We start from the raw sequence: 57,671 nt of genomic DNA on the forward strand, positions 1-57,671 counted from the left end.
CTCGATTTCGTTATCTGATAGGTGTGTTGCGTGTACCAGATGAAACCTATCATTCATATCTACATGATCTAATAACCATTCTACGGGGCGTTTTCCCAGGTACTTTACAGAATCTTCGATCTCTTTTAGTTGTTCTGAAACATGAATGTGAAATGGAATATCCTGAGGACCGGATTTTGCAATCTCGGCAATATCAGACGGTTCAACTCCTCTCATAGAATGAATACCAATAGCAATATTAGCGTGCTGGTAGTGTTTACAAGCTGCTTTACTCGATTCTAATAAGGTAAGATACTTATCAATCGTAGGAGAGATAAACCTTCGTTGTCTATCGTTTGGTTCTTTTCCAAAACCACCTTTTTGATAAAAAATAGGAATTAAGGTAATCCCAATACCTGCATTTTTTGCTGCTGAAATAAGGCTATTTCCCATTTCTGAAAGGTTAGCGTAGGAAACACCATTTTTATCGTGATGTACATAATGAAACTCGGCTACATTCGTATATCCATGACGAGCCATTTCTGCATAGAGCATAGTTGCTATGGCTTCCATTTGCTCTGGGTTCATCGTTAATGCCAATTGGTACATCGCTTCTCGCCATCCCCAGAAATCATCCGGGGTAGAAGTAGTGTTTTCATGTCTTTCTGCCAAACCAGCCATTGCATATTGAAAGGCATGGGAATGTGCATTTTGAAACCCGGGAATTGCAAAGCCATCAATAACTTTATTGGATGTATGTTGTGGATCAAAAGAAGAGATATCGGTAATGATACCTTCATTATTCACCGTAACCCCTGTATGTTCTTTCCAACCGGTATTTTGTAGTATTCCCTTAAAATGATAGGTTTTCATTTGTTTAAGTTTGTTGTTTATTAGATCAAAGTTTCAGTTTGAAGCTCGATGCCTGAGGTCGAGTGTCGGAAGCTTGATGTTTGATTGACAAAAACTTGTCTAACCTCCAACCTCTGATTTTTCTGATTATGCATTCAACGTTTCAATTAAACGCTCCATGGTGTTTTGTAATACGTATTGTACCTCTTTTGCACGATCTTCATTATACGTAATTTCATTATCGTCCATATATAAAATCTTATTCATTTCGAGCTGAAGCGTATGAATGTCGTTTTCCGGATTTCCGAAGTAACGGGTAATATGCCCTCCTTTAAAAGGGGAGTTGTGATTAACTTCAAAAGCTCCCGATTTTAATCCGTTTAACGCAGCCGTAATGAGTTCTGGCGATGCGGTTTTCTCATCGTTATTCCCTAAAATCATATCGGGAAAAGGATCTTTTTGAATAGTACTTACTTTATGGCGAATAGAATGTGCATCCCAAAGTAAAACCTTGCCAAACTGCTTTTTTCTATCTTCTATCAGAGTCTTAACTTGCTCGTAGTAGGGCCAGTAATAGGTCTCTAATCTTCTTTTAATTTCGGTTTGATCGGGTTCGAATTCTTGAGATTTATAAATTTTATTACCATAGAAATCTGTAACAGGTGTATTACTGGTAATAAGCCTATTATCATTATATAAGGGCACACTTTTGGGGTCTCTATTAAGATCGATGACCCATCGGCTTAGATTTGCCTTAATTACAGTGATACCCATAGCCGGTGCAAATTCATACAGTCGATGCACAAACCAATCGGTATCATCAAGGTGCTTACGCATTCTTTTTTTATACTGTTTTTTTATTGCTGCAGGAAACTTTGTTCCCGAATGCGGTACACTTATAATTATAGGAACTATAGGTGCTTTGGCTTCTGTAATCTTAAATAGATTCACACGTTTACATTTTTATCATTAGTTGTTATTTCAGAAAAAACTAAGGTACTATCTTTTATGGCATTAATATGCATAATCGTTGCTATTGGCTGGCGTATCATCAATACATCAGATTGACTAATCGTATATGCTTTATCATTGATATCGATGGTAACTTCTCCAGAATACGTATAGATAAACACCCAATCTCGCTTATTTTGAATAGGGTATGAGGTGTTCTCATTTTGGGTAACATTACGAGCATTTAGTGTACCAACCGTATTACCTGTGGTCATCAGATTAAAATCTGTACATTTTCCTATAGAGGATGTTTTCCAACCGCCTTCAAATATATCACTATCTAATTTAGAAAGTTGTTTCGTATATTGGTTTTCGTGCTGTAATGTTATTTCTCCGTCCAAAACCAATAATGTTCTCGATACCCCGGGAAGCGAAGTAAAAACAGATTTTTCTACTGCAACAGTTGCCATACTTAACCTGAAATCAAAATTTAATTCCTTGTAATTTGCCGTTGGCGGATGCATAAAAAATTGTGTGGTTGTACCTCCCGACCAGGTATTGGTTTTAAATGTATCTGCTGTTATGACAGTAATTTCCATATACGATGAACTTATATAAAACCTTCTAAGAATTCTTCATCTACCAAATTAGGTAATGTTACTTTAAGTTGTGGAGTTCTTTCCATTTCACGTTTTATAGCAAACAGTGCTTCTTCATTTCGAGCCCAACTTCTTCTTGAGATTCCATTATTTACATCATAAAATAGCATACGTTCCAGTTTTTCTGAAGCTTCTGCGGTTCCATCAAGTAACATCCCGAATCCACCGTTGATTACTTCTCCCCAGCCAACACCACCACCATTGTGGATAGATACCCAGGTAGCTCCTCTAAAACTATCTCCGATCACATTATGAATTGCCATATCTGCAGTAAATTTACTACCGTCATAAATATTACTGGTTTCACGATAAGGAGAATCGGTACCACTCACATCGTGGTGATCTCTCCCCAGAACTACCGGAGCCGAGATTTTTCCACTTTCAATTGCTTTGTTAAAGGCTTCAGCAATTTTGATTCTTCCTTCGGCATCGGCATATAAAATACGAGCTTGAGAACCAACCACAAGTTTGTTTTGCTTGGCTTCTCTAATCCAGGTAATATTATCCTGCATCTGCTGTTGAATTTCTTTTGGAGAAACTTTCTTGATAGCTTCCATTACTTCTAGAGCAATCTGATCTGTAGTGTCCAGATCTTCTGGTTTCCCAGAAGTACATACCCATCTAAAAGGTCCAAATCCATAATCAAAACACATAGGTCCCAAAATATCCTGTACATAAGAGGGGTATTTAAAATCAATACCATTTTTTGCCATAATATCTGCTCCTGCACGAGAAGCTTCGAGTAAGAACGCGTTTCCGTAATCAAAGAAATAGGTACCTCTTGCCGTATGTTTATTAATGGCATTAGCATGCCTGCGAAGCGATTCCTGAACTTTGTTTTTAAATGCTTCGGGATCATTGCTAATCAGGGTATTGGCTTCTTCATAATTTAGTCCCGCGGGATAATACCCTCCAGACCAGGGGTTATGCAATGATGTTTGATCAGATCCTAATTGAATGTAGATATTTTCATCATAAAAACGTTCCCAGATATCTACAACATTACCTTGATAGGCAATAGAAACAGTTTCTTCTTGCTCCATCGCTTTTTGAACCCTGGTTACCAAATCATTTAAATCATCAAGGATTTCATCTACCCAGCCTTGCTCATGGCGTTTTTGGGCAGCTTTTGGGTTTACTTCTGCACATATGGTAATACATCCTGCAATATTTCCGGCTTTTGGTTGTGCACCACTCATTCCTCCTAACCCAGAAGTTAAAAAGATTTTACCAGCAGGAGTTTCTTCGGGTTTCAATGTTTTTCTAAAAGCGTTCATTACGGTAATAGTAGTACCGTGCACAATACCTTGAGGACCAATATACATATAGCTCCCTGCGGTCATTTGCCCATATTGTGTTACCCCCAGGGCATTGTATTTTTCCCAATCATCGGGTTTTGAATAATTAGGAATCATCATTCCGTTGGTTACAACCACTCTGGGCGCATCTTTTGAAGAAGGAAATAATCCCATGGGATGCCCCGAGTACATATGCAACGTTTGTGTTTCGGTCATTGTAGCCAGATACTGCATCGTGAGTATATACTGCGCCCAATTTTGAAATACAGCACCGTTACCTCCATAAGTAATTAGTTCGTACGGGTGCTGTGCGACCGCATGATCAAGGTTATTCTGAATCATAAGCATGATTCCTGCTGCTTGTTTTGTTTTTGCAGGATATTCATCGATAGGACGAGCATACATCGTATATTCTGGCATAAAACGATACATATAGATACGACCGAATGTATTTAGTTCATCTAAAAACTCACTGGCAAGTTCTTTATGCCAGTCTTTCGGAAAATAGCGTAATGCGTTTTTAAGCGCGAGTTTTTTTTCTTCGTTAGAAAGAATTTGTTTTCTTTTTGGGGCACGGCTAATTTTAGAATCCAAAGATCTCTTTGGAGGCATTGTTTTAGGAATCCCTTGAAGTATTTGTTCTTTGAAATTCATATTTATTTTTTTTTAGTTTCATGGTTGTTACAGAATCGAATTCGATACAAGCCATTGAAATTTGATTTTATACCATTTGTAGTTATACTAACTTTCCACGTTTCCATACCTGGGAAGGAAGGAGTTTTCCCTGGTGATAAAAGATTTCATGTACATGCCCTGTTTCAAACAGGTTAAAATCTGCAAGCATTCCAGAAATTAATCTTCCTCTGTCGTCTAGGTTAAGTGCTGCTGCCGCTCTACAGGTAATTCCGGCAAGAACTTCGGCATTACTTAGTTTTTGAAATGTTCCCAGAATAGATGCCTGGGTTAGTAAATCACCCATTGGTGCCGAACCAGGATTCCAGTCACTGGCAATAGCTAATGCTCCTCCAGCATCCAAAATTTTTCGGGCAGGAGTAAAATCACATCCTAAGCCTATTGAAGCACCGGGTAACGCAACCGAAATCACATTACTTTGGGCTAGCATTTGTATTTCATTCTCGGTACTGGCTTCTAAATGATCTGCACTAATAGCTCCTACTTTTACAGCTACTTCGCTACCTCCGGTATTAAACTGATCTGCATGTACCGTAATATCGAATCCCATCTGTTTTGCTTTTTCAAAATAGGGATAGATATCAGAAGGGAGAAATGCGCCTTGCTCAACAAAAGCATCAATTCGGTTGGTGAGCTGTTCTTCTTTTAATATAGGAAAAAGGGTAGTGCTCATCTCTTCGAGGTATGCTTTGTGATCTCCGTTAAAATCCTTCGGCAATATATGCCCTGCAAGACAGGTAGAGACTAAATCTGCTGCTGTACTGATATTTGCAGTTTTTATAGCGCGTAGCATTTTAAGCTCTTCTGTAACCGAAAGCCCATATCCGCTTTTTACTTCTGCAGTTGTGATTCCTCTTTTTAATAAGGTGTTAGCTCGTTGTATAACTCCATCGGTAAGTATCTGTTGTTCTGCTTTTCTGGTTTGGGTAACAGTATCCCAGATACCTCCACCAGCTTCGGCTATTTCTAAATAGGATCTTCCTGCATTTCGCATGGCATAATCATTAGCCCTGGATCCAGAAAAACAGATATGCGTATGAGCATCTATAAATCCGGGAGTACATACGTGATCGGTATGCAATTCTATGATTTCTGCATGTAACGCATGGGCCTTTTCTTTTAAATCAGAGAACACTCCAATGGTATGAATGTTTTCACCTTCAATAAGAATACCAGCATTCTCAATAATTTCGAGATCCTGATCTTTTATCGTGCCTTTATTACCCGTTTTTTGTAGCGGTATAAGCTGCGTGATCGGGCCTATTAATGTATATGTTGTCATATTATATTTTTTTCCTTTACATCAAGCTAAGGGAACTACTTAATTTTTGGACTAATACTGTTCAAATTCACTAGAAAACTGTGTTTCCAGAGATACGTGTTCTTTTAAGGATACTTGATTAGCAGTAGTAATTATAGTTTTGTTTTGGATGATTTTGATTCCTTTCTCAATATCGTCTGCAAATACCCTGTCTTTATCTGCAAAAGATACGGCTTCTCGTACTTTTTTATGAATTTCATCTAGAATAACCCCTGATTTTAAAGGTTTTCTGTATTCGAATGCCTGAGCGGCAGTTAATAACTCTATAGCTAGGATTTTTTCCAGATTTTCGATTACTCTTAGTGCTTTTCTACCACCGATTGATCCCATACTTACATGATCTTCCTGGCCAAGAGAGGTAGGAATACTATCTGCACTGGATGGAAAACATAATCCTTTGTTTTCACTTGCTAAAGCAGCAGTAGTATATTGTAGTATCATATATCCAGAATTGATACCTGTATCTTGCATTAATAATTTAGGAACTCCAGGAGAATTACCTTCTAATGCCAGGTAAATTCTTCTATCAGAAATATTACCTAGTTCTGAAGCTGCTAAACATGCATAATCAATAGCCATAGCTAGCGGTTGCCCATGAAAACTACCCCCGCTAATAGTTAACTCTTCGTTGATTATTATTGGATTGTCGGTTACCGAATTTAGCTCTACTTCGAGAAGTTCTTTTAAATGTAACCATGCATTTCTAGATGAACCATGCACTTGTGGCATACAGCGTAAAGAATACGGATCCTGAACCCGATCACAATCGATATGGTCTTCCATAATTTCAGAACCTTTTAATAGAGATTTTATTCTTGAAGCAACATGAATATTACCTTTATAGGGGCGTAATTGATGTAGTTCTTTAAAAAATGGTTTTACAGAACCTTGCAATCCCTCGATCATCATTGCTCCAATAATATCTGCTTGTGTAAGACAGCTATGTAATTTTGCAACTACCTGTACTGCATGTGCTGCAATAAATTGAGTTCCGTTGATTAAAGCTAATCCTTCTTTTGGACCAAGATCAAGAGGTTTTAAGCCTGTGATGTCAAACAACTCTTTTGTGGTGATTACTTTATTTTGATATTCGACTTTCCCTAATCCCAGTAAAGGTAAAAACAGGTGAGAGAGCGGGGCCAAGTCTCCGGATGCTCCAACAGATCCCTGGCTGGGAACAATAGGTATGGCATCATTATTAATATGCCACAGAATTCTGTCTAATGTTTTTTCTGCAATACCAGAATATCCTTTTGCCAAAGATTGAATTTTGAGAATGAGCATGAGCTTAGCAATCTCGGTATCTATGGGTTCGCCAACACCTACACTATGACTTTGTAAGATGTTACTTTGTAAAATATTGGTTTCTTCTTTAGATATTTTTGTAGTACAAAGTGGTCCAAAACCTGTATTAATACCATATACAGGCGCTCCTTTTTCTACAATATTTTCTACTACCTGCTGACTTTTTTTTACGCTATCGCGAGAAGTTTCAGAGATAACTCCGGTGGTTTCTCCACGAGCAATTTGTATTGCTATACCTGCAGTTAGGTAATCTTCTCCAAATGAAAAATGGTTTGTTATCGTTGACATATGCGTATTTCTATTTTTTTACTAAAATAATACCTATTTTTGATAATTAGAAATACTAATTTGATCATTAATTAATAACTATGAGTTATCAAATAGAACTTCGACACTTCACCTATTTTATGGCAGTAGCCGAGGAGTTACATTTCAGAAAAGCTGCAGATCGATTGTTTATTTCTCAACCGGGATTAAGTAGGCAAATCAAGCAAATGGAAGAAATAATAGGTGTTGCTCTTTTTGTGAGAAATAAAAGAAAGGTAACATTAACGGCTGCAGGGGTGTATCTTAAGAAGGAGTTAGATTATATTTTTAACCATATTGATTTTACGATACGACAAACCCGTTTGATTGATCAGGGGAGTAATGGGGAGATTAGAATTGGTTTTTTGGGATCTGCTATGCAAACGGTTATTCCAGAACTATTGGTTATGGTTAATAAAGAACTCCCCGATATACAATTTAGTTTAGAAGAAATGTCTAATCATCTGCAGGTAGAAGCTGTAGAAAAAGATCAGCTAGATCTTGGTTTTGTACGATTAGCACGTGTGCCCGAAGGTATACAAAAGAAAACAGTTCATACAGATTCATTTTCTTTGGTAGTACCATTAGAGCATCAGCTTACCTCAAAAACTTTTAAAAGTATTGCACAAGTATCTGATGAGCATTTTATTTTGTTTTCATCAGATTATAGTTCTTTGTATTATGATAAAATTATGAGTATCTGCGAGGATAAAGGATTTACCCCCAAGGTGACACATAAGTCGGTACATGCACAGACTATTTTTAAATTGGTAGAGAGTGGGTTAGGAGTTGCTATTGTTCCTACATCATTACAACAGGGTTTTGATCTGGGCGTAAAGTTTTTAGAGATCCCAAAAATACCTCAAAAAGCAATACTTTCTGTTATTTGGAAAAAAGACAATCGAAACCCTGCACTACAGCAAATTTTGAAATTCTTATAATAAAAGACCACATGTAATATACACCTAACCTCTCTATAAGTTTATATATATTTATTCGTTTGGCATAGAATAGAAGAACTGCTCTTCAGTAATTTTACCATCATTTACTTGATAGACACAAACTTCTTCTATTTGCATACGACCTTGCTCTTTGAAGGTACAATCCATTTTCATGGCACAGCTAAAATGATTTTCTGCAACTACGGGTTCAGATATTTCTCCACCATGATACTCTTCGACAGAAGCAAACCAATCCTCACTTTTTTTAATCACGGCATCAATACCCGAAGTTACTTCATTAGGTGTCCCTGGCATTTCTTTACTTACTATATTCTGAGCGTATAATTCTTTAAGAGCTTGCATATTTTCTCCCTGGCGACAGAGTTCTACTAGACGTTTGGCCACTTCTTGTGTGTTCATGATGTTAAAATTATTGGTTTATGAATAACTTGTGATATGTGTAAAATACAAAAAAAACGGCATCGGTAATTTTAAAAAAATGTTATAATTTTTTTACCTAACCAACGGCTTTCTTATAAACTGTAAGACAACGTTCTCGTGCCATTTTATGTTCTACCATAGGTTGTGGATAGGTAAGCTCATTACTATCTTTTACCCAGGTATGGATATAGGAAAGTTGTTTATCGAATTTGGTGATTTGTGTAGTAGGATTAAAGATTCTAAAATAAGGAGCTGCATCAACACCAGAACCGGCTGCCCATTGCCAGTTGCCTACATTAGCAGACATATCATAGTCTACTAGTTTTTCTGCAAAATAAGCCTCACCCCACCGCCAGTCGATCAATAAATGCTTGCATAGAAAACTAGCAACCACCATGCGTACACGATTATGCATATAGCCTGTTTGATTAAGTTGACGCATCCCTGCATCTACTAATGGATACCCTGTTTGACCATTCATCCATTTTTCGAATTCTTGTTCGTTATTTCTCCATTCGATGCTATCATATTTCGGTTTAAAAGAAGAGTCCTTTGTATACGGATAATGCCATAGGATTTGCATAAAAAACTCTCTCCAGATAAGCTCTGACCAAAATACCTGATTATCTTCGGCAATAGCTTTTTTGATAATCGATCGAATTCCTACTGTTCCAAAACGTAGATGAGGACCTATTTTTGAAGTTCCGTTTTCTTTTGACGGGAAATTTCGGGTAGCCTCATAGTTTTGAATAAGGTGAGGTGAAATATCATAATCCGGAATTTTGATAGATGAGGTTATAAATCCCATTTCCTGTAATGTTACATTAGCAAGATCGGTATTCTTAACCAAATTATCCAGATATAACTTTGTAGAATGAATTTTTAATAAGGTGGGGTCAAATATTTCTTTCCATTTGTTTTTATAGGGGGTGTATACCACATATGGATTGCCATCTTTTTTTACAATTTCATCTTTTTCAAATATCACTTGATCTTTAAATGTATGTAATTGAACGCTATGCGTTTGTAAAAGTTTTTTGACTAGAGTATCTCTCTCTTTTGCATAGGGTTCGTAATCATGATTGGTGTATACCTGTTGTATTTCGTATTGAGAAATTAGGGTTTCAAAAACTGTTTTAGGAGTGCCGTAATAGAGCGATAAAGAACTTTTGTATTGATGTTGAAGTGCTAACCTCATTTTTTGCAGCGTTTCAAAAATAAAAGTTACCCGGGCATCATTTTTTGGTAGATGATCTAAAATGTGTGTATCAAAAATAAAAATGGGTAAGACTGGATACTTTCCTTTTAGTGCTTCGAGAAACCCTGTATTGTCATCTAATCTAAGATCTCTTCTAAACCAGAATACAGCGACTTTCTTTCTCATATTAGTTTACATTAAGAGTAGACATACCACCATCTACACCTATAACCTGACCTGTAATCCAGCTACTATCATCACTTAACAAAAAACGTGCAATATTTGCGACATCTTCTGCTTGTCCTACACGTTTCATAGGATGACGATTATCCATAAGTTCTTTCTTTTTTTCATTACTTAATAATCCTTTTGCAAGAGGAGTATTGGTTAATGATGGTGCGATAACATTTACTCTAAATTTTGGAGCATATTCTGCAGCTAATGCTTTTGCAAATCCTTCTATAGCACCTTTTGCAGCGGCAATACTGGTATGAAAAGGCATTCCGACCTTTACGGCTACGGTACTAAAAAATACTAAACTTGCTTGTTCAGAATTTTTTAATTTAGGAAGTAGGGCGTGTATGATTTTGACCAAAAACATAAAATTGATCTGCATGTCTTCTTCAAATACTTTTGGAGTTAACATGTTGAAAGGCTTGAGATTAATACTACCCGGACAATATACAAAGCCATCGATTCTATCAGGAAGAACAGAAGTGTCGATTTCATCCTTCGATGCATCATAAGGAATATGGGTTACTTCTAGATTTCCCAGATTCTCTGAAGTTCTTGAGGCAATAAAAATAGTATGCTCATTATATAGTTTAAGAGCAATTTCAAAACCAATTCCGTGACTTCCACCTATAAGAAGAATATTTTTTCTCATTATTTAAGTTTTACACAAATATAATTTCATTATTTGCTTTGGATTCTAATGTTCCGAATAATTCGATTAATTTCTTTTTGCGATATTCAAACACTTCCTTTAATCTTGGTTTTACAATCATAGGGTGAATTAATTGACCTAATATCCCGAACGGTATTTTATAATCTATAATATCTTCCATTTCAATACCACCAGGAATTTCTTTAATGAAGTGTTTATGATGCCATAGCGAGTAGGGACCAAATCGTTGTTCGTCTACAAAATATTCCTTGTTCTTTACGTGTGTTATTTCTGTAACCCATTTGTTTTTGATTCCTGCGATTGGAGTAACAATATATTGTATGATCTGACCAGGGTACATTTTACGATCAGCACCTGATAAAACCTGAAATTTCATATATTCTGGCGTTATGGTTTTTAGGTTTTTCGGATCCGAAAGAAATTCCCAGGCTTTTTCTATAGATATAGGAAGGTGTTGTTTTGTTTTTAATGTATAGATTTTCATAGCTTACGAAAGTATACCAACAAATGTATGAATTTTTTGTTTAACTTATAGTGATTTTTGTTAAACAAAATAAGGATAAGCTTTATCAGAAAAAACTTTTCGCCCAGGATTTTGCTTCTTCTAGCGTACTAAAAAACGCAAAGGATTTACCGTATAATGGCTGTTCTAGAATAGCTTTGTCTCTTTCTTTATCGTTACTAGATACAATTGCCAATCCTTTCATGTTGTCTAATAAACCTTGTTTATATATATCTGGAGAGACTTTGTGCTCATACTTACGATGGCTAATCATTATAAAATTCTTTGTTTCATAATGCTTTTTAAGTTTACCTCTTAATATTGAAGCTTTATTAAGTGAAAATTCTACATTTTCATTAATAGTAAGTATAGCATATTGATCGTATAGGTCTATTTTACAAAATTCATTAGAAAAATGCTCCATTGGGGGATATGGGTATTGTTTATTAATTGTAAATATATGTTAAAAAGAATGATTTTTATATGGTGTAATACCAAAAAAGCAGTTTATGTGAATAAAGTAATGGGTACTATAACTTAAATAGGCTTAGATTTTAAGCTTACTATTGTTTAACAATCTGTACAGCAATTATCGGGTTTTACCAGCTTACAGGTTAAAACAGCCAATAATGCACCTAGAACAGGAGCAATAAAATATAGCCATTGATGCTCCCAATGACCTGATAATAAAGCGGGCCCCAGTGATCTGGCGGGGTTCATTGACGCATTAGTCATCGGGCCAGCAAACATAGCTTCGAGTAGTACAACTCCTCCAATTGCTATTCCGGCCATAGTACCCGTTTCTTTAGAGCCTGTAGAAACATTGATGATAACAACCATAAGAAAATAAGTGAGTAATGCCTCTAGAACGAATGCTCTTAGATCATCGAATGCTGGTAGAGTACCGCCAAGAAATTCACTTTCAGGAAATAAAAAGAGTAGAATACTACTAGCCACTATGGCACCAATACATTGAGCAGCAATATACTTAGGTACTTCTTTCCATTCAAATTTTTTGGCATATGCAAATGCAATAGTAACTGCAGGGTTAAAATGTGCTCCGGATATTTCTCCAAAGGCATAAATCATTGCCATTACAATAAGCCCCCAGGTAATTGCAACACCAACGTGAGTGACATCTCCACCAGTGACTTCATTAATAGTCATGGCACCGGTACCACAAAATACCATACTAAAGGTTCCTATACTTTCGGATATATATTTTCTCATTACTTTTTTATAATGATCGCAAATATACTATTAGTTATTTTAAGTTTTTGTTAACCTTTAATGTATGTTGTAATCCTTATTTTCGTCATTAAGTAATTTAAACCAAACTAAACTAACTACAATGAAAAAGATCATCTTATTTCTTTCTATGGCTTTATTTTCTTTAGGAATTGAAGCTCAGGTAAAAGCACCACAACCAAGTCCTGCTTCTAAAATAGAACAGGTTATTGGGTTGACAGATGTTTCTGTTGAATATTCTCGCCCTAGTATGCGAGGAAGAGCTATTTTTGGAAATTTAGTGCCTTATGATAAGCTATGGAGAACAGGAGCTAATAAAAATACTCAAATTACATTTAGCGATGATGTAAAAGTTGCTGGTAAAGAGTTAAAAAAAGGAACATATGCAATTTTCACAAAACCAGGTAAAGAAAATTGGGAAGTAATTTTTTATAGTGATGCAAACAATTGGGGTACTCCACAAAAATGGGATGATACCAAAGTAGCAGCTACTGCAACTGTAAAATCAAATACAATCCCTATGAATGTAGAGACATTTACAATCATGTTTAGTGATTTTAAAATGGATTCTGCAGTTATGAATTTTATTTGGGCAAACACAGAAGCTGCAGTTACGATAACAACTGCAGCAAAATCACAAACTATTGCCAGTATCGAAAAAACTATGGCAGGTCCTACCGATAGAGATCACTACCTGGCAGCTACTTTTTACAAAGATTCTGGTGATTTTGCAAAAGCAAAAGAACATATTGATAAAGCGATATCACTACGTAAAGAGCCTGCTTTTTGGTACCATAGACAACAATCTTTGATTTATTCTTTGGCCGGAGATAAAGATGGGGCAATAAAAGCAGCAAAAACTTCGTTAGAGTTAGCAGAGAAGGCAGGAAATGCCGACTATGTTAAAATGAATAAAGATTCCCTTGCAGAGTGGGGAGCCAAATAAACACTCTTTTTCACACACAAATCATAAAAGCGTTCCATTTGGAACGCTTTTTTGTTTTCTAATCTTCCTCCTCCATAAAGAAAATATCTTCTACATGTTTTTTGAAAAGCTGGGCAATTTTTAAGGCAAGAACTGTTGATGGGATATATTTATACCTTTTCCATAGCATTAATCGTTTGCCTGCTACCTCCTTTTTTGGCTAAATCGGCTTGAGATTTATAGTAAGCTAAAACCCTTTATTTTGAAGCAAAAGAAGGTAATATTTACATATTATATGGTAATATGACACCATTTCTTTTTTCCTATAATATTTAACTTTAACCTCTAACTCTAACTCAAGCTTAACAATGAAAACAACCAACTTCTTCTATAATATCTTACACCCAGATATTAAGATATCAAAATCAGAAACATTACACCTTTATTTAAGTAACGCCTTAATATATAACCATAGTAAATACTAAGGTATATCAGGTTACCAATTTCCGAACAATAGTGTAATCATTTTTACAACTTCTGGCTCTTTTATAGGGGCATTATTTTCTTATATGGTTTTATCATTACATAAATCATTTTTGATTTATGTAATATGATAGAAATCTGGCTAAGAATGCTTGATTTAGTCGATAAAATCAAGTCATTTTTTGCGAGAAAAGAATTTAAAAATAACACATAAATACAATTAAACTCTAAACCAAAAATACAGTAAGCCTACTTAACCAAACAAACAATTCTAAAATTAGATCATTATTCGAACACAAACATTCTAAAATATACAATTATGAGAAAAAAAATTCTTATCAGTGCATTTTTATCTTTGTCTCTAAGTGGTAGTTTGTCTCTGTCTGCTCAAGAAGATAAAAGAACACCAGAGGCAATAGATGCTGAAAAAATTCATGAAATGCTTTTACGAAATGACAACCTTCTAGAAGTAGATAAAGCTATAAAAGCTTATAATATGAAGTATGCCAGTAAAGAAAATGGAAATACTTCTATACCGGGTAGAATTATGAGGTTATATGGTTTTAAACGTTCTCGAGCAAATATCAATGGAGAATATAAGCCTGTTGACATGAACAAGACTATGCGCGAGTATACTGCTAAAAAAACATCAAAATTTGCTTCAAAATCTGCTGCTTCGTGGACAGAAATGGGACCTCGATCAAGTGCTAATGTTACAGGACACTGGGCTCCTGGTATTGGGCGAATAGATGTTATTGAAGTAAATCCTAATAACAAAAACCAAATTTTTATAGGTGCACCAACAGGAGGGTTATGGAAAACTACCGATGGAGGAGCTAACTGGCAATGTTTAACAGATGGTATATCTGTTATTGGCATTGCAGGAATGGCAATAGATTGGAACAACCCAAATGTTATTTATATCGGTATAGGAGATAAAGATGATAATAAAACAAATTCTATAGGTGTCCTAAAATCAACAGATGGAGGAAGTTCCTGGAACACTACAGGTTTAAGTTTTACCAGATCCGAGGGAACACATATCAGAAGTATGGTTATGCACCCTACGGACTCTAACACTATTTTTGTTGGTTTTAGTCATGGAATACAAAAAACAACCGATGGAGGAACTACTTGGACAAAAGTTTTAGATTCTGGCTGGCATGAGAAAATAGATGATATCGAGTTTAAACCCGGAAACCCTAATACTGTATATGCCGTAAGTTATGGAAGCAACAAATTCTATAAATCAACCAATGGAGGAAGTAGTTTTACAGAAAAATCAGTAGGATTACCTTCTGACTCAAGAATGCTGCTAGCCGTAACAGAAGCAAACCCTAACTATATATATTGCATGACAACAAAAGGTATATATAGATCTACAGATAGCGGAGAGTCTTTTAGTAGAAGAGGATCTTATCCTGCTAAGGGTACCGGAACATATTATATGTATGCTGTTGCTGCCTCTCAAACTAATGCCGAACTCATACATGTAGGAGAACAAAATTCATATCGATCAACTAATGGTGGTAGTAGCTTTGTAAAAACTACAGAATGGCAGTACGGTAATAATATTGGATATACACATCCAGATTTTCATGTTATGAAATATATAGGTGACACTTTTTATGTAGGAACAGATGGATTAATATGTACTAGCCAAGATGATGGAGATTCCTGGACTAATATAACAGAAGGAATTGGCAATAGACAATTTAATAAATTAGCGGTTAGCCGTACTAATGGTAATGTTATCGCTTTAGGTTCCCAGGATAACGGAACTACTGTATACACAGACGGAGATTGGCACGAATGGTTAGGTGCTGATGGAAGTGATCCTTTGATTGATGTAAATAATGAGAAAATCATGTATGGATGCGAACAAAATGCAGGTGATTTACATAAATCCATAAATGGTGGTTATAATAACGGTAATGTATCTGTTACCAATCCAAACCGTAACGGAGGCGCATTTGTTACTCCGCTTACAAACACCTCTGACAACACTATATTTCTTGGAGCAGGAGATGTGTATCGATCAACTGATGGAATGCAATCCTGGGATAAACTATCTTCATTCGGATGGGGATGGGACAATGGTTCTGGATCTAACTTTAGAATTGGAGCACTAGGTGTTTGTTTTAATGACTCTAATGTAATATATGCCAGTGAAACTTGGGATATTGACATTCGTGTATCTAAAAATGGTGGTTCTAGCTGGACAAAAATCAGTAATGGATTACCTACTGGTCTCGGAATTAAATATATTGCAGTACATCCTACCAAAGCCAATAAAGTAGCAGTAACGCTATCAGGATATACCCAGGGAGAAAAAGTATATGTTTCAGAAGATTACGGTAGTAGCTGGACAAATTATTCTGGCTCATTACCTAATTTACCTGCCAACTGCGCAGTATGGGATAAAACAAAAGATGGGCTATACATTGGTATGGACTCTGGTGTATTTTATAGAGACAATACAATGTCTGATTTTGATCCATATTTTACCGGAATGCCTAATGTTATAGTAAGTGAATTAGATATTCATAAAGGAGTTGGTAAAATTAGAGCGGCAACCTATGGTCGTGGATTATGGGAAGCTCCCTTATACTCAGGGTCTTCTGGAGGAGACTCAGAAGCACCTACTGCTCCAACCAACCTAACCGCCTCTAATATAACTAAAACGTCGGTATCATTATCTTGGGCTGCGTCGACTGATAATATAGGAGTATCCAAATATGATATTTACCAAGATAATTCTATGGTAACTTCTGTAACAACTACAACGACTACTGTAACAGGATTGACAGCTAATACAACATACCGATTCAAAATAAAAGCCAAAGATGTTGCAGGTAATACATCAGGATATAGTAATACCGTAGATGTTAAAACCACTAATGGTGGTGGGAATACGTATTGTACAGCGACTAGCAAAAATAGTAACGATGAATATATTGGTCGAGTACAATTAGGAAGTATTGACAAAAGTTCTAATGCTGGAACTAATGGATACAGTGATTATACATCAGAATCCACTAACCTATCCAAAGGCTCTTCTAACATGATTACTATTACTCCTAAGTGGTCATCAAACGAATATTCAGAAGGATATAGTGTATGGATTGATTATAATCAGGATGGTGATTTTAATGATTCTGGAGAACAAATATGGAAAAAAGATCCATCAAAAGACAATCCTGTAAAAGGAAGTTTTACTGTTCCTAATAATGCAAAAGAAGGTAACACAAGAATGCGAGTATCCATGGAGTATAACAAAGTACCTTCAGCGTGCGGAACACTTGCTTATGGAGAAATAGAAGATTATACTGTATTGATAAAATCAGGAACAAATGGCAATCCTACTTGTAATGATGGTATCCAGAATGGAAACGAAACTGGAATAGATTGCGGAGGGTCTTGTTCTCCTTGTACTACCGCAGGAAATATCGTTTATGTAGATAATGATGATATTACTGTAAACTCATCTGACACTTGGAAGTTTTTTCGAATAGAAATAGGAGATAATAGCGATTTTGGTGCTTGGTTCTCTAATGATTCTTGCCGATTAGTAACTTACGATAAAGATTTGGTGTGCGAAGGAACTACTAGTAATATATCCCTAATAGGAGAAGGAAAAGGAATAGATGGTTCAAACAACTTTGTATCAAATTCAAGCAGTCACACATTAAGTTCACCATCATACACAAACTGGAACGGAAAAACAGGGTTTATAGGTTTTACTTTCGAAGTCAATAAAAAGAAGCATTATGGATGGTTCCATATATCTGTAGCAAATGATGGAAAATCATATACCATACTAGACTATGCATATAATAAAAATGCTAATGAGATTATTCATACACGTTCATCAAACTCAATAACCAAAAATGACTTAAATACCGAAAATGCTAATGCAACCCCTAATCCTTTCTTTGATACCTTTACCCTTAACACCTCTAAACTTGGTAAAGGTAATATCTCTGTAAAAGTATATAATGTCATAGGGCAACTTCTTATAAACAAGAATTTTTCTAAAAACCCGGGGAGTATAACTTTAGGAAGTTCACTTTTGTCTTCTGAAATGTATTTTGTTAAAATAACAACAAGTATAGGAAATGATGTAATACTACAAGTTCTAAAACAATAGGATTAATAGTAATATTTATTTTTTATAAAAGTAAAAGAGGCTGAATTCTATGTTAGAAAACAAACAATTTGCTAAATTTCAAGAAGGCCTTTCATTAATTTGAAAGGTCTTTTTTTGGAAATCAAGTTTAACAAAAAGTTCTTCTTTTTTTAATTAAGAGGTATTTAATGTTGAGTATATTGTGACACAAGATTAGCTGAGCTATCACTTTTTCTGATATAAAATTGCGATGCTAAGGCCCTATTTCTAAATTTTTGAAGTCGAAAAGTAAAAAAAGCAAGAAATTCAATTCAATCGTAATGCAAACCTATTTTTTCTCTAACCGTATCTAACAGGTTGATTAACTGGATGCTTTTTTCGAAACTCATGAGTGTACTTTCTGTACGGTTTTGTAGCAACATTTCCTGTACATGAATAGCTTCATAGTTATAACCGTTTGTAGTAACGTTAAATTCTATATGTTCTGATTTTCCTTCTTTTTGAATAGTAATAGAAGAGGGCTCATGAAAACGACTATTGATGATGATGATTCCTTTTTCAAATTCGAGAGTAGCGGTTGTATTGGTTTCTTGGGTAACGGCACTAAATAGGGAAGCCGTAGCGCCATTTTTGTACTCAAGTTGTATCGTACAATCTTCATCGACTCCTGTTTTTCCTATAGTAGCCCGAGCATTCACTTTTTCTGGATATCCTAAAATACTTAATGCAGCAAACAACGGGTATATACCTACATCCAGCAGGCTGCCACCTCCCAGTTTTTTGTTAAATACCCTTCCATCGGGATCAAAAGGGGTTGTGAAGCCAAAATCAGCTTTCAGTGTTTTTACTTTCCCAAGCGCATTAGATTTAACAACATCTAAAACATAGGTGTAATGTGGAAGAAAATACGTCCAAAGTGCTTCCATTAAGAATACTTTGTTCTTTTTTGCTACCGCGATCATTTCTTCGACCTGAGCAGTATCCATAGCAAACGGTTTTTCGCAAAGAACTGCTTTCTTATGGGTAAGGCACATCAACGTATTTTCATAATGAAATACATGTGGCGTTGCAATATATATAACATCAATATTGGGATCCAGACTTAAGGTTTCATAGTTGTCATAACAGCTCGAGGCGTGATGCTCCTTCCCAAACTCCTGAGCTTTTTTCAGACTCCTGCTTGCAACGGCATAGAGTTTTGCATTAGGAACCGATTTTAAGTCATTAGCAAATTTATGTGCTATTTTGCCACAACCAATGATTCCCCATTTTATGATTTTTTCAACACGCATTAGGTTGTTATTTTGGGTTTAGATCCCATTAATGGTTGTATAAATATCGCGATAGTCATTACCAGAACACATCCAAATAAATTGAGCCATAGATATGGCATCCAGTCATAATACCAGCCAAGAATAACAATTACCTGAGTAATAAGTGCTGCTACAAAGGTAGCGTTGCTATGTACAAATTTTACAAAGAACGCTAATAAGAATATGCCTAGCACATTTCCGTAAAAAATAGAACCAATGATGTTTACCAATTGAATAAGATTGTCGAATAAATCGGCAAAGCATGCTACTATGATTGCTAAAATACCCCATCCCAGAGTGAAAAATTTGGAAGCTGATACATAATGTCGATCACTTTTTTCTTCGGCTACATTTCGTTTGTATAAATCAATTGCTGTAGTTGATGCTAAGGCATTTAGTTCTGAAGCTGTAGAAGACATGGCGGCAGATAAAATAACAGCGAGAAGTAGGCCGATAAGCCCTCTGGGTAGATTATTTAAAATGAAATGGATAAATACATAATCCTTATCATTTGTCTCTACTGTGGTATCTGCTTTTTTGATTACTATTTTTGCGGTTTCGCGGATTTCTTTTTCTTTTTTGTTTAGTTCCTGAATTCGATTTTTATTTTCTGGTTTGTGTTCGGTCAGATATCCTTTAATTACAGCATCTTTTGAGCTATGAATTTCTGCAAGTTCGTTTTCTAATGCTGTATATTGCGCTGCATATTCTGTATTAAGTACAGCTTCTTTTCCTTTTGGATTAAAATTTAAAGGAGATGCATTAAATTGATAAAAAACAAATACCATCACCCCAACTAAGAGAATAAAAAACTGCATAGGTACTTTGAGTAATCCATTAAACAAAAGTCCTAGTTGACTTTCTTTTATAGATTTACCGGTTAAATACCGTTGTACCTGGCTTTGATCTGTACCAAAGTAGGAGAGGGCCAAAAATGTTCCTCCAATGATTCCACTCCAGAACGTATACCGATTATCGAGATCAAACGAGAAGTCAAGGATTTCCATTTTTCCGCTGGCACCTGCAATATCCAATGCTTTAGAAAAAGTAATTCCCTCTGGGAGGTAACTTATGATAATAAAAAAGGCAACCAACATCCCAATAAAAATAATACCCATCTGTTGTTTCTGGGTAATATTAACTGCTTTTGTTCCTCCAGAAACAGTGTATATAATTACTAGTATACCTATGATAATGTTTAAGGTAATTAGATCCCAACCTAGTACAGATGATAATATTATAGCTGGTGCAAAAATGGTAATCCCTGCAGCTAATCCTCTTTGAACCAAAAATAGAATGGCGGTTAAACTTCTGGTTTTGAGATCGAATCGACTTTCGAGATATTCATAAGCTGTATAGACATTTAGCTTATGATACATTGGGATAAATACCATGCAAATAACTACCATAGCAATAGGAACTCCAAAATAAAATTGCACAAAGCCCATTCCGTCATGAAAGGCTTGCCCTGGTGCAGAAAGAAAAGTGATAGCACTTGCTTGTGTTGCCATTACCGATAAACCAATGGTCCACCAATGTGCATCGTTTCCTCCTCGAATATAATCTTTTACATTTTTACTGCCTTTGGTTTTCCAGGCACCATATAGTACTATAAATAGTAAGGTTCCTAGTAGTACGATCCAATCTATGGTTTGCATAAGTTGATTGATTAAATTAGTTTATTGATTGATTGATGGTTGAGGTTGTTTTCTGTACAGAAGAATTATGAATAAGAATTAGTGATAAAATAAAACAGTAGTATATAAACTGCATTAGCGATTAATACTGCACTATATAATTTTTTCCACTCTCTTTTTTCGTCTTTCTTTTCCATAATAAAAATTGCTAGATTAGATATATTTGGTATTTATTTTCCTAAGGAAAGCATATTAGCAAAAAGTCGATATGCACCTGATACTCCCGCCGGAAACTCTCTAAAAAAACTAAGTCCGGTATATACATAATGTCCTTTACCATATTTGGCAATTAATAAGGGGCCTTTTTTTTCAGATTCTCCTTTATCATTGGCAGCCAAAATAGGGGTGTACTCTTTTGACCATTCATTAGGGAAATATAATCCTCTTTCCTGTACCCATCCTTTAAAATCATTAGCTGTGATTTTATTGGGTGAATTTAGTACCTGATGCTCTGGAGCCAAAAAGGTAATTTTTGCATTTTCATCGGTTACCCGATCTCTGGATAATTTAAGGGGATATGGGCCTAAGTTATCAGTCACTTTTAATCTATGACTGGTATTGTATTGAATGATAAGGTTCCCTCCGTTTTTTACATACTCTAATAAGTATTGTTGTTTAAATTTTAGCTGTTCTACAGTGTTATAAGCCCTAATTCCTACTACAATTGCATCAAAAGGTCGTAAGTTTTCTGTAGAAATAGATTCTGGATCAATTGTGGTTACTTTATACCCAATTTGCTGTAAACTTTCTGGCACTACATCTCCGGCACCTTCTATATATCCTATGTTTTCCCCTTTCTTTTTAATATCCAAACGCACAACTTTGGTCTCAGACGGTAATACTACAGTTTGGTAAGGAATATGGTCATAATCAATAGTAATGACTTCTTTTGAGTATAGATTTCCATTGATTTCTATTTTTGGTGAAATGTAACCTTCACTTTGAGTCTGGGGTGATGTAAGGGTAAAAATGATTGTTTTTTCTTCTCCTTTTTGAGAGAGATTAAAATTAATAGTAGCGGGAGTTACCTGCCAACCTTCTGGATGTGTTAGTGTAACTTTTCCATTTAAATTTGCTTTTCCGGCTTTTATAGTAACAGGAATTTGTTTTGAAGCACCATTAGCGTAGATAATTACTTTATCCTTAATACTTGCAGAAATAGTAGGAATGATCTCGAATGGTTTATATACTTCTCCTTTAACTGGATCGTTTGTCTTGTAGACAACATCTTTAGAAAAAGGGATAGAAACTCCATCGATTACTACGGTAAACAAAGCTTTGATTTTATGATCTGTTTCTGGTTTTCCGATTAGTTTTTGATCACTAACATTATACATTCCCAGTGTTCCTTTATTGGTAAGCCAATAAGGATTGGTAAAATCAAAATTAGATGGGATACTACCTTTAAATTCGAAATTATTTCGAATATTATTTTTTAGAACTTTTTCAGAAACATCATTAATATTAACTGCAGCAATTTTGATAGATTGCAGAGTCATAGCACTTGTACTTCTATTGATTGCTTCTACTTTTAGTGTAATTTCACTTCCTTTAGTAGTATTTGCTTCGATTGCAACAGCTTCTAGGTAAAGACCAGAAGCAGCAGTAATAATTTCCTGAACCTCTTTAGTTTTAACTGCTTTCCAATGTTTATTTTCTAATTGTTGAATTAGTTGGTATGCTTTTACTAATCGAGGAATACTAGCAGATGGGTTCTTGAAATCAAAATCTTTTTCTACCTGATATAAGATATCACCAATAGCTTTACCTCCTTTAACACGATTCCATGAAGTGTCAATTCCTTCAAAAATATTCGTTTTATCCTTTGGTAAATCCCCTTTTATGAGTTCTATATATTCACTTTGTTGTCCACGACTACCTGTACTACCAAATCCCTGGGATTTGTGCTGGCTACGACTTAATGATGCTATTTCTGTATTAGAAAGCCCTAAAGAGGGATAATATATTCCTGTATCAAACGCTAATAAATTGGTTTTATCTGCTTTTGCAAAATTTTCTCGACTACCATAAAACCACCAAGAAGTATTAAAGAATAGTCTTTTAGGTTGCCAGGTTTCTATATAGTTAAGCTGATCTGGGTATACCGTTTTATCTCCCGTTATATCAAAAGCTTCTACGCTTAACATTGCCGAAGAAGTATGATGACCATGAGTACTACCGGGAGTTCTATGATTAAAACGATTGATGATTACATCTGGTTTAAAATTTCGTATTGCCCAAACCACATCGCCCAGTACTTCTTTTTTATCCCAGATAGAAAGTGTTTCGTTGGGATGTTTAGAATATCCAAAGTCATTAGCACGTGTAAACAGTTGTTCTCCTCCATCAGTTCTACGAGCGGCTAATAATTCCTGAGTTCTGATTACGCCTAATAATTCTCGAATCTCGGGGCCTATCAAATTTTGCCCACCATCTCCCCGGGTAAGGGATAAATATGCTGTTCTAGCTTTTACCTGATTAGACATATAGGATATAAGTCGGGTATTTTCATCATCAGGATGAGCTGCAACATACAATACAGATCCTAAAAAATTAAGTTTTTTTATAGCTTGATGAATTTCTGCTGCATTGGGTTTATTAGGTTGTTGTCCTTGTATAACATATGGAAATAGTATACCAATACAGGCTATAAAAAATAATTTTCGCATAATTTCTCGGTGCAATTTTTAATTGAGTTTCTTCAAATATAAAAAGATAAAATTCTCAGAATTGTGGTTTAAGGATACTTTAACAGGAAGTCCTTATCAATTATCTTTTGGGTAGACAATTTTATATAACTACACTTCTTTTGGGGTTTTGGATCTATAAATTAGCCCTAATAACGACCCCAAAAGCACAGTTATGGCAATGGTAGGGGTGGGGCCAAAGACTAGTATACCAGCTATTAACCCTAAAAGACCTCCTAAGGCACTGCCCAAAAATCTTCCGCTATTTCTTTTTTGTTGGATAACATAGATCATTGCTATAGAAAGTGTCATTCGTAATGCAGCTCCAACAATAGTTATATCTACAATACTTCTCCAAAACAAAGCTACTATAAAAGCAGCAATAACTGTAATAACAGTAGCATATCGTAAAGATTTTACTTTTTGTTCTTTTTTAGTAGTAGAAACAATATGAGAAGCCACGGCAAAAACAGAGGTGTCTGCAGTACTCATTAAACCTGCAAAAAAAAGGACTAGTAAAAGCGGTAACCATGATTGTGCTATAAAATTCTGCATAGCATAAACAAATACGGTATCAGGATCTAAATTTGGGTTTTGAATATAGGTGTATAATCCAATTAGAAGTAATAAAAAGACAATACATAAAACAGGAATGATAGCAAGACTCAACCCTCTTTTTAATGATTTTTCATCTTTAGCGGCATAGCAAAGCTGGTATCGATCTGCTAATCCAAAAACAGATAACCCTCCATATAAAACTAAACCTATAACGCTACCAATAGTCACATTTTTATCTGTAGTACTACTAAGGATCATACCAAAATCATTACTATCAAACATACCATAAATTAATATGCAGAGAAATACTATTATTATTACTGCCTGAAAAATATCGGTAACAATTACAGCTTTAAAACCAGAAAATAAAACATATACCATAACTACAATTGCTGTAATTAATAGTGCAGTTTCATAAGGAAGAATTTCGAAGAATGCAATGATCTTTGCACCACCTGCCAGGGATAATAGTATCCAGAAAAACTGAACCGCTATAGTTATAAAATTGGTAACAGTAGCTGTATTTTTATTACTTGTCACAAAAGCGGGTAGATCTCCTTGTGTATAGAACTTACCTTGTTTAGATAACCTTTTTATTTTTGGTGCAGCCCAAAATGCAAATAAAAAATAACCAATTACCGATCCCAGCGACATAGCAAAAAGTCCCCAGCCAAATTTATAGGCATAACCTGTATATGTAATTAAAGTACTGACTCCAATTGCACCTGCAAATTTAGAGAATAGAATGGCGTAAGCACTTTTGTTCCTTCCTCCGATAAGAAAATCTTCACTTGATGATGATCTGGATATATAGATCGACAAACCAATGATTAAGATGATGTAAGTACTTAGGTAAAGATAGATTTCCATACGGAGTTTATTTTTTTCTTTCTACAAATTCTAATTGATCAATACTTACATTAGTGGTAAAAACTCCGTAATTAACAATAGCTTTCCCTTTTTCTATGGTGTCTATAGTACCTATAGATTTTCCATCAATCATTCGTACTCGATCACCAATTTTTAACGTTACTTTTGGTTTTGCTGCCTCGATCTTTTCTTCTTTCTTTTTTTCTTCCTTTTTCTTTTTACGAATTACCTGTACTTTTTCTATAACTTCTTTTACGACTTTTTTCTCTTTGGCTTTTTCTACTTTTCGTTGCTTAGGACTTTGTTTTTTTCGTTTGGAATTTTCTACCTCAACGATTTTTATGAATTCATTGATTAGCTCTCTTTTTTTCTTGTTGTTAAAGTATTTTTCGCTAAGATCATCAATTTTTTGACCCAGATAGATCATTCTTTGATTGCTGTCATATAACTCCTGGTAGCTTTCGAGCTTACGCTGAATACGCTGATTTGTCTTTTCTAAGCGTTCTTTTTCTTCTTCTGCTTTTTGCTCTTTGGTTTTGAGTCCAGCAGTAGTTTTTTGTAGTTTTGATCTTTCTTTTTGAAGATTAGCAATACTTTTATCAAAACGAATTTTACCGCGTTCTACTTTTTTCTTTGCTTTATTGATAAGGCTATACGGGATCCCGTTTTTTTGAGCTACTTCAAAAGTAAAAGAACTTCCTGCTTCACCTAAGTGTAATTTAAATAGAGGTTCTAGTGTTTTTGAATCGAATAGCATATTGGCATTACTCATATTAGGTAACTCATTAGCCAACATTTTTAAATTAGCATAATGTGTTGTGATAATCCCAAAAGATTCTCTTTCATAGAACACCTCCAGAAAGGCTTCGGCTAGAGCCCCACCAAGTTCGGGATCACTACCTGTTCCAAACTCATCAATTAGAAATAGTGTTTTGTTATTACATTTTCGTAAGAAATAATTCATGTTTTTCAAACGATAACTGTATGTACTTAAGTGGTTTTCTATAGATTGATTATCACCGATATCGGTTAGAATAACATCGAATAGACACATTCTACTGTACTCGTGTACCGGAATAAGCATTCCGCTTTGCAACATTATCTGTAGTAGTCCAATAGTTTTTAAGGTAATACTTTTTCCACCGGCATTAGGGCCTGATATAACAATAATTTGATTCTTCTCGTTTAATGTTATGGTTTGGGGGAAGGTTTTCTCTCCTTTTATTTTATTCGTATGATATAATAATGGGTGATATGCATCTTTAAGTGTTAGCTCTCTGTCTGTAGTGATTTTTGGTAACACAGCATTAAGTTGACCTGCGTATTTTGATTTTGCAGAAACAACATCAACATCACTTAAGTATTCTTGATAGTGCTCAAATAATTCGGTAAACGGACGTAATTTGTTAGTGAGTGCTTTTAGTATTTTTACGACTTCTTCTCGTTCTTCGTATTGAAGGTTACTGAGCTCACGACTAAATTGTAAAGTAGCTTCGGGTTCTATATAAACAATACTTCCGGTCTTAGAATTACCCATAATAGCACCTTTTACTTTACGTCGGTACATGGCTGTTACTGCCAGAACTCTTCGGTTATCTACGACACTTTCTTTAATTTCATCCAGGTAGCCCAAACTGTTATATCGAGATAAATCTTTTCCGAAACTTCCATTTAGTTTTCCCTGTACACTATGAATATCTTTTCGAAGACGTTGTAGCATAGGAGAAGCATTGTCTTTAACCTCTCCGAATTTATCAATTACCATTTCGATTAGATGAATAACCTCTTTGGTACATGTTACTCTAGAAGATGTTTGATGTAATGTAGGGTATAGCTCTGCATTTTTTCTAAAAAAGTAGAGTAAATCATTAGTAGTAGTACTAATAGAAATCAATCGTTTTAAATTTGAAGCTTCTAAAAATGTGTTTTCAATATTCAATAATTGAATTTCTTTATTAATACTATCGAATCCATGATTGGGTATACGAGCATCATTGAATAGTGAAGATTTATATTCGAATACTTCTTGTAAGGCAATATGAAGTTGCTCTTCGGTATCGAAGGGAGCAATTTGTAATGCTTTCAACTTACCAAAATCTGTATTGCACTGTTCTGCAATATGTTTCTGCACAGTATCAAATTCTAGATCGTCTAGTGTTTTTTTAGAAATACGAATCATACTTTTTTTTACCCTATTTTTGGGTTATATTCGGTCAGTTTTAGAACAGGGCAAAAGTACACAATTGCTATAATTTTTTGACATCTATATGAATGTAAATATTGAACCTTCTTGGAATCAGCAACTTAAAGAGGAATTTGACAAGCCATATTTTGCTTCATTAGTAGATTTTGTGAAAACAGAATATAAAAATAACACATGTTATCCAAAAGGAAATGACATATTTTCTGCTTTTGATCATTGTAGCTTTGATGATGTTAAAGTAGTTGTGATTGGTCAGGATCCCTATCATGGAGTTGGGCAAGCCAATGGTTTGTGTTTTTCTGTTAATAATGGTATTGATATGCCTCCATCATTGATAAATATTTTTAAGGAAATTGAAACAGACTTAAAATTACCTTTTCCTTCAAATGGAAATTTAGAACGTTGGGCAAAACAAGGTGTTTTATTATTGAATGCTACACTTACTGTTAGAGCGCATCAAGCTGGATCTCATCAAAATAAAGGATGGGAACAATTTACGGATGCAGTTATCCAAACGATATCAGATACAAAAAAGAATGTTGTTTTTTTGTTGTGGGGTGGTTATGCTAAGAAAAAAGGAGCTAAGATTGATAGATCAAACCATCATGTTTTAACTAGTGGGCATCCTTCTCCACTAAGTGCTAACAGAGGGTATTGGTTTGGGAATATGCATTTTAGTAAGACTAATTCATACTTACTTGAAACGAATCAAACCGAAATAAATTGGTAAATATACTTATGCCGCGTTAGGTATCTCAGAAGATTTCGACTTATCTGAAGACTGATCAGATACCGAGTTAATCTGAACTTTTTGTGTTTTTGATTTCTTTTTGTCTGTATCAACCGACTGCATGCTTAATTTAAGCAAAACAAAATTGAAGACAATAAGACTTGCGAGAATTATTAGAAAAGTTACCATAATAGATTTGTTAGTTAATCATTAGATGCAATGCACTTAAAAAGGTTGCGTATGCGCTAATAATTAGTTCATTTTATTGGGGGTAGGCTCGGCAAATGTACAAATTTTTTTATTTGTACAGACGCTTGCTATAGAGATATTTAAGAATTAAGTATTTGCTAAGAGTTTCCTCTGTGCATTTTATATATTATATTTTTGACCTTAATTTTTTAAAATATCCTTTATGAAGTAACGCTTTAGATTAAGATATCCCTACCTTATATTTTTACTTTTTTTAATTTATTATGGGACATGCAGATTTTAGATGTCATAAATTAGTTTTTCGGGAGCTATTTTTTTGTTAATGATTTGTAGGTTAAATAAATAATCCTGAACCTCTATAAGTGTTTCTTTTTTAATAAGAGATTGGCTCCATTCTGTATGTTGTAACCATTTCTGTATATCTTCTAATTGTTGATCATACCTATAAGCAAGAGTTCTATCTATACTAGGGATATGTTTAAAATCTGTAGTGGTAGTGTTTATAATATCTAGAATAGCTTTTATTTCTTCTTTTTTGGTATTGAGTATATCTTCTCTTACAGCTATAACAAAACAAGGCCAGGGGGTAGGACAGTCTACAACTCGTCTAAAAACTCCATTATCGACCAATGGTTTTGTAGTAAAATGTTCCCACATAAAATAATCAGCTTTCCCATTAGTTAATGCTTTAACTGCTCCATTCAGGTTTTTTACAACTTCAAATTGTAGGTGAGAGGTATCCCAATTTTGGTTTTGGGCATTAACATAAGCCATTAAATGTGAACCAGATCCATATCTACTAATAGCAGCTTTTGTGTTTTGAAGCTCAGAAAGATCAGTATAGTTAGAATGAACACTTACATGAATCCCCCATATAAGAGGTGTTTGAATATATGTTTGTACAATTTTACTAGGATTACCGGCGATAATATCTTTTACGATTCCTTCTGTAAGGATTATTGCCATGTCGATATCCTGGTTTCTTAACGCCTCGCACATTGCTCCTGTACCACCTGGATATTCTGTCCACTCTAACTGTATATTGTTTTTTAGATAGCTTCCGTCTTCAATAGTTAAATGCCAGGGTAGATTGAAGTGCTCAGGAACACCACCTATTTTTATAGTATGCATGCTATCTGAAATTAATAAATGTGTATTTCATCGATTATTTATGTTTTTTAACGATAAAAATAAATGATTTTTGTATATTTGAACCATTACTATTTTAAAGAATTTTATATTTAAAAAGTTTTAACCCCAAATAAAAACAATATTGCTATGAAAAAGAATTTTTTAAAAAATAAAAATACATATGTAAAGGTTGCGAAGTTAAAAAATAATTCTCTAGAGAATGGTATCGTAGTCTTTATTGCAGTATTGTTGATTACTAATTTATTAATTAGTCTTAAAATATTATTTGGTTAATATGTTTAGAAATAGCTAATTATTAATCAAATAATAAAAAAAGAATGAGGACCTACTACTCATTCTTTTTTATTTTATATAAACTATTTACGGGTGATAATTTGCTATTTTGCCTAAAGTGTATTTGATAAGTTTTTCCACAGTTTCTTTTGGGTTTTGACTAAACTCCCCGGTAGCACGATTAGCTACAATGGCGTTCATGGATACAGCTTTATGCCCTAGTAATTTTGCCAATCCGTATATACCAGCAGTTTCCATTTCTAAATTTGTTATTTTTTTATTCTCATAAGTAAAAGAGGCTATTTTTGTATTGAGCTCATTATCTTGTAATGGTAACCTTAATACTCTTCCTTGTGGACCATAAAAACCTACATTGGTCACTGTATGTCCTTTTTGAACAATACTACTTAACATATGCTCTCCTAATTTTTTATCATATGCTACTGTATATGGCTTTGATTTATTTTGATCCAGATCTATATGTTTTGCCAAAGCCTTTGAAATTTCGGGTAATTGTACATGGTGACTTTTATAGAAATGTAAAAGGCTATCAAAACCAGTGGCAATTTCTGAAACCACAAAACTATCTATAGGAATATCTGGTTGTATGGACCCAGAAGTTCCTATGCGAATAATATGTAATGTGGTATGCTCTGTTTTGTTTTTACGCGCGATAAGATCAATATTTACTAAGGCATCTAGTTCATTACAGACAATGTCTATGTTGTCTGTACCGATACCTGTAGAAATTACAGTGATTCTGTGTCCTTTATAAGTTCCTGTTTGGGTATGAAACTCTCGTTTACGAATTTTACACTCTATAGTGTCAAAATATTGTGTTACCTGGTCAACCCGATCAGGATCCCCAACAGTTATTATAGTTTGGGCAAGATGTTCTGGTTTAAGGTTTAGATGATAAATACTTCCATCTTTGTTAAGAATAAGTTCAGATTCGGCTATAGCCATATTACAATTTTAATAGTGTGTGTGTTTCATTATTATACAAGTAATCGTATTTCTTGACACCTCCATAATACCAATCTAATATTTGAGTATTATAAAAGTTTTTTTTGTGTTGTAACGCCAGTTTTCCTCTTTCGGATAATACAAGTCTATCTTTTGTTTGATCTAAAAACTGAAAAAGTCTTGCAAGCACACGTTTCATTTGCATGTCGCCATATCCATAATATCCTTGATACTCTAGAGCGTATCCCATAAGTTGTTTGATATTCTTGATGTGATAATTATCTACCATTTCAAGAATATTATGTTCTAGAATATTAAGTCCGGTTAGCATGTTAGGAAAACGCTGCAAATGTGCTCTTAGGCATATAGACATATATTCGAAAGAAGAATCTCTTTTAATCTGCCCTGCCATTTTCTGAGGCTTTGATTCGCAGTATAATGTCCAGATATGAGAAGCAAATTCAAGATCATCTGTTGTTAATAAAACTTTGTTTTTATAATGTTCTTTTAATTGATTGTCGGATAATTCACAAAGTCCAAATAGTTTTTTCTCGTGCTCAATTCTACCGCTACAAACCAAATAAACGGGAATGTCTTTAATACCTTTACGAAGTAGTAAACTAATAGCTGCAATCATATTAATATGACAGAATAAATCATATTCGAACCATAATATGATTTCGGTATAGTTTGTAAGGTTATCTATTTTCTTGAGTTGTGAAACAAATTTTTCTTCATAATCAGAAGAATCGATTCTGTAGTATTTTTTTAGAAAAGCTTCTCGCTTTTTAATAGAATCTTCTGCTTCTACTTCAATTTCTGTAGGCCCTTCGCAAAGCATTTCACGCCAGGTCATAAATTCTCCGGTAACAAGATCTAACTCTTTCATTCTTTGAGTTAGACTATCTCCATTCGTAATATGTAATATGTTTTTCCCCAAAATAGCTATTGATTATTATCCTCCAACACGTTTTACTTTAAACCCTTTTTCTTTAAGAATTTCCATAATTTGATTTCTATAATCACCTTGTATGATTATAGCATCATTTTTAAAACTCCCACCAACACTTAAACGAGTTTTCAATTCTTTAGCAAGTTTTTTAAAATCTTCATCAGAACCAGTGTACCCCTCTAGTATAGTGATGGGTTTTCCTTTTCGCTTTTCATATTTGCAAACTATAGGATCATCCTGCATCCATATTTGATCTTGATCATCTTGTACATTTTCTTCTGTCTCTTCTGGTTGATGATCAGGAAATAAATTTTTTAATTGATCTTGTAAATCCATAAAGAAATCTATTTTTTTATTAATCCAATTTCCACAAGTCTTTGATGTAAGAATTCTCCAGCGGTAGTATCCTCATAGTGCTTAGGATTATCCTCTGTAATACACTCTTCTAAGCAATTTAGCTTCATATCACTTCTTGGGTGCATAAAGAAAGGAATAGAATATCTAGGTTTTCCCCATTGATCTTTAGGAGGATTTATTACTCGATGTATTGTAGATCGAAGTTTATTATTAGTATGTCGTTCTAGCATATCCCCAACATTAATAACCAGTTCATCCTCTTCTGGGAGCGCGTCAATCCATTGTCCGTCTCTATGTTGCACTTGTAGTCCTCCTGTAGAAGCTCCCATTAACAATGTAATAAGGTTAATGTCTCCATGTGCTCCTGCTCTAACTGCACCTTTAGGTTCTTCTTTAATAGGTGGATAGTGAATAGGGCGTAGGATACTATTACCATTACTTGCCCAATGATCAAAATAATGTTCATCAAGACCTATATGTATAGCTAATGCTCTAAGAACATATATTCCTGTCTTTTCTAACATTTTATAAGCTTCCATTCCTGTAGTGTTAAAGTCTTTCAATTCGTCAACAATAACATTATCTGGATATTCTTCAATTAAGTTAGCATCTGCATCCGGTTCTTGTCCAAAATGCCAAAACTCTTTAAGGTCTCCTTCTTTTTTACCCTTGGCATGTTCTTTACCAAAAGAAGTGTAGCCTCTTTGCCCACCTAATCCTTCGATTTCATACTTTTCTTTAGTAGTTGTAGGTAATGCGAAAAAATCTTTAATTTCCTTATATAAATTTTCTACAAGTTTGTCACTCAAAAAATGATTTTTCAATGCTACAAAGCCTATCTCTTCATATGCTTTTCCTATTTCGTTGACAAATTTTTGTTTTCGTGAAGGGTCATTTGATAAAAAATCTGCCAAATCTACGCTTGGTATATTATTCATTTGTGTATTCATTTGTGTATTGAAGAACTAAAATAGGTGTATTTGACCGAAAACTCCTAATAGGACTTCAAATTTATTTATAGCTGCAAAATATCGGTCAAATTTGTTAATTATGGACTTCTAATCCTTAATTCATGGTAAATTTAACTAATTCATAGAATTGTTTAGGGTAAATTAACAACTACTTAATAATATTGTAATTGGGATGCGAGTTGTGAAGTAAAAATAAGTATTTTTACCTAACAAATTTTCTGCTATGGAGCACATTTCAAAGGAAAAAATAGAACTACATTTTGACCGAAAAGAATACAAAGATGATCAGCTGATCTCATTATACCTCAAAATGCTTAAACCCAGGCTTATTGAAGAGAAAATGCTTGTGTTATTACGACAAGGAAAAATATCTAAATGGTTTAGTGGTATTGGGCAAGAAGCAATATCTGTAGGGATAACAGCTGCTTTAGAAAACGAAGAATACATATTGCCAATGCATCGTAATTTGGGAGTATTTACAACAAGAGACATTCCCTTATATCAATTGTTTAGTCAATGGCAAGGAAAAGCAAATGGGTTTACCAAAGGGCGTGATCGTTCTTTTCATTTCGGAACACAAGATTATAATATTGTAGGTATGATTTCTCACCTGGGACCGCAAATGGGTATAGCGTGTGGTATTGCTATGGGGAATCTTTTAAAAAAGAACAACAAAGTTACTGCGGTTTTTACAGGAGAAGGAGGAACCAGTGAAGGAGATTTTCATGAAGCACTTAATGTCGCTTCGGTATGGAGCTTACCAGTACTATTTTGTATAGAAAATAATGGTTATGGGTTATCTACTCCAGCCAGCGAACAATACAATTGTAAGCATCTTGCAGATCGAGGCTTAGGATATGGTATGGAATCTCATATTATTGATGGAAATAATATATTAGAAGTATATGATAAGGTAAGCAAGTTAGCCAAAAGTATTAGGGTTAATCCACGACCGGTTTTATTAGAATTTAAAACGTTTAGAATGCGAGGGCATGAAGAAGCAAGTGGAACCAAATATGTGCCTAAGGAGTTAATGGAGCATTGGAGTGTTAAAGATCCTATTAAAAATTATAAGAACTATCTGATTGATCAGGGAATAATTTCTGATGAAGATGATCGTGAAAAAAAATCCATTCTAAAAAAGGAAATAGAATCCAATTGGGAACGTGCAAATACTGAAGAAGCTATTGATGTTAATTTAGATAAAGAGTTAAATGATGTGTATACATCGTTTGATTATAAAGAAATAAAACCCGGTACCGATACAAAAGAACAAAGGTTGATCGATGCTATTTCTGATGGCCTAAAAGAAAGTATGCATCGGTATGATAAGCTTGTGATTATGGGGCAGGATATCGCAGAATATGGAGGAGTTTTTAAAATTACCGAAGGCTTTTTAGATGCATTCGGAAAAGAACGAGTACGCAATACTCCAATTTGTGAATCAGGAATTGTTTCTGCAGGGTATGGTCTGTCTATTAATGATTATAAGGCTGTCGTCGAAATGCAATTTGCCGATTTTGTGTCTTCGGGATTTAATCCAATTGTTAATCTATTAGCAAAATCAAATTATCGATGGAGTCAATCGGCAGATGTTGTAATTAGAATGCCTTGTGGTGCAGGTGTTGCGGCAGGGCCATTTCATAGTCAGACTAATGAAGCATGGTTTACCAAAACACCAGGACTTAAAGTTGTCTATCCAGCATTTCCTTATGATGCAAAAGGTTTGTTGGTTACAGCAATAGAGGACCCTAATCCAGTATTGTTTTTTGAGCATAAAGCACTATATAGAAGTATCCGCCAAGAAGTTCCCGAAGGATATTATAATTTACCATTAGGTAAAGCTTCTGTATTAAAGGAAGGAAAAGATATTACTGTTATAAGTTATGGAGCAGGCGTGCATTGGGCATTAGATGTGTTAGAAAAACATACACAAATCAATGCAGATCTTATCGACCTAAGAACATTACAACCTCTGGATACAGATACTATATACCAATCGGTGAAAAAAACTGGTAGAGTTATTATTTTGCAAGAAGACTCACTTTTTGGAGGTATAGCTTCTGATATTTCGGCATTAATTATGGAAAATTGCTTCACATTTCTTGATGCACCGGTAAAACGAGTAGCAAGTTTACAGACTCCGATTCCATTTGATACGAATCTTGAAGCCCAATATTTAGGTAAAAACAGATTTGAAGAAGAATTGCTATTGCTATTAGAATTCTAGTTTTGATATAAGCTGTTTTTAGCAATAGACATTAGAAAGATACTGTGTAGAATCTTATATTTTATTTTTTTTAACCATTGTAAAATTTTAGTTACTAAATTTTTATAATGGTTTTTTGTTTTTAAAATGTTGTTTTTTAGATAGTTGTGTGTGGTTGTTGCATTGGTTAGTGATTTTTAAGGTTAACAAAATATTATAAATTTTAAATAGGGGCAAAATCCCCTTTAACATATGTTGTATGTTCTATAAGTAAATCTTAATTTCGCGCTGACTAAGCAAATGCATAGTCTTTTAGACTAAAAAACAGGGGGTTAAAATATAATTCATGAACGCAAAACAACTAGAACATCTTCGTTCTTCAACAATACTAGTGACTGGTGCAGCAGGATTTATAGGGTCTAATCTTTGCGAAGCACTTTTAGAAATTGGAAGCACAGTAATAGGATTAGACAATTTTGCAACGGGACATCAAAAAAATATCGACCCACTTTTAAAGAATTCTAACTTTACTTTTATTGAAGCAGATATTAGAAATCTTGACGATTGCCATAAAGCATGTAATGGGGTTGATTTTGTATTGCATCAAGCCGCATTAGGTTCTGTGCCACGATCAATCAATGATCCTATTACGACTAACGATGTTAATGTCGGAGGATTTCTTAATATGTTGGTAGCCTCAAGAGATGCAGGGGTAAAACGTTTTATCTATGCTGCAAGCTCTTCGACATACGGTGATTCTGAAGCTTTACCTAAGGTAGAAGAAAAAATAGGGAAACCATTGTCACCCTATGCTATAACTAAATATGTTAATGAGTTGTATGCCGATAATTTTAAAAGAACATATGATTTAGATACAGTAGGGTTACGATACTTTAATGTATTTGGTCGTAAACAAGATCCTAATGGGGCATATGCTGCGGTTATTCCAAAATTTGTAATGCAGTTTATGAAATATGAATCCCCGGTAATTAATGGAGATGGCTTATTCTCAAGAGACTTTACCTATATAGATAATGTAATCCAAATGAACTTACTGGCGATAGTTTCTGATAATAAAGAAGCTATAAATAATGTTTATAATACAGCTTACGGAGAAAGAACAACGTTAAATGAATTAACGATTTTATTAAAAGAATACTTGTCTACATATGATGCTGCTATTGCAGATGTAGAGATTGAGTATGGGCCAGAACGTAAGGGTGATATACCACATTCTTTAGCATCTGTAGATAAAGCAAAAACACTTTTGGGGTATGCTCCAAAATTTGATATTAAATCAGGATTAAAAGAAGCCGTAAAATGGTATTGGAAGCATTTAAAATAGACTCCAAATTTCTAGTAAATAAAGAATAACTATGCAAAATATTAAGATTGCCATCATTGGATTAGGATATGTAGGGTTACCTTTAGCCAGATTATTTGCAACCAAATATCCGGTAATAGGTTTTGATATCAATGAAAAAAGAATCAAAGAATTACGTTCAGGAACCGATTCTACCTTAGAAGTAGAAGATGAGTTATTAAAATCAGTATTAAAGGATAATAATAATTTGGATAAAAACGGACTCTATTGTTCTTTTGATATAGAAGATATAAAAGGTTGTAATTATTATGTGATTACAGTACCTACTCCGGTAGATAAAAATAATAGGCCAGATCTTACACCTTTGTATAAGTCTAGTGAAGCTGTTGGTAAGGTATTAAAAAAAGGAGATATTGTTATTTATGAATCTACCGTTTATCCAGGAGTTACCGAAGAAGAATGTGTTCCTGTACTGGAGCAAATAAGTGGACTGAAATTTAATGAAGACTTTTATGCAGGATACTCACCAGAACGAATCAATCCAGGAGATAAAAAACATACAGTAGAGAAAATCCTGAAAGTTACAGCGGGATCTACTCCAGAGATTGGAAAAAAAGTAGATGATTTATACGCCTCTATTATTACTGCAGGGACTCACCTTGCACCAACCATAAAAGTGGCAGAAGCAGCAAAAGTTATCGAAAACTCACAAAGGGATATTAATATCGCTTTTGTTAATGAGTTAGCTAAAATCTTTAACCTAATGGATATAGATACTAATGATGTGCTAGAAGCAGCTGGAACCAAATGGAATTTCCTTCCTTTTAAACCAGGACTTGTAGGTGGTCATTGTATTGGTGTCGATCCATATTATTTGGCTCAACGTGCACAAGAATTTGGATATCATCCAGAAATAATCTTAGCAGGACGTAGATTAAATGACAGTATGGGACAGTATGTATCATCAGAAGTGATTAAGCTTATGGTGAAACACGATATTCATATAAAAGGCGCTAAAGTATTGGTGCTTGGTGTGACGTTTAAAGAAAATTGCCCCGATGTGCGTAATACAAGAGCAGTTGATGTTATTAGACAATTAGGCGATTTTGGAACCGATGTTACTGTATATGACCCATGGGCAAATCCTGCAGAAGTAATGCATGAATACAATCTGGAAACAACAATTGATTTACCAAAAGAAAAATATGACGCAGTAGTATTAACAGTTGCGCATAAAGAATTTTTAGATATAAATTTAAAATCTATGCTTTCACCAAACGGTATTCTATATGATGTTAAAGGGATACTGAAAGAAAAGGTACACGGAAGATTATAATAGAATAATCAACTGGTAGCATAACAAAATAACAATTTAAGACCAATTATTTTGAGCCAATTAAAAAAAGGGGCATTACTAACGTATCTAAAGATTTTCCTTACTAATGTTATAGGTATTGTGATTACACCTTTGATCGTTAGTTATTTGGGAAAAGATGAATATGGTATATTTAATGCAATTGGAGCATTAATAGGTACCATTGCTCTTTTGGATTTTGGTCTTACCAATACAGTTGTTCGGTTTATAGCTAAATATAGAGCAGAGAAAGATAGAAAAGGAGAAGAAAACTTTTTAGCTACAATAGGAATATTATACTTTGTTATTTCTTTACTCGTTATTATTCTCGGAATTATTTTCTATTTCTTTATAGACTCATACTTTACCAAGTTTAGTGCCGAAGAACTCAGAATAGCCAAAGTAATGTTTGTTATTTTGATTTTTAATCTGGCAATTCAACTTCCCGGAATGATCTTTACAGGAATCTGTAAAGGATATGAAGCATTTGTATTTCCAGAATCGGTTAGTGTTATCAGGTATCTTCTAAGGTCGGTGACAGTAGTAGCTGTGCTTTTTTTAGGAGGTCGTGCCATATCGTTGGTAATAGTCGATTCGGTATTTAATATTCTTACCATTTCGGTATCTGCTTATTACGTGATTAAAAAACTTAATGTACGATTTAAATTGCATAAGCTCTCTAAAGCATTTATCAAACAAATATTAAAATATTCTAGTTGGATTTTTGTGTTTTCTATTGTAGGAATGCTACAGTGGAAATCTGGTAGTTGGGTGTTGGGGGCTATGAGTGTACCAAAAGTTTTAGGTATTTATGGTATTGGAATCGCCCTTGGAACGTATTACGGAGCTTTTTCTACTGCAATATCCAGTGTTTTTTTACCTAGAGCAACACAAATGACAGTAAGAAATGCAACAGGAGAAGAGTTAACCGATATGATGATCAAGTTAGGTAGGTTATCTTTTATTGTACTAATGTATGTGCTTAGTGCCTTTATATTGTATGGAGAACAATTTATTAATTTATGGGTAGGAGGAGAGTTAGAAACCGATGGTAAATATAATACACAAGAATGTCGAGAGATATATAGTATTGCATTGATCATCATGATAGGATATACTTTGCCATTACTGCAGGCATTTGGGAATTCTATTCTCGAAGCAAAAAACAAATTGTCTTTTAAAGCAATTCTATATCTTGTGTTTATGATTTTAGGTGCTGTGCTGGGGGGATTTCTGGCAATAAAATATAGTGCATTAGGAATGATCTCTGGGTTGGTCGCAGGATGGTTAGTCGTACAAAATGTGATGAATTTTTATTATCATAGAAAAATAGGCTTAAATATCTTTCGGTTTTTTAAAGAGCTATTTCATAAAACATTATTGGTCGTATTTGTTGTAATTTTTATCGGTTATTTTATTAATTATATTCCTGGAGATGGCTGGTTGAATTTTGTGATAAAAGGAAGTATATATACTGTGATTTTTGGGATACTTATGTATTTTGTAGGAATGCTTAACTATGAGAGAGAATTATTTTCAAAACCAATAGCCGCAGTACTAAAACGAAAATAAATTGTAATGGGAAAACTAACACTTCATACAATATCATATGCTGACGAAGGTAAAAAAATTGTTTATGATTATTCTGCCGAGGTTAATGTCCAGAAATATTTGGTGCAAGATAAACCGCTTTACTCTACATATGGTATTGATGTAAGTAGTGTGCCAGATAGTATAGCAGTAATCCCGTTTTTGTCTAATATCATGCCTATTGCATGGTATGCAGGATTTACAGTTGAGGTAGAAGAAGTTGATGAAGATTTTTATAAAGCCTTAGAATTAGTACACAAAGAGTTTCTAAAGAGAGATTCGTTAGATACAGTAAAAGGTAAACTAGAAGCTAAAAAACTGGTTAAAAACAAAATCATAGGAGATAAATCATCTATGTTGTTTAGTGGCGGAGTAGATGCTTATGCTACGTACATAAGGATTTTTGAAAAGAAACCTGATTTGATAACAATTCATGGGGCCGATATTGAGATAGATGACCATTCTCAATGGGAAGATTTTACCAATTTTATTGAAACAGAGAAGCTATTAGAAAAAAATAATCAAGAATATATAGAAACAAATCTTAGAGAATTTTATACCTATCAGGTAGAACTCCTACTTAAAGATATAGGGTGGTGGGGCAAAGTGCAACACGGTCTTGCTCTAATTGGTTCATTGGCACCATTGTCTTTTATCTACAAATATTCTTCTATCTACATTGCATCATCATATACAGATCATATTGATATTGATTGGGGGTCTACTCCAGAAATAGATGAAAAAATTACATGGGCAGGAGGAGTAAAAGTATTTCATGACGGATATGAACTAAAAAGGCAAGATAAAGTAGATTTGATAGCACAGTTTGCTTCGAATACTGATAATAAGTTTAAACTTAGAGTATGCTATTCTGAACTAAGAACAGAGTTTAATTGTAGCAATTGCGAAAAATGTTTTAGAACAATCTTAGGACTTATTTTAAATGGAAAAAATCCTAACGATTATGGTTTTAATGTCGATGAGACTGTATATGACAAATTTTATCAAGTATTAGAAATCGGTTCAGGAAGCAAAGGAGTAAAATACTTTTGGTGGGAACTCATGGAGAAAGCAAAAAATACAGATCAGTTTTATGTCTTTAAGGATAAAGAAGCAGAAACTTCTCAAATCAATAAAATTAGAGATGGTAAGATTGATCAACTTTTAGAGCAAAAAATAAATACCTCTAACAAAGGAAAACAAAGGATTAGGTTTATTATAAGAAATAAATTTCCCTGGTTACAAAAGTTATATAGAAAAATAAGATACTAAACAAAACAAAATTTAAACGTATGAAATACGGACTACTGACATATGTTGAGAATAAGCGGTTTTTTAATGTTGGAGACAATATTCAAAGTTTGGCCGCAAAACAATTTTTACCAAACATCGATATTTTTCTAAATAGAGAGAAATTAGGTGATTATAAAGGAGAGCCGGTAAAACTTATCATGAATGGTTGGTTTACTCATAATACTCATAATTGGGTCCCTTCAGAAGATATTGATCCAGTATTTGTTTCTTTTCATATGAACAATACAGCTGCACCTGCAATGCTTAGCGAAAAAGGAATTGCTTACCTAAAAAAACACGAACCCATTGGATGTAGAGATCAGTTTACTGCCGATACATTAAAAGCTAAAGGAATTGATGCCTATTTTACAGGTTGCTTAACCTTAACCTTAGATTCTTATAAGGTCGATGATAGTGAGCGCGGAGAGGATATCTATATTGTAGATCCTTTATATAGCTACCCCAGGCCTGAAAAAGTTTTTTATAGTGCTAAGCATACTATAAAAAATATCCTTAATGGTACTGCTTTTCAGTTAAATAAAAAGAATAAACATCTTAAGAATTTTATCAGTAAGGATGTTTTAGACAAAGCAGAATTCATTAATCAGGAACCACCTTCTAATCAATATTCTGATGAAGAAAAGTTCGAAATGGCAGAAGCACTTTTACGTAAATATGCAAAAGCTAAATTGGTTATTACTTCTAGAATTCACTGTGCATTACCATGCTTAGCCTTAGGTACTCCTGTGATTTTTGTAAATGGTTTTGATAGTTTTGTAGATTCTTGCCGATTTGATGGGATTTTAGAACTCTTTAATAGAATTGATATCAATAGTAAAACAGGAGAGTTTACAACCAATTTTAATTTAGAAGGAAAAATAGATAAAAATACTTCAGTGCAGAACCTTGAAAAACATCATGAGTTAGCTAATGCATTAAAAGAAAAGGTAAGAAACCAATTAAATAAATAAATTTTCCAAAGGGGCTATGGACAAAAGTGTTAGTAATAAGATACGTATTCTTTCTTTCTATTCTATTTTTATGGTAGTGGTTTGCCATGCTTATAATTTAACGAATTTGAGCATCGAAACCAATAGAGAGGTAGTTTATTATATTGAGTACTTATTTGCTTTAGAGTTATCGAACATCTTTATACCGATGTTCTTTTTTATCTCGGGTTTTCTTTTTTTTAGAAATCATGACCTATCGGTATTTACATTTAAAAGAAAGATTAAAAATAGATTTAAAACACTGGTGATTCCTTATTTTTTGTGGTGTGGATTGTGGTTTTTAATTGTATATGCTATCCAATTTATCCCCATGCTGTCTCATTTTTTTGAAGAACCATTGCATCAAATGCCTTTATGGAGACAAGCGTGGCTGGCATTTGTTGATCCTATAAATTATACGTTTTGGTTTATTAGAGAACTCATATTTTATATTTGGGTAACTCCACTTATTTATCTGGGAATAAAATATTTAAAGTTTTATTTTTTAATTTTTTTATGTGCCTTACTCTTTTTAGAACAACCTAGCTTATTTTATGCTAATAATGTTTATTTATTTCAATACCTGGGATTATTTTCATTTACCTGCGGTGCATATACTTCTATTACAAAACTTAACATAATATCAAATTTTAAGACATCAACACATATACTGTCGGTAGTCATCTGGGGTATATGTATTTTCCTTAATTTTTATGTTCGTGATGCTTATGAAGAAACAGATATGATTGCTATACTCTGTAAACGAATAACCATGTTTGTTGGGTTTTTTACAGTTTGGACAATGTATGATTTTATTAATAAAAGGTATGAACTTACAAATAAGCCACTTTATGGATATCGTTTTTTTATATATGCAGCCCATGGTGTAGCATTAACCTATTTTACTAAGATATATGTAAAATACATTGGAGAGAATGATATTATTTTATTGGGATTATTTTTTATAAGTTCTGTATTAGCAACCTTGGCTTGCGTATGGTGTGCAAAGTTGCTTCAAAAAACAACACCAAAAGTATATGCCCTTTTAACAGGAAGTAGATAAATGATTAAACTACTCTACATAACTAATAAAACATTCGGCCCGGGAGGTTTAGAACGTGTATTATCTATTAAAGCCAGCTATCTGGCTGATCATTTAGATTATGAAGTGCATATCGTAACATTAGATCAGGAAGATGAAGAAATGTTTTATGACTTTAGTCCAAATATCATTCATCATGATATTGTTACTAGTAGCAATCCGATTCGATTTTTGCGAAGCTATGTAAAAGGACTTAGAAAAGTTGTAAAAGAGATTAATCCCGATGTAATCTCTGTATGTGACGATGGTTTAAAAGGGTTTTTAGTACCATTATTGATTGGGAAACCATGTTCGATGATTTATGAAAGACATGTGTCTAAAAATATCGAGATTAAAAGTGTTACCCCATCCTTAAAAAGTAGGATGTTTACAAAACTGAAATTCGGACTTATGAATTTTGGAGGAAAAAGATATGATCATTTTGTAGTATTAACCAATGGAAATTTAAAAGAATGGAATTTTAAAAACCTTAAAGTAATTCCTAATCCATTGTCGTTCTATCCCGAAGGACAAAGTACATTAAATAATAAAAAAGTATTAGCTGTAGGCAAACAGAGTTACCAAAAAGGATACGATAGATTATTGCAAAGCTGGAAATTGGTTACAGATACATATCCCGATTGGACATTAGATATTTATGGAACCATTAATGCAAGCGAAGGGTTAGATAAAATAGCCAGTGATCTAAAAATAACAGAAAAAATAAATTTTTACGAACCCGTAAGAAATATAGCCGACAAATATCAGGAAGCTTCAATTTATGTAATGTCTTCTAGGTATGAAGGTTTTGGAATGGTATTAACCGAAGCAATGGCATATGGTGTTCCCTGTGTCTCATTTGATTGTCCTCATGGGCCATCAGATATTATTTCTGATAAAGAAAATGGTATTTTGATTGAAAAAGATAATATCGAGAATTTTGCAGAAGGTATTATGTTTTTGATACATAATGAAGAAGATAGAAAAAGAATGGGCGATAAAGCCCGAAATTCAGTAAAACGATATCTCCCAGAATCTGTTGTAAACGAATGGGATCAATTGTTTGTTAATCTAACGCGTAAGAATTAATGAAAAATATTTTACTAATCATACCGTATGGCGGTGTTGGAGGGATGGAAAGATTAGCATTTTCTTTTTATAACTTTTATAAAAAAGAAGGGCATTTTGTAAAAGCGGTGAAATTTATAAAACTCCAAAATGATATCATTAATTTTGATGAAGACGAGTTGTGTTTTTCAGATCGTGATTTTAGCGAGATGTCAAAAGCCGAACGATTAAAATTCTATGTTTCGATTCCTTATAAACTTAGAAAAGTAATCAAAAAACATAAAATCACACATTCGATTGCATTTGGTGCTATGCCTAATGTCTATAGTTCATTAACTTTTACCAAAGATTATAAGGTAGCCAGTATTCACGCATTAAAAAGTGTAGAGCTTAGTAACAATTCTTTGCTAAGTAAAATGACCAGATTTGGTTATAAGTATACCTATAGGAATTTAGATAAAGTAGTTTGTATTAGTAATGCGATTAAAGAAGATTTAATCGAAAAATGTGATTTTAAATTTGCCAACAAATTAACGGTTATATATAATCCTCATGACGTCGATGAAATACAAAAACGATCGTTAGAAGATATTACAGAAGAAAATGAAGGAGCATTATTAGCATCAAATTCTGTGCTTTTTATTGGAAGATTATCTACGCAAAAATCTCCGTGGCACTTGATAAAAGCATTTTCTTTGGTGATAAAAAATTTACCAGATGCAAAACTCATTTTTATTGGGGATGGAGATGCAGGAGTGTTAAAACACCTTGAGGGCCTAATTGATAACCTTGGTATAAATGAGCATATAAGTTTTTTAGGAAGAAAAAAGAATCCATATAAATATTTGGCTAATGCAAAAATGTTAGCGTTGGCTTCTCATTATGAAGGTACTCCTAATGTAATTGTAGAAGCAATGTGTTTAGCTACTCCGGTTGTTTCTTCTTGTTGCACGTATGGCATTGTAGAATTGATGAGTCTTCATGCTCAAAAAATTGAAGATAAAATGGTAGAAGTAGAAGCCGGAATAATTACCCCAAACCTATATAAAGATAAACTTGGAATTCCTTTGACAGATGAGTTTATCGATGAGGAATATGTACTTGCAGAAGCGATAGAATTAGTACTAAAATCTCCTAAATACAAACAAAATATAGAAGCTAATAAAAATGAATTACTAATAAAATTTAATTTAGAAAGAGTAGCTAACGAGTATTTGAGTTAAGACAACAGCAGTATAACAGAGCCACTGTGATGTTATTATTAACCTAATAATAAATTGAAATGAATTTAGTTTTTGACATACAAAAATCTATAGAAAATAATTATAATAATAACGCTTTTTACTTTGGTGATACTTATTATAGTTATAAAGATTTTGCTCAGGTAATATCAGATATAAGAAAAGAGATTCAATCCTCAATAAAAGAGAACGAAATTAACATTGGGCTAATTACTAATGATGATGTTCAAACCTATGCTTCAATAATCGCTTTATGGATGGAAGGTAAAGCCTATGTGCCACTAAATCCAGAATTTCCTATTAGCAGAAATAATGCGGTTATCGATCAAGCAGATATTAAGACTATTCTTGATTCTTCAGAGACCAAAGTCTTTACCGATTTTAATGTTATTCTTACCCAAAAATGTAATACTTCTGAAATTGACTTAACACCTGTAGAAGTGACTAAGGAAGATCTTGGGTATATATTCTTTACTTCTGGTACAACAGGAACCCCAAAAGGAGTTCCCATTACTTTTGAGAATCTATCTGGTTTTATGGATGCATTCTGGGAATTAGATTATACCATAACAGATACAGATAGGTGCTTACAAATGTTTGAGTTGACATTTGATTTGTCGGTAGTATCATATTTAGCCCCAATACTTAAAGGTGCCTGTATATATACAATACCAAAAGACGAAATTAAGTACAGCTATATATTTGAGTTAATGGAAGACCATGAGCTAACTTTTGCATTAATGGTTCCTTCTATACTTCATTATTTAAGACCTTATTTTGATGAAATTGATTGCCCGGCAATGAAATACAGTCTTTTTTGCGGAGAAGCTTTACCCTTAGATGTCACCGAAGAGTGGAGTACATGTGTCCCAAATGCTACAATTGCTAATGTATATGGTCCTACAGAATGTACTATATTTTGTACCGATTATACCTATATAAGAAATGGGGATAACAAAACACATAATGGTGTTTTGACGATTGGTAAGGATATGAAGAATACCAAAACTATTATTGTCGATGACAATAATAACGAAGTTAGTGAAGGAGAAAACGGAGAGTTATGCTTAAGTGGTATACAACTAACTCCTGGGTATTGGAAAAACGAACAAAAGAATAAAGAAGTTTTTTTTACCAAAGAATATCGCGGAGAAAAAACAAGGTTTTATAGAACAGGAGATTTGTGTACTATAGATAATGATGGAGATATACTATATTTGGGAAGAGTTGATTTTCAAGCTAAGATTCAGGGGTTTAGAGTAGAATTGTCAGAAATTGAATTTCACGCTAAAGCAGCTTTAGATAGATTAAATGTCGTAGCCATTGCTTTTACAAATAGTATTCAGAATACAGAAATTGGATTGGTGATAGAGACTACAGAATTTGAAACAAAACAACTGTTGGATGATTTAAAAACTAAACTTCCGCAGTATATGGTTCCTACGCAGATCAAATTTATTGATAGCTTTCCTTTAAATACAAATGGAAAGACAGATAGAAAAAAATTAAATAAACTATTCAGCTAACATTAGAGAGCTAATTATATTATTATGGAAGTAGATGTAATAAAGAGTAAAATAAGTGATGCATTGGTGTCTATATTAGAACATGATAACTTTGAGTTGCATGATGAGTTAACAGCAAAAGATGTAGATGGTTGGGATTCTCTATCGCATATGATGATTATCACCAAAATCGAAGAAGAATTTAGTATTCGGTTTAAGCTAAGAGATCTTAATAAACTAAAAAATTTGGGTTCACTGGTTTCGGTAATTCAAAATAAAATTTAAGTTATAAAAAGTGGTTTTTAATTCATTAGATTTTGTTGTCTTTATAATTCCAGTATTTTTATTGTACTGGCTGGTTTTTAATAGATCCAAAGTATATCAGAACATTTTTTTGTTAGGAGCAAGTTTGTTTTTTTATACCTGGGCAGATTGGAGGTTTTTGGTCCTATTAATAGGTAGCACACTTATTAATTATTATTTGGGATTAAAAATCTTTCGCACTCCCGAAGATCGTAAAAAAAGCATTTTCTTATATATCGGTTTAGTATTTAATGTTGGGCTTTTGCTATACTTTAAATATTTTAATTTTTTCTATGAAGGGTTTTATGAAATTCTAAATGTTTTTGGAAGTGAATCGACATATAACTCTCTGGTAATATTACTGCCATTAGGGATTAGTTTCTTTACATTTCAAACTCTTGGATATCTAATAGATGTTTATAATGAAGAGATAGAACCAAGTGAAAATCTTTTAGAGTTTTCTGTATTTGTAACATTTTTTCCTAAAATTCTTTCTGGTCCTATAGAAAGAGCGTCGAGTTTAATTCCGCAAATTCAAGAAAAAAGAGTTATATCATATCAAGTTTCAGTAGATGGATTACGTCAAATATTATGGGGTTTATTCGCTAAAATTGTTGTCGCAGAAAATTGTGCATTAATAGCCAATCCGATTTTTAATAATTACGAAAATGAGTCTGGTAGCACATTACTGTTAGGAACTTTTTTCTATGCGATACAGTTATATGCCGATTTTTCTGGGTACTCTAATATGGCGATAGGTGTTTCTAAGCTATTCGGAATACAATTAATGCGTAATTTTTCTACTCCGTTTTTTTCGACGAATATTAGTGATTTTTGGAGAAAATGGCATATGTCATTAACAACATGGATGATGGATTATGTGTTTACTCCATTATCGTTTACCTTAAGAAGGCATCAAAAAAAGGGATTGATCATATCTATAATTACCACGTTTGTTTTAGTTGGTTTTTGGCATGGTGCTAATTGGACATTTGTTGTTTACGGATTATTACACGGTATTTATTTTGTACCATTAGTGTTTTCGGGTAAAATGAATACATCAGAAATTGTGGCAAAAGGAAAAATGCTTCCTTCTGTAAAAGAAATTATTAAAATGATCCTTTTGTTTGTTTTAATTATGCTTACCGATGTTTTCTTTAGGGTAGAAAGTGTTTCTGTAGGATTTGAATATCTGCAAGGGATTTTTTCTTTAAGTATTATTGATTTGCCTTCTGTCCTATTTACGTCTACTACATTAATTACTATTGTATTAGTTGGTTTTTTTATGTTGATAGAATGGGTAAACAGAGAAAAGAAACATGATTTTGAGGTAGGTAATTATAATATTTATCTTAGATGGATTTCTTATATATCCATTTTTGTTTTGATATTAATTTTTGGAAAAAGTGCTGAAACATTTATATACTTTCAATTTTAAATGATTATGAAACGATTACTTTTAAAGTTGTGTCTTTTCTTTATTTGCTGTCTGGCAATAACCACTTTTGTGTTAGTACAATATGGAGGGAATGTAGATTATTTTTATCAAAAATTTACTACTCCAAAAGCTGTATCTATGGTGATAGGAGATTCTAGAAGTATGCAGGGTATACAACCAAGAGTGATAAACAAAAGGCTGAAAGAATTAAAATATGAATTACCCATTTTTAATTATAGTTTGACAATTGCAGAAACTCCGATTGGCCCTTTATATAATAAAAGTATAGAAAAGAAATTAGATGAAACTTCAGAAAATGGAGTTTTTATTATTTCGGTTACACCGTGGATGTTTGGGTCTGATAAGGATAATGATAATACTAATGGAGAATTTAGAGAAGCAGATAGACCACCTCATAATATGAGATTTGTTAACATGAATCCTAATTATGAATACCTTTTTAAAAATTTAACTTATTTTCATTTTAAAGCGCTTTTTAGAAAAACATCAACAATGCATAAAGACGGGTGGCTTGAAGAAAATAACTTACCCACAAATCCAAAAGTTTTTGATGAATGGAAGAAAAGACAAGGAAGATTATTTGATAAAATGATAAGAAATTATGAAGTTTCTTCTTTGCGATTAAACAGTTTGGATGTTTTAATTAAAAAGTTAAAGAAACACGGTAATGTTTATATGGTACGTATGCCTATTGATCTTGATTTTGTAGCTGTAGAGAATTCGTTTTATAAAAACTTTGATAAGGATATGAGTACCGTAGCAATATCTAATCAAATAGAGTACTTTAATTTTAATGTATCGAGTACACATACAAATTTTAAAACCTATGACGGTCACCATCTGGATAAGCATGGAGGTTTAGAGTTTACTAATATACTTTGTGATTCTATAATAAGAAGTGCAAACACTGTAAAATAAGATAGTATATGAAATCAATACTTATAGCCATTTATAAAATATTTCTTATTCCACACATATTTGTATACAAATTGAGTAAAAATAGAAATAAGATTGATATGGATATAGAGCGGTGGGCCTCTGTAAAAGGAATGAATATGAGTAAAAATGCCCTACTTCTTGATTTTTTGGCAAATTCACCCGATTTTAGAACTATATTTTATTTTAGAACGAGAAGTTTGGTGTCACATATTCTTAACCTATATTGTAGAAAACAGAAAAATTTTATTATTGATATTACTACCAAACTGGGAGGAGGAGTTATTACAGGACATCCATATTGTACAATCCTAAACGCCGATGCGATAGGGGATAATTTCTATGTAAATCATTTGGTAACCATCGGAGAGGAAAAAGGGAAAAGGCCTACAATAGGTAATAATGTATCTATTTACACAGGAGCAATTGTAATAGGGGATATTACTATAGGAGATAACTGTGTTATTGGAGCTGGTAGCGTTGTTACCAAGAGTATACCTGATAACTGTACGGCAGTGGGTAATCCTGCTAGAATACTGGATAAGAAGTAAGAAGTTATGAAACAAACAATAAAATAAGAGAGTATGTTTGATTTTATTCCAGTAGAGCAATATTTTCCGGTATATATAAATTTATTTCTTTTTCTGGTTCTATTTACTCTTTTACATACTCGTCTATTAAAAATGGATGATCCCAAAAATCTGGGATTTATTAATATAGCTGGTTTCGTGTTAATGGCATATATAATTTTATATATGGGGCAAAGACCATTAAGCGGTAAGTTTTTTGGTGATATGAGAACGTATACCAGGTATTTTAATTACTATAGATTAGGAGGAGTAGTAACATCGGATACCGATGTGCTTTTTCACCTATATATGAAAAGTCTGTCTTATGTGGCTTCTTCTCGTACATTTTTTACTGTCACAGCAGCAATATATGTATTACCCTTATATAGAATTTCTAAGCAACTTTTTAAGGAATATTGGTATTACGCGTTTTTAATGTTTGCGGTTTCTTTCTCTTTTTATACGTATGGAGTAAATGGTATTAGAAATGGAGCTGCTACATCTTTATTTTTATTAGGAATAAGTTTTAGAAAAAATACGATAGTTATGATACTTTGCTTTTTGTTATCGGTTTCTTTTCATAAAACGATGTCACTACCTATAATAGCTTTTACCATAACAAGATTCTATAATGATCCCAAAGTGTTTCTAAAAGGATGGTTAGCCTGTATTCCGCTTTCATTAGCAATGGGAGGTTTTTGGGTGTCTATTTTTAGTAGTCTGGGATTTGATGATAGACTATCTGATTATTTAACAGCTCAAGCAGAAGAAGGTACTTTTGCGAGTACCGGTTTTCGCTGGGATTTTTTGTTTCATAGCGCATTTGCAGTTTTTGCTGGATGGTATGTTATTTATAAGAAAAACTTTGAAGACCCCTTTTATTTTAGACTTCTAAATACTTATCTAATTTGTAATGGATTTTGGATTCTGGTAATCAAAGCAAATTACTCTAATAGATTTGCTTATTTATCATGGTTTATGATGGGATTAGTTGTCATTTACCCATTTCTTAAACAACGATTTTTTAAAGATCACCATTTTATGATAGGAAAAATAACACTTGTTTATTTTATGTTTACCTATGCTATGTATTACGTATATTCTGGATAACAAATTAACCAATAAAAAGTATGAAATGAGCCATGATAATCAATGTTGATACCAACCAAAATGTTCAATGGTGAATTCTATCTGACAACTAATAAACAATAAAAAAGAACAGATGAAAACAATTACAGTATTTACTCCTACATATAACAGAGCATATTGCTTACATAAGTGCTATGAAAGCCTTATAAAACAATCAAATCAAGATTTTGTATGGCTAATTATTGATGACGGCTCTTCTGATGATACCAAAGAATTGGTAGCGTCCTGGATTAATGAAAATAAGATAGATATACAGTATCATTATCAAAAAAATCTGGGAATGCACGGGGGGCATAATGCGGCCTATAGACGTATTGAAACTACACTTAATGTTTGTATTGATAGTGATGATTTTGTAGGAGAAGAAGCGATTCAAAAAATATTGGATTCTTGGGAAACTATTAAAGATAAACCAGAATATGCAGGTTTGGTTGGATTAGATGCAGACGAAAGTGGAACTATTATCGGAACCAAAATTCCTGAAGGAGTCAAAGAGACAACACTGTACGAATTGTATAATACTCATAAAGTATTGGGGGATAAAAAGCTGGTATATAGAACCGAAGTAGTCAAAAAATACCCTCCATATCCAATTTTTGAAGGAGAACGTTTTGTCCCGCTGGGATATTTATATCAATTGATCGATCAGGATTATAAGCTATTACCAGTTAACGAAGTTTTTTGTGTTGTAGAATATATGGTTGATGGTTCTAGTATGAACATGTTAAAACAATATCGACGACACCCCAGAGGTTTTGCATTTTCAAGAAAGAGCAGAATGCAATTGGCAACAAACTTTAAGGATAAATTTAAAAATGCAATTCATTATGTATCAAGCTCATTGTTTATTAAGAATGGTTCATTTTTAAAAGAATCTCCAAAAAAAATAACCACGATTCTCGCAATTCCTTTCGGAATAGTACTAAATCTATATATAAGATATAAAACTAAAGAAGGAATTTAATGGGGCCAATTAGAGTATTACAGATTTTTACTATTATGAATCGGGGAGGAGCAGAATCCATGATCATGAACTATTATCGTAATATAGATAGAGATAAAGTTCAGTTTGACTTTTTGGTGCATAGAAAAGGAAAAGCGGCTTTCGATGATGAAATCAAAAGTTTAGGAGGAAATATCTATATCATGGACCCAATTAATCCTTTTTTTCCAAAAGAATATTACCATAGACTCAGAGCGTTTTTTAATGAACATAAAGGGTATCCAATAGTACATTCTCATTTAAATACATTTAGTAGTTTTCCTCTAAAAATAGCAAAAGAGTTTAATATCCCTTGTAGAATTGCCCATGCACATACTGCGTTTGAAAATATTAAACTTAGAAATTTTGTGCCTAACAAAGAAAACGTCACAGAAACGGTAAAAAAACTCATAAAATTTAGATTAAGAAAAAAGGTGAGTACCTATGCAACGCATCGTTTTTCTTGTGGAGATAAAGCAGGACAATGGCTTTTTGGTAAAAACAATGATTTTTATACCATGAATAATGCTATAGACACCAAAAAATTTGTCTATAAGCCAGAAACAGATCAGAAATATAGAAAAGAATTGAATCTGGAAGGTAAAGTATTAATAGGACATGTAGGACGTCTTAATAATGCAAAAAATCATTCCTATCTACTTCGAATATTTGCCAATATTCTGGAAGAAAGACCAGACTGTATCTTAGTACTTGTAGGAAATGGAGAATTACAACAGGCTATAGAGCAAGAAATTGATGATTTGGGAATCCAGGATCAGGTTAAAATGTTAGGGGTTAGGTCTGATATTTCAGAATTGCTTCAGATGATGGATATTTTTGTTTTTCCTTCATTTTATGAAGGCCTTCCTGTTACTTTAATTGAAGCTCAAGCTGCAGGACTTAAGATTTTGGCATCCGATACCATTACTCAAGAAGTAAAGCTAACCGATGATATCGAATTTGTTTCGATTCAAAAACCGACTAGTTTTTGGGTACATAAGATATTCGATATTTTACCATATAAAAAACAAGATAACAGCGATAAAATTGCAAAAGCAGGTTATGATATCGGATCTAATACAGAAAAAATACAAAACTTTTATCTAAATAATAAATAGTTATGGGAAATATGCAGGACAAGATTTATGAACAATCTCCACATTTAATACAAAATTGGATTGTTTCTATCTATAATCTTTTAGCATATAAAAAAAGGTATTCTGGGAAATATAAATATTTCCTGAAAGCGTATTTACAAAAAAGAAATTTGTCATTAGACGAACTGAAAGAGCTGCAAATTGAAAAATATAAAGAACTTATATTGCATACAAAAAATCATTCTGAGTATTATAGAAATATTTTCTCTAAGATAGAGTCCCCCGAAGATTTGGCTAATATAAAACAACTGCCAATAATTGATAAAGAGACCTTAAGAAATAATCTGTCAGATATTTATACAGTTGAAAAAAGCGAAGGTATACTTTCTAAAACAGGGGGTACAACCGGGAAATCTTTAGAAGTAGTATATACTCATGATGATATACAGGAACGATTTGCATTGCTTGATGATTTTAGAAATGAATTTGGATACAAACTCGGTAAGAAAACGGCATGGTTTAGTGGTAAAAACCTTTTAAGCAAAAGAGATCTGAAAAAAAACAGATTCTGGAAGACGGATCATATTCATAAAGTGAGATATTACTCTACGTTTCATATTCATGGAAAATACCTAAAACATTATATTAACGATCTAATTTCGTATAAGCCTCAATATATGGTTGGTTTTCCTTCAACAATGTATGAAATTGCAAAATACGGAATGGCTCACAATATAGACTTTCCTGCAAATATTATAACAGCAATATTTCCAACAGCAGAAACCATCACAGAAGATATTAGAGATGTTCTTGAAGGGTATTTTAAAACAAATCTATACAATCAATATGCATCTTCTGAAGGAGCTCCGTTTATTTTTGAATGCAAAAATAAAAAGCTACACATGGATTTAAAAAGTGGAGTTTTTGAAGTTTTGAATGAAAATAATGAGCCTAGTAAAAAAGGAAGACTTGTAGTAACTTCTTTTACAACTCATGGTACTCCGTTAATACGATATGATATAGGAGATCAAATTGAATTAGGAGATCGTAATGATACATGTGATTGCGGGAATAATAATCCATTAGTTAAAGAGGTTTTGGGACGTATCTCAGATTATATATACTCTGAAGAAATTGGTAAGATTAATCTTGGTAATATCTCTAATTGTTTAAAAGGAGTTAAAGGAATTATTAAATTCCAAATTCAGCAAAATGTAATTGATAGCCTTTTGGTTTTAATAGAAAAAGATGATCAGATATACTCATCTGAGTATGAAAAAGTGTTTTTAAAAAACTTAAGAGATCGTGTTGGGTCTAGTATTGCTATTGAACTAAAACATGTTGCCGAAATACCAGTAGAGAAAAGTGGAAAATATAGATTGATAAAAAATAACATCAAAGAAGAAATTAGTATCTAATTTGATAGTTAGCAAAAATGTAGTGTTGTTGCGGTAACAAATAATTATTATAAAATGATCAAAGTTTTACAGGTTTTTACTATGATGGATAGGGGAGGTTCAGAATCTATGATTATGAACTATTATAGGAAGATAGATAGAGAAAAAATTCAGTTTGATTTTCTGGTACATAGAAAAGAGAAATGTGATTTTGATGATGAAATTGAAAGCCTTGGAGGAAAAATTTATAGATTGTCACCAATAAATCCAATATTTCCGGGAAAATACTATGAAGAATTAAGAGCGTTTTTTAAAACCCATACAGAGTACACTATTATTCACTCTCACCTCAATACATTTAGTTGTTTTCCGATTAAAATAGCTAAAGAGTTTAGTATTCCAATTAGGATTGTTCATGCACATATTGCAATTGAAAAAATTAAATTTTCGGATCTAATCCCTAGTAAAGAAAATCTTATCGATACGGTTAAAAAACTGATAAAATTTCGATTGAAAAACAAAAACCGTAAGGATGCTACTCATTATTTTTCGTGTGGAGATAAAGCGGGTCAATGGCTTTTTGGTAAAAACACGGAGTTTTTAACCATGAATAATGCTATTGATACCGAAAAATTTGTTTTTGATCCAATAACAAGAAAAGAATACAGAAAAGAAATGGGAGTTGAAGATCAATTTGTGATCGGCCATGTCGGAAGATTAGATACTCAAAAAAATCATGTATTCTTAATACAGATATTTGCTCGTATTATAGAAAAACACCCTAATGCCAAGCTGATGCTAGTGGGAGAGGGGCCTTTGAGAGAGAAAATTGCTGCTGAAGCCAAACGTCTTGGCGTAGAGGATGATATTATGATTTTAGGAGTTCGATCAGATATTCCAGAATTATTACAAGCATTTGATTCTTTTGTATTTCCTTCGTTTTATGAAGGACTACCGGTAACGCTTATCGAAGCACAGGCAGCCGGACTTAAGATTTTTGCTTCAGATACTATCACAACTGAAGTAAGTTTAACCAATGATATCGAATTTTTGTCAATTAAAGACACAGCAGAGTTTTGGGCAAATAAAGTGGTAAAAGCAATGTCATATACCAGAATAAATAATAAACCTCAAGTCGTTAATGGAGGATATGATATTATTTCGAATACAAAACGAATTGAAGAATTTTACCTTCAACAAATAAACCATTAATTCTTATGCTAAAATCAATATAAGTATATGCTTTTTAATTCGATAGATTTTTTCGTATTTCTTTCTTTAGTTTTCATAGGCTATTGGTTTGTTACGTATAAAAATCTAAGGATACAAAATGTACTATTACTTGTTGCTAGCTATGTGTTTTATGGTTGGTGGGATTGGCGTTTTTTGTCTTTGATAGCATTAAGTACGATTATTGATTATACAGCAGGGTCTCGAATATATGAGTCTAAAGAAGTTTCGGTGAAAAAGAGATGGCTTTGGGTAAGTATTGTGTTTAATTTAGGGATGTTGGGTTTTTTTAAATACTATAACTTTTTTATAGATTCCTGGATTGATCTTTTTGCTTCTGTAGGTTACGAACTTCAAAGTACATGGACATTACAGATTATTCTACCTGTTGGTATTTCGTTTTACACTTTTCAGACCTTGTCATACTCGATAGATATTTATAGAGAAAAACTACAACCCACTAAGGATTTTATAGCTTTTGCTGCATTTGTAGCTTTCTTTCCGCAGTTAGTGGCAGGACCTATAGAAAGAGCGACCAATCTGGTACCACAGTTTTTAAAGAAAAGAACATTTACATACCAAACTTTTTCTTACGGAATAAAATTAATGATTTGGGGGTTCTTTCTGAAATTGGTTGTAGCAGACAGAGCAGCTATTTATGTAAATGCGGTATATAACAATACAGAAAATCATGATGGCTTAAGTTTTATTGCAGCCACAGTATTATTCGCTTTTCAGATCTATGGGGATTTTGCTGGGTATTCATTAATTGCTATAGGAACATCCAAACTTTTTGGTTTTGATTTGATGACCAACTTTAGGCGGCCGTATTTTTCGGCATCAGTAAGTGAGTTTTGGACCAGATGGCATATTTCGTTATCAACATGGTTTAGGGATTATCTATACATACCATTAGGAGGAAATCGAGTAGCAAAACCAAGATGGCTATTTAATCTTTTTATCACGTTTTTAATTAGTGGGCTATGGCATGGAGCAAATTGGACTTTTGTGGTTTGGGGAGCTTTAAACGGACTCTATCTCATTTTAGAAGTTCTTGTATTCAAAAAAAGAAGAAAAGGAGTATTTAATGTATTGCTCACATTTATATTAATCAATTTTGCCTGGGTGTTCTTTAGAGCAAATAGTATTGAAGATGCTTTTTTTATTATAAAAAAAATCTGTACGGTGCCAGGAAGATTATACATTGGGAGTGGAGATGATATTACTGCCTCATTATATGCAACCTTGGCAATTGCTATTCTGGTCGTAGTAGAATTGAAAAAAGAATACTTCAATACTATGTTTTCGATTTCTAATCATAAGTATGAATTTGTACGATTAACAGGATATGCTGTTCTGATTTATATAATTATGTATTTTGGAGTATTTGGTAAAAGTCAGTTTATTTATTTTCAGTTTTAAAATATGATTAGAAAAGAATATAAGACATCATTAATCAAGCTTGGAAAATTTCTTGTGATTTTTCTCATAGTTGATTTTACTTTAGGAATGATTTCTAAGCAATTGTTTTTTAGTCAGGAAACCGGAAAATATGCCAGATCTACTTATGCCATACAAGAAACAAATGCAAAAGTATTAATATTCGGGAGCTCTCATGCCCACCGACATTATGTACCCGAGGTTATAGAAACAGAAATGCAAAAGTCTTGTTATAATGCAGGGGCAGAGGGACAGCAATTATTATATCATGTGGCGCTTCAAAAAATGATTATTAAACGAATGCAACCAGAGTTGATGATCTTAAATATCGATGAAGATTTTTTATATCATACTAAAGAAGCATATGATAGGCTTAGT

47 protein-coding genes (2 of these 47 running past the window's edge) are annotated in these 57,671 nt (G+C 33.3%); 25 read left to right on the forward strand and 22 right to left on the reverse strand.

The features are described from left to right. The 6 genes from hutF to hutH form a co-directional block, all read right to left on the reverse strand. Positions 1 to 852 carry the 5' portion of a formimidoylglutamate deiminase gene (gene hutF / locus DK441_RS22590; protein ID WP_109852859.1) on the reverse strand. 531 nt of this gene lie to the left of the window's left edge, so only the first 852 of its 1,383 coding nucleotides appear in the window; it begins with the start codon at positions 850 to 852; its stop codon lies beyond the left edge, outside the window. Between the two features lie 126 nt (positions 853 to 978). Beyond that, a complete protein-coding gene (locus tag DK441_RS22595; RefSeq protein WP_109852860.1) occupies positions 979 to 1,782 on the reverse strand; it encodes an N-formylglutamate amidohydrolase in 804 nt (267 codons plus the stop codon). Then, a complete protein-coding gene (locus DK441_RS22600; RefSeq protein ID WP_109852861.1) occupies positions 1,779 to 2,381 on the reverse strand; it encodes a HutD family protein in 603 nt (200 codons plus the stop codon). The genes DK441_RS22595 and DK441_RS22600 overlap by 4 nt, the downstream gene beginning before the upstream one ends. Positions 2,382 to 2,392: 11 nt before the next feature. Further along, positions 2,393 to 4,393: a urocanate hydratase gene (locus DK441_RS22605; protein WP_109852862.1), complete on the reverse strand. Its 2,001-nt coding sequence runs from the start codon at positions 4,391 to 4,393 to the stop codon at positions 2,393 to 2,395. 82 nt (positions 4,394 to 4,475) lie between these two features. Next, positions 4,476 to 5,714, reverse strand: a complete 1,239-nt coding sequence (gene hutI, locus DK441_RS22610; protein ID WP_109852863.1) for an imidazolonepropionase — start codon at positions 5,712 to 5,714, stop codon at positions 4,476 to 4,478. A 51-nt stretch (positions 5,715 to 5,765) separates the two neighbouring features. Beyond that, positions 5,766 to 7,346 (reverse strand): histidine ammonia-lyase, encoded by a 1,581-nt coding sequence (gene hutH / locus DK441_RS22615; protein WP_109852864.1) that lies wholly within the window; start codon positions 7,344 to 7,346, stop codon positions 5,766 to 5,768. 80 nt (positions 7,347 to 7,426) lie between these two features. On the opposite strand from hutH, the gene DK441_RS22620 reads away from it, so the two are divergent. Then, a complete protein-coding gene (locus DK441_RS22620) occupies positions 7,427 to 8,305 on the forward strand; it encodes a LysR family transcriptional regulator (RefSeq protein ID WP_109852865.1) in 879 nt (292 codons plus the stop codon). Between the two features lie 51 nt (positions 8,306 to 8,356). Here DK441_RS22620 and DK441_RS22625 read toward each other — a convergent pair whose 3' ends face one another. The 6 genes from DK441_RS22625 to DK441_RS22650 all read right to left on the reverse strand — a co-directional run bounded on the left by DK441_RS22625 (position 8,357) and on the right by DK441_RS22650 (position 12,583). After that, positions 8,357 to 8,725, reverse strand: a complete 369-nt coding sequence (locus DK441_RS22625; protein ID WP_109852866.1) for a nuclear transport factor 2 family protein — start codon at positions 8,723 to 8,725, stop codon at positions 8,357 to 8,359. Between the two features lie 97 nt (positions 8,726 to 8,822). Next, the gene (locus DK441_RS22630) at positions 8,823 to 10,130 is read right to left on the reverse strand and encodes a deoxyribodipyrimidine photo-lyase (RefSeq protein WP_109852867.1); all 1,308 of its coding nucleotides are present in this window, start codon (positions 10,128 to 10,130) and stop codon (positions 8,823 to 8,825) included. Between the two features lies 1 nt (position 10,131). Beyond that, positions 10,132 to 10,830 carry an SDR family NAD(P)-dependent oxidoreductase gene (locus tag DK441_RS22635; RefSeq protein ID WP_109852868.1) on the reverse strand — a complete coding sequence of 233 codons (699 nt, stop codon included), beginning with the start codon at positions 10,828 to 10,830 and terminating at the stop codon, positions 10,132 to 10,134. Positions 10,831 to 10,840: 10 nt separating this feature from the next. Further along, on the reverse strand, positions 10,841 to 11,335 hold the full coding sequence (locus DK441_RS22640; RefSeq protein ID WP_109852869.1) for an SRPBCC family protein: 495 nt from the start codon (positions 11,333 to 11,335) through the stop codon (positions 10,841 to 10,843). An 85-nt stretch (positions 11,336 to 11,420) separates the two neighbouring features. Further along, positions 11,421 to 11,777 carry a hypothetical protein gene (locus DK441_RS22645; protein WP_109852870.1) on the reverse strand — a complete coding sequence of 119 codons (357 nt, stop codon included), beginning with the start codon at positions 11,775 to 11,777 and terminating at the stop codon, positions 11,421 to 11,423. Between the two features lie 146 nt (positions 11,778 to 11,923). Further along, a complete protein-coding gene (locus DK441_RS22650; protein WP_109852871.1) occupies positions 11,924 to 12,583 on the reverse strand; it encodes an MIP/aquaporin family protein in 660 nt (219 codons plus the stop codon). A gap of 121 nt (positions 12,584 to 12,704) precedes the next feature. Between DK441_RS22650 and DK441_RS22655 the strand changes: the two genes are divergently transcribed. Both DK441_RS22655 and DK441_RS22660 read left to right on the forward strand, forming a co-directional pair. Further along, positions 12,705 to 13,547, forward strand: coding sequence for a DUF2911 domain-containing protein (locus DK441_RS22655; protein WP_109852872.1), 843 nt, complete (start codon positions 12,705 to 12,707; stop codon positions 13,545 to 13,547). A 781-nt stretch (positions 13,548 to 14,328) separates the two neighbouring features. After that, positions 14,329 to 18,159 carry a GEVED domain-containing protein gene (locus DK441_RS22660; RefSeq protein WP_109852873.1) on the forward strand — a complete coding sequence of 1,277 codons (3,831 nt, stop codon included), beginning with the start codon at positions 14,329 to 14,331 and terminating at the stop codon, positions 18,157 to 18,159. Between the two features lie 290 nt (positions 18,160 to 18,449). On the opposite strand, the gene DK441_RS22665 is transcribed toward DK441_RS22660, so the two are convergent. From DK441_RS22665 to DK441_RS22685, 5 genes are all read right to left on the reverse strand, one after another. Next, entirely contained in the window at positions 18,450 to 19,430 is a 981-nt protein-coding gene (locus DK441_RS22665; RefSeq protein WP_109852874.1) for a Gfo/Idh/MocA family protein, read from the reverse strand. Beyond that, on the reverse strand, positions 19,430 to 21,109 hold the full coding sequence (locus DK441_RS22670; protein WP_109852875.1) for a sodium:solute symporter: 1,680 nt from the start codon (positions 21,107 to 21,109) through the stop codon (positions 19,430 to 19,432). The genes DK441_RS22665 and DK441_RS22670 overlap by 1 nt, the downstream gene beginning before the upstream one ends. Before the next feature lie 209 nt (positions 21,110 to 21,318). Further along, on the reverse strand, positions 21,319 to 23,817 hold the full coding sequence (locus tag DK441_RS22675; protein WP_109852876.1) for a PIG-L family deacetylase: 2,499 nt from the start codon (positions 23,815 to 23,817) through the stop codon (positions 21,319 to 21,321). Positions 23,818 to 23,946: 129 nt separating this feature from the next. Beyond that, entirely contained in the window at positions 23,947 to 25,263 is a 1,317-nt protein-coding gene (locus tag DK441_RS22680; protein ID WP_109852877.1) for a sodium:solute symporter, read from the reverse strand. Between the two features lie 7 nt (positions 25,264 to 25,270). Next, positions 25,271 to 27,442 (reverse strand): DNA mismatch repair protein MutS, encoded by a 2,172-nt coding sequence (locus DK441_RS22685; RefSeq protein WP_109852878.1) that lies wholly within the window; start codon positions 27,440 to 27,442, stop codon positions 25,271 to 25,273. An 88-nt stretch (positions 27,443 to 27,530) separates the two neighbouring features. Between DK441_RS22685 and DK441_RS22690 the strand changes: the two genes are divergently transcribed. Beyond that, on the forward strand, positions 27,531 to 28,196 hold the full coding sequence (locus DK441_RS22690) for a uracil-DNA glycosylase (RefSeq protein ID WP_109852879.1): 666 nt from the start codon (positions 27,531 to 27,533) through the stop codon (positions 28,194 to 28,196). A gap of 489 nt (positions 28,197 to 28,685) precedes the next feature. Here the strand turns inward: DK441_RS22690 and DK441_RS22700 are convergent, their stop codons facing one another. From DK441_RS22700 to DK441_RS22720, 5 genes are all read right to left on the reverse strand, one after another. Continuing rightward, positions 28,686 to 29,537 (reverse strand): substrate-binding domain-containing protein, encoded by an 852-nt coding sequence (locus DK441_RS22700; RefSeq protein ID WP_109852880.1) that lies wholly within the window; start codon positions 29,535 to 29,537, stop codon positions 28,686 to 28,688. A 381-nt stretch (positions 29,538 to 29,918) separates the two neighbouring features. Next, positions 29,919 to 30,797, reverse strand: coding sequence for a nucleoside phosphorylase (locus DK441_RS22705; protein ID WP_109852881.1), 879 nt, complete (start codon positions 30,795 to 30,797; stop codon positions 29,919 to 29,921). 1 nt (position 30,798) lies between these two features. Beyond that, entirely contained in the window at positions 30,799 to 31,737 is a 939-nt protein-coding gene (locus DK441_RS22710) for a DUF1835 domain-containing protein (protein ID WP_109852882.1), read from the reverse strand. Between the two features lie 15 nt (positions 31,738 to 31,752). Then, complete coding sequence (locus DK441_RS22715) at positions 31,753 to 32,085, reverse strand: translation initiation factor (protein WP_109852883.1); 333 nt, start codon at positions 32,083 to 32,085, stop codon at positions 31,753 to 31,755. Between the two features lie 8 nt (positions 32,086 to 32,093). Continuing rightward, positions 32,094 to 33,044, reverse strand: a complete 951-nt coding sequence (locus DK441_RS22720) for an isopenicillin N synthase family oxygenase (protein ID WP_109853608.1) — start codon at positions 33,042 to 33,044, stop codon at positions 32,094 to 32,096. Positions 33,045 to 33,300: 256 nt separating this feature from the next. Between DK441_RS22720 and DK441_RS22725 the strand changes: the two genes are divergently transcribed. The 21 genes from DK441_RS22725 to DK441_RS22825 all read left to right on the forward strand — a co-directional run. Further along, positions 33,301 to 35,307 carry a thiamine pyrophosphate-dependent enzyme gene (locus tag DK441_RS22725; protein WP_109852884.1) on the forward strand — a complete coding sequence of 669 codons (2,007 nt, stop codon included), beginning with the start codon at positions 33,301 to 33,303 and terminating at the stop codon, positions 35,305 to 35,307. Between the two features lie 325 nt (positions 35,308 to 35,632). Beyond that, positions 35,633 to 36,631: an SDR family oxidoreductase gene (locus DK441_RS22730; RefSeq protein WP_109852885.1), complete on the forward strand. Its 999-nt coding sequence runs from the start codon at positions 35,633 to 35,635 to the stop codon at positions 36,629 to 36,631. Positions 36,632 to 36,662: 31 nt separating this feature from the next. Further along, entirely contained in the window at positions 36,663 to 37,946 is a 1,284-nt protein-coding gene (locus DK441_RS22735; RefSeq protein ID WP_109852886.1) for a nucleotide sugar dehydrogenase, read from the forward strand. Between the two features lie 51 nt (positions 37,947 to 37,997). Then, entirely contained in the window at positions 37,998 to 39,536 is a 1,539-nt protein-coding gene (locus tag DK441_RS22740; protein WP_160112244.1) for an oligosaccharide flippase family protein, read from the forward strand. Positions 39,537 to 39,542: 6 nt separating this feature from the next. Beyond that, entirely contained in the window at positions 39,543 to 40,826 is a 1,284-nt protein-coding gene (locus DK441_RS22745) for a hypothetical protein (protein WP_109852888.1), read from the forward strand. A gap of 20 nt (positions 40,827 to 40,846) precedes the next feature. Beyond that, entirely contained in the window at positions 40,847 to 41,818 is a 972-nt protein-coding gene (locus DK441_RS22750) for a polysaccharide pyruvyl transferase family protein (RefSeq protein ID WP_074406533.1), read from the forward strand. 16 nt (positions 41,819 to 41,834) lie between these two features. Further along, a complete protein-coding gene (locus DK441_RS22755; RefSeq protein WP_109852889.1) occupies positions 41,835 to 42,899 on the forward strand; it encodes an acyltransferase family protein in 1,065 nt (354 codons plus the stop codon). Beyond that, complete coding sequence (locus tag DK441_RS22760; RefSeq protein ID WP_109852890.1) at positions 42,900 to 44,006, forward strand: glycosyltransferase family 4 protein; 1,107 nt, start codon at positions 42,900 to 42,902, stop codon at positions 44,004 to 44,006. Next, positions 44,006 to 45,208, forward strand: a complete 1,203-nt coding sequence (locus DK441_RS22765) for a glycosyltransferase (protein ID WP_109852891.1) — start codon at positions 44,006 to 44,008, stop codon at positions 45,206 to 45,208. Before DK441_RS22760 ends, DK441_RS22765 begins: the two co-directional genes overlap by 1 nt. 59 nt (positions 45,209 to 45,267) lie before the next feature. Further along, the gene (locus DK441_RS22770; protein WP_109852892.1) at positions 45,268 to 46,752 is read left to right on the forward strand and encodes an AMP-binding protein; all 1,485 of its coding nucleotides are present in this window, start codon (positions 45,268 to 45,270) and stop codon (positions 46,750 to 46,752) included. A 24-nt stretch (positions 46,753 to 46,776) separates the two neighbouring features. After that, positions 46,777 to 47,016 carry an acyl carrier protein gene (locus tag DK441_RS22775; RefSeq protein ID WP_025663544.1) on the forward strand — a complete coding sequence of 80 codons (240 nt, stop codon included), beginning with the start codon at positions 46,777 to 46,779 and terminating at the stop codon, positions 47,014 to 47,016. Positions 47,017 to 47,026: 10 nt separating this feature from the next. Continuing rightward, positions 47,027 to 48,472: an MBOAT family protein gene (locus DK441_RS22780; RefSeq protein ID WP_109852893.1), complete on the forward strand. Its 1,446-nt coding sequence runs from the start codon at positions 47,027 to 47,029 to the stop codon at positions 48,470 to 48,472. A 6-nt stretch (positions 48,473 to 48,478) separates the two neighbouring features. Next, on the forward strand, positions 48,479 to 49,411 hold the full coding sequence (locus tag DK441_RS22785) for a hypothetical protein (protein ID WP_160112245.1): 933 nt from the start codon (positions 48,479 to 48,481) through the stop codon (positions 49,409 to 49,411). Between the two features lie 8 nt (positions 49,412 to 49,419). Beyond that, complete coding sequence (locus tag DK441_RS22790) at positions 49,420 to 49,980, forward strand: serine O-acetyltransferase (protein ID WP_051475981.1); 561 nt, start codon at positions 49,420 to 49,422, stop codon at positions 49,978 to 49,980. Between the two features lie 33 nt (positions 49,981 to 50,013). After that, positions 50,014 to 51,108: an EpsG family protein gene (locus DK441_RS22795; protein ID WP_074406526.1), complete on the forward strand. Its 1,095-nt coding sequence runs from the start codon at positions 50,014 to 50,016 to the stop codon at positions 51,106 to 51,108. A 112-nt stretch (positions 51,109 to 51,220) separates the two neighbouring features. Further along, on the forward strand, positions 51,221 to 52,111 hold the full coding sequence (locus tag DK441_RS22800) for a glycosyltransferase family 2 protein (RefSeq protein ID WP_109852895.1): 891 nt from the start codon (positions 51,221 to 51,223) through the stop codon (positions 52,109 to 52,111). Beyond that, on the forward strand, positions 52,111 to 53,247 hold the full coding sequence (locus tag DK441_RS22805; RefSeq protein WP_109852896.1) for a glycosyltransferase family 1 protein: 1,137 nt from the start codon (positions 52,111 to 52,113) through the stop codon (positions 53,245 to 53,247). The genes DK441_RS22800 and DK441_RS22805 overlap by 1 nt, the downstream gene beginning before the upstream one ends. A gap of 2 nt (positions 53,248 to 53,249) precedes the next feature. Beyond that, positions 53,250 to 54,644: a phenylacetate--CoA ligase family protein gene (locus tag DK441_RS22810; RefSeq protein ID WP_235015812.1), complete on the forward strand. Its 1,395-nt coding sequence runs from the start codon at positions 53,250 to 53,252 to the stop codon at positions 54,642 to 54,644. Positions 54,645 to 54,698: 54 nt separating this feature from the next. Further along, positions 54,699 to 55,835 (forward strand): glycosyltransferase family 1 protein, encoded by a 1,137-nt coding sequence (locus tag DK441_RS27215; RefSeq protein WP_305000511.1) that lies wholly within the window; start codon positions 54,699 to 54,701, stop codon positions 55,833 to 55,835. A gap of 27 nt (positions 55,836 to 55,862) precedes the next feature. Beyond that, complete coding sequence (locus DK441_RS22820; protein WP_109852897.1) at positions 55,863 to 57,275, forward strand: MBOAT family protein; 1,413 nt, start codon at positions 55,863 to 55,865, stop codon at positions 57,273 to 57,275. A gap of 3 nt (positions 57,276 to 57,278) precedes the next feature. After that, a protein-coding gene (locus DK441_RS22825; RefSeq protein WP_109852898.1) for a hypothetical protein crosses the window boundary here: on the forward strand, positions 57,279 to 57,671 show its beginning. Its footprint extends 546 nt past the window's final position; only the first 393 of its 939 coding nucleotides appear in the window; its start codon is at positions 57,279 to 57,281; the stop codon falls past the right edge of the window.

Source organism: Aquimarina sp. AU58 (assembly GCF_900312745.1).
GTDB classification, from domain to species: domain Bacteria; phylum Bacteroidota; class Bacteroidia; order Flavobacteriales; family Flavobacteriaceae; genus Aquimarina; species Aquimarina spinulae.

Bases quoted from the DNA above. Each gene is read 5' to 3' on its own strand.
- DK441_RS22600 (WP_109852861.1), bottom strand. From the start codon at position 2,381: ATGGAAATTACTGTCATAACAGCAGATACATTTAAAACCAATACCTGG.
- DK441_RS22605 (WP_109852862.1), bottom strand. From the start codon at position 4,393: ATGAATTTCAAAGAACAAATACTTCAAGGGATTCCTAAAACAATGCCT.
- hutI (WP_109852863.1), bottom strand. From the start codon at position 5,714: ATGACAACATATACATTAATAGGCCCGATCACGCAGCTTATACCGCTA.
- hutH (WP_109852864.1), bottom strand. From the start codon at position 7,346: ATGTCAACGATAACAAACCATTTTTCATTTGGAGAAGATTACCTAACT.
- DK441_RS22620 (WP_109852865.1), top strand. From the start codon at position 7,427: ATGAGTTATCAAATAGAACTTCGACACTTCACCTATTTTATGGCAGTA.
- DK441_RS22625 (WP_109852866.1), bottom strand. From the start codon at position 8,725: ATGAACACACAAGAAGTGGCCAAACGTCTAGTAGAACTCTGTCGCCAG.
- DK441_RS22630 (WP_109852867.1), bottom strand. From the start codon at position 10,130: ATGAGAAAGAAAGTCGCTGTATTCTGGTTTAGAAGAGATCTTAGATTA.
- DK441_RS22635 (WP_109852868.1), bottom strand. From the start codon at position 10,830: ATGAGAAAAAATATTCTTCTTATAGGTGGAAGTCACGGAATTGGTTTT.
- DK441_RS22640 (WP_109852869.1), bottom strand. From the start codon at position 11,335: ATGAAAATCTATACATTAAAAACAAAACAACACCTTCCTATATCTATA.
- DK441_RS22645 (WP_109852870.1), bottom strand. From the start codon at position 11,777: ATGGAGCATTTTTCTAATGAATTTTGTAAAATAGACCTATACGATCAA.
- DK441_RS22650 (WP_109852871.1), bottom strand. From the start codon at position 12,583: ATGAGAAAATATATATCCGAAAGTATAGGAACCTTTAGTATGGTATTT.
- DK441_RS22655 (WP_109852872.1), top strand. From the start codon at position 12,705: ATGAAAAAGATCATCTTATTTCTTTCTATGGCTTTATTTTCTTTAGGA.
- DK441_RS22660 (WP_109852873.1), top strand. From the start codon at position 14,329: ATGAGAAAAAAAATTCTTATCAGTGCATTTTTATCTTTGTCTCTAAGT.
- DK441_RS22665 (WP_109852874.1), bottom strand. From the start codon at position 19,430: ATGCGTGTTGAAAAAATCATAAAATGGGGAATCATTGGTTGTGGCAAA.
- DK441_RS22670 (WP_109852875.1), bottom strand. From the start codon at position 21,109: ATGCAAACCATAGATTGGATCGTACTACTAGGAACCTTACTATTTATA.
- DK441_RS22675 (WP_109852876.1), bottom strand. From the start codon at position 23,817: ATGCGAAAATTATTTTTTATAGCCTGTATTGGTATACTATTTCCATAT.
- DK441_RS22680 (WP_109852877.1), bottom strand. From the start codon at position 25,263: ATGGAAATCTATCTTTACCTAAGTACTTACATCATCTTAATCATTGGT.
- DK441_RS22685 (WP_109852878.1), bottom strand. From the start codon at position 27,442: ATGATTCGTATTTCTAAAAAAACACTAGACGATCTAGAATTTGATACT.
- DK441_RS22690 (WP_109852879.1), top strand. From the start codon at position 27,531: ATGAATGTAAATATTGAACCTTCTTGGAATCAGCAACTTAAAGAGGAA.
- DK441_RS22700 (WP_109852880.1), bottom strand. From the start codon at position 29,537: ATGCATACTATAAAAATAGGTGGTGTTCCTGAGCACTTCAATCTACCC.
- DK441_RS22705 (WP_109852881.1), bottom strand. From the start codon at position 30,797: ATGGCTATAGCCGAATCTGAACTTATTCTTAACAAAGATGGAAGTATT.
- DK441_RS22715 (WP_109852883.1), bottom strand. From the start codon at position 32,085: ATGGATTTACAAGATCAATTAAAAAATTTATTTCCTGATCATCAACCA.
- DK441_RS22720 (WP_109853608.1), bottom strand. From the start codon at position 33,044: ATGAATAATATACCAAGCGTAGATTTGGCAGATTTTTTATCAAATGAC.
- DK441_RS22725 (WP_109852884.1), top strand. From the start codon at position 33,301: ATGGAGCACATTTCAAAGGAAAAAATAGAACTACATTTTGACCGAAAA.
- DK441_RS22730 (WP_109852885.1), top strand. From the start codon at position 35,633: ATGAACGCAAAACAACTAGAACATCTTCGTTCTTCAACAATACTAGTG.
- DK441_RS22735 (WP_109852886.1), top strand. From the start codon at position 36,663: ATGCAAAATATTAAGATTGCCATCATTGGATTAGGATATGTAGGGTTA.
- DK441_RS22745 (WP_109852888.1), top strand. From the start codon at position 39,543: ATGGGAAAACTAACACTTCATACAATATCATATGCTGACGAAGGTAAA.
- DK441_RS22750 (WP_074406533.1), top strand. From the start codon at position 40,847: ATGAAATACGGACTACTGACATATGTTGAGAATAAGCGGTTTTTTAAT.
- DK441_RS22755 (WP_109852889.1), top strand. From the start codon at position 41,835: ATGGACAAAAGTGTTAGTAATAAGATACGTATTCTTTCTTTCTATTCT.
- DK441_RS22760 (WP_109852890.1), top strand. From the start codon at position 42,900: ATGATTAAACTACTCTACATAACTAATAAAACATTCGGCCCGGGAGGT.
- DK441_RS22765 (WP_109852891.1), top strand. From the start codon at position 44,006: ATGAAAAATATTTTACTAATCATACCGTATGGCGGTGTTGGAGGGATG.
- DK441_RS22770 (WP_109852892.1), top strand. From the start codon at position 45,268: ATGAATTTAGTTTTTGACATACAAAAATCTATAGAAAATAATTATAAT.
- DK441_RS22775 (WP_025663544.1), top strand. From the start codon at position 46,777: ATGGAAGTAGATGTAATAAAGAGTAAAATAAGTGATGCATTGGTGTCT.
- DK441_RS22785 (WP_160112245.1), top strand. From the start codon at position 48,479: ATGAAACGATTACTTTTAAAGTTGTGTCTTTTCTTTATTTGCTGTCTG.
- DK441_RS22790 (WP_051475981.1), top strand. From the start codon at position 49,420: ATGAAATCAATACTTATAGCCATTTATAAAATATTTCTTATTCCACAC.
- DK441_RS22795 (WP_074406526.1), top strand. From the start codon at position 50,014: ATGTTTGATTTTATTCCAGTAGAGCAATATTTTCCGGTATATATAAAT.
- DK441_RS22800 (WP_109852895.1), top strand. From the start codon at position 51,221: ATGAAAACAATTACAGTATTTACTCCTACATATAACAGAGCATATTGC.
- DK441_RS22805 (WP_109852896.1), top strand. From the start codon at position 52,111: ATGGGGCCAATTAGAGTATTACAGATTTTTACTATTATGAATCGGGGA.
- DK441_RS22810 (WP_235015812.1), top strand. From the start codon at position 53,250: ATGGGAAATATGCAGGACAAGATTTATGAACAATCTCCACATTTAATA.
- DK441_RS27215 (WP_305000511.1), top strand. From the start codon at position 54,699: ATGATCAAAGTTTTACAGGTTTTTACTATGATGGATAGGGGAGGTTCA.
- DK441_RS22820 (WP_109852897.1), top strand. From the start codon at position 55,863: ATGCTTTTTAATTCGATAGATTTTTTCGTATTTCTTTCTTTAGTTTTC.